The organism is Rothia sp. HMSC065C03, assembly GCF_001837295.1.
In the GTDB taxonomy this organism is placed as follows: domain Bacteria; phylum Actinomycetota; class Actinomycetes; order Actinomycetales; family Micrococcaceae; genus Rothia.
In genome coordinates this window covers 57,672-115,335 of sequence record NZ_KV832005.1, presented here as the reverse complement: position 1 = coordinate 115,335, position 57,664 = coordinate 57,672, and the positions used below count along the sequence as shown (strand labels likewise).

The 57,664-nt window shown below is 60.9% G+C and carries 46 protein-coding genes, 2 tRNA genes and 1 riboswitch (1 of these 49 running past the window's edge); of the genes, 39 read left to right on the top strand and 9 right to left on the bottom strand.

The window, feature by feature from the left end; translation table 11 throughout:
• Positions 1-321: 321 nt before the first annotated feature.
• From HMPREF2605_RS05100 to HMPREF2605_RS05075, 6 genes are all read right to left on the bottom strand, one after another.
• A complete protein-coding gene (locus tag HMPREF2605_RS05100; protein WP_070847230.1) occupies positions 322-2,499 on the bottom strand; it encodes a S9 family peptidase in 2,178 nt (725 codons plus the stop codon).
• Between the two features lie 243 nt (positions 2,500-2,742).
• Positions 2,743-3,975 carry a ribosome small subunit-dependent GTPase A gene (gene rsgA / locus HMPREF2605_RS05095; protein ID WP_070847228.1) on the bottom strand — a complete coding sequence of 411 codons (1,233 nt, stop codon included), beginning with the start codon at positions 3,973-3,975 and terminating at the stop codon, positions 2,743-2,745.
• Positions 3,976-4,083: 108 nt separating this feature from the next.
• Complete coding sequence (locus HMPREF2605_RS05090; RefSeq protein WP_070847225.1) at positions 4,084-4,914, bottom strand: ABC transporter; 831 nt, start codon at positions 4,912-4,914, stop codon at positions 4,084-4,086.
• Between the two features lies 1 nt (position 4,915).
• Positions 4,916-5,776 (bottom strand): ABC transporter permease, encoded by an 861-nt coding sequence (locus tag HMPREF2605_RS05085; RefSeq protein ID WP_070847222.1) that lies wholly within the window; start codon positions 5,774-5,776, stop codon positions 4,916-4,918.
• On the bottom strand, positions 5,773-6,759 hold the full coding sequence (locus HMPREF2605_RS05080; protein ID WP_070847220.1) for an ABC transporter ATP-binding protein: 987 nt from the start codon (positions 6,757-6,759) through the stop codon (positions 5,773-5,775). The genes HMPREF2605_RS05085 and HMPREF2605_RS05080 overlap by 4 nt, the downstream gene beginning before the upstream one ends.
• A 400-nt stretch (positions 6,760-7,159) precedes the next feature.
• The gene (locus HMPREF2605_RS05075; protein WP_083313062.1) at positions 7,160-8,368 is read right to left on the bottom strand and encodes an MFS transporter; all 1,209 of its coding nucleotides are present in this window, start codon (positions 8,366-8,368) and stop codon (positions 7,160-7,162) included.
• Between HMPREF2605_RS05075 and HMPREF2605_RS09275 the strand changes: the two genes are divergently transcribed.
• The 4 genes from HMPREF2605_RS09275 (at position 8,345) to HMPREF2605_RS05060 (ending at position 12,835) form a co-directional block, all read left to right on the top strand.
• The gene (locus HMPREF2605_RS09275; RefSeq protein ID WP_314738485.1) at positions 8,345-8,863 is read left to right on the top strand and encodes an ArsR/SmtB family transcription factor; all 519 of its coding nucleotides are present in this window, start codon (positions 8,345-8,347) and stop codon (positions 8,861-8,863) included. The two genes, HMPREF2605_RS05075 and HMPREF2605_RS09275, sit on opposite strands and share 24 nt — an antisense overlap.
• A 154-nt stretch (positions 8,864-9,017) precedes the next feature.
• A riboswitch (SAM riboswitch) is annotated at positions 9,018-9,130 on the top strand.
• 105 nt (positions 9,131-9,235) lie between these two features.
• Entirely contained in the window at positions 9,236-10,582 is a 1,347-nt protein-coding gene (locus HMPREF2605_RS05070; RefSeq protein ID WP_070600720.1) for a bifunctional o-acetylhomoserine/o-acetylserine sulfhydrylase, read from the top strand.
• A 203-nt stretch (positions 10,583-10,785) separates the two neighbouring features.
• Positions 10,786-12,129, top strand: a complete 1,344-nt coding sequence (locus tag HMPREF2605_RS05065; RefSeq protein WP_012903964.1) for a homoserine O-acetyltransferase MetX — start codon at positions 10,786-10,788, stop codon at positions 12,127-12,129.
• Between the two features lie 355 nt (positions 12,130-12,484).
• Entirely contained in the window at positions 12,485-12,835 is a 351-nt protein-coding gene (locus tag HMPREF2605_RS05060; RefSeq protein ID WP_012903963.1) for a MerR family transcriptional regulator, read from the top strand.
• Positions 12,836-12,973: 138 nt separating this feature from the next.
• Here the strand turns inward: HMPREF2605_RS05060 and HMPREF2605_RS05055 are convergent, their stop codons facing one another.
• Positions 12,974-13,789, bottom strand: a complete 816-nt coding sequence (locus tag HMPREF2605_RS05055) for a MerR family transcriptional regulator (protein ID WP_070847218.1) — start codon at positions 13,787-13,789, stop codon at positions 12,974-12,976.
• 94 nt (positions 13,790-13,883) lie between these two features.
• Here HMPREF2605_RS05055 and HMPREF2605_RS05050 point away from each other — a divergent pair, with 94 nt between their 5' ends.
• Complete coding sequence (locus HMPREF2605_RS05050; protein WP_070847215.1) at positions 13,884-14,636, top strand: alpha/beta hydrolase; 753 nt, start codon at positions 13,884-13,886, stop codon at positions 14,634-14,636.
• 401 nt (positions 14,637-15,037) lie between these two features.
• Here HMPREF2605_RS05050 and HMPREF2605_RS05045 read toward each other — a convergent pair whose 3' ends face one another.
• On the bottom strand, positions 15,038-15,253 hold the full coding sequence (locus tag HMPREF2605_RS05045) for an RNA-binding S4 domain-containing protein (RefSeq protein ID WP_005508828.1): 216 nt from the start codon (positions 15,251-15,253) through the stop codon (positions 15,038-15,040).
• A gap of 231 nt (positions 15,254-15,484) precedes the next feature.
• On the opposite strand from HMPREF2605_RS05045, the gene HMPREF2605_RS05040 reads away from it, so the two are divergent.
• The 10 genes from HMPREF2605_RS05040 (at position 15,485) to HMPREF2605_RS04995 (ending at position 28,376) form a co-directional block, all read left to right on the top strand.
• Positions 15,485-16,864: a glycine--tRNA ligase gene (locus tag HMPREF2605_RS05040; RefSeq protein WP_005507052.1), complete on the top strand. Its 1,380-nt coding sequence runs from the start codon at positions 15,485-15,487 to the stop codon at positions 16,862-16,864.
• 128 nt (positions 16,865-16,992) lie between these two features.
• A complete protein-coding gene (locus tag HMPREF2605_RS05035; RefSeq protein WP_070847212.1) occupies positions 16,993-17,970 on the top strand; it encodes a GNAT family N-acetyltransferase in 978 nt (325 codons plus the stop codon).
• Positions 17,971-18,170: 200 nt separating this feature from the next.
• Positions 18,171-19,337 carry a tRNA dihydrouridine synthase DusB gene (gene dusB / locus HMPREF2605_RS05030; protein ID WP_049355088.1) on the top strand — a complete coding sequence of 389 codons (1,167 nt, stop codon included), beginning with the start codon at positions 18,171-18,173 and terminating at the stop codon, positions 19,335-19,337.
• Between the two features lie 136 nt (positions 19,338-19,473).
• Positions 19,474-21,582 (top strand): DNA primase, encoded by a 2,109-nt coding sequence (gene dnaG / locus HMPREF2605_RS05025; protein WP_070847210.1) that lies wholly within the window; start codon positions 19,474-19,476, stop codon positions 21,580-21,582.
• A 227-nt stretch (positions 21,583-21,809) separates the two neighbouring features.
• Positions 21,810-21,882 (top strand) — tRNA-Asn (locus HMPREF2605_RS05020).
• Between the two features lie 439 nt (positions 21,883-22,321).
• Positions 22,322-23,194, top strand: a complete 873-nt coding sequence (locus HMPREF2605_RS05015; protein ID WP_005507056.1) for a phage holin family protein — start codon at positions 22,322-22,324, stop codon at positions 23,192-23,194.
• 311 nt (positions 23,195-23,505) lie between these two features.
• Positions 23,506-24,711: a glycosyltransferase gene (locus HMPREF2605_RS05010; RefSeq protein WP_070847208.1), complete on the top strand. Its 1,206-nt coding sequence runs from the start codon at positions 23,506-23,508 to the stop codon at positions 24,709-24,711.
• Between the two features lie 109 nt (positions 24,712-24,820).
• A tRNA-Ile gene (locus HMPREF2605_RS05005) sits at positions 24,821-24,894 on the top strand.
• A 235-nt stretch (positions 24,895-25,129) separates the two neighbouring features.
• A complete protein-coding gene (locus tag HMPREF2605_RS05000) occupies positions 25,130-26,134 on the top strand; it encodes a hypothetical protein (protein ID WP_070847205.1) in 1,005 nt (334 codons plus the stop codon).
• Positions 26,135-26,144: 10 nt separating this feature from the next.
• On the top strand, positions 26,145-28,376 hold the full coding sequence (locus tag HMPREF2605_RS04995) for a flagellar motor protein (RefSeq protein WP_246828167.1): 2,232 nt from the start codon (positions 26,145-26,147) through the stop codon (positions 28,374-28,376).
• Between the two features lie 126 nt (positions 28,377-28,502).
• On the opposite strand, the gene HMPREF2605_RS04990 is transcribed toward HMPREF2605_RS04995, so the two are convergent.
• A complete protein-coding gene (locus HMPREF2605_RS04990; RefSeq protein ID WP_239664196.1) occupies positions 28,503-29,168 on the bottom strand; it encodes a M23 family metallopeptidase in 666 nt (221 codons plus the stop codon).
• Between the two features lie 448 nt (positions 29,169-29,616).
• Between HMPREF2605_RS04990 and rpsB the strand changes: the two genes are divergently transcribed.
• The 24 genes from rpsB to mtnN all read left to right on the top strand — a co-directional run.
• Complete coding sequence (gene rpsB, locus HMPREF2605_RS04985) at positions 29,617-30,414, top strand: 30S ribosomal protein S2 (protein WP_005507063.1); 798 nt, start codon at positions 29,617-29,619, stop codon at positions 30,412-30,414.
• Positions 30,415-30,567: 153 nt separating this feature from the next.
• Positions 30,568-31,398, top strand: a complete 831-nt coding sequence (gene tsf, locus HMPREF2605_RS04980; RefSeq protein WP_005507065.1) for a translation elongation factor Ts — start codon at positions 30,568-30,570, stop codon at positions 31,396-31,398.
• Positions 31,399-31,593: 195 nt separating this feature from the next.
• Positions 31,594-32,337, top strand: a complete 744-nt coding sequence (gene pyrH, locus HMPREF2605_RS04975) for a UMP kinase (protein ID WP_005507067.1) — start codon at positions 31,594-31,596, stop codon at positions 32,335-32,337.
• 294 nt (positions 32,338-32,631) lie between these two features.
• Positions 32,632-33,189 (top strand): ribosome recycling factor, encoded by a 558-nt coding sequence (frr, locus tag HMPREF2605_RS04970; protein ID WP_005507069.1) that lies wholly within the window; start codon positions 32,632-32,634, stop codon positions 33,187-33,189.
• Between the two features lie 7 nt (positions 33,190-33,196).
• Positions 33,197-34,105, top strand: a complete 909-nt coding sequence (locus HMPREF2605_RS04965; protein ID WP_070847201.1) for a phosphatidate cytidylyltransferase — start codon at positions 33,197-33,199, stop codon at positions 34,103-34,105.
• A 218-nt stretch (positions 34,106-34,323) separates the two neighbouring features.
• Positions 34,324-34,911 carry a cell division protein DivIVA gene (locus tag HMPREF2605_RS04960; RefSeq protein ID WP_070847199.1) on the top strand — a complete coding sequence of 196 codons (588 nt, stop codon included), beginning with the start codon at positions 34,324-34,326 and terminating at the stop codon, positions 34,909-34,911.
• A 120-nt stretch (positions 34,912-35,031) separates the two neighbouring features.
• Positions 35,032-36,357 (top strand): 1-deoxy-D-xylulose-5-phosphate reductoisomerase, encoded by a 1,326-nt coding sequence (gene dxr / locus HMPREF2605_RS04955; RefSeq protein WP_070847198.1) that lies wholly within the window; start codon positions 35,032-35,034, stop codon positions 36,355-36,357.
• Between the two features lie 233 nt (positions 36,358-36,590).
• Positions 36,591-37,445 (top strand): hypothetical protein, encoded by an 855-nt coding sequence (locus HMPREF2605_RS04950; protein WP_049348864.1) that lies wholly within the window; start codon positions 36,591-36,593, stop codon positions 37,443-37,445.
• A gap of 211 nt (positions 37,446-37,656) precedes the next feature.
• Positions 37,657-38,847: an efflux RND transporter periplasmic adaptor subunit gene (locus tag HMPREF2605_RS04945; RefSeq protein WP_049341686.1), complete on the top strand. Its 1,191-nt coding sequence runs from the start codon at positions 37,657-37,659 to the stop codon at positions 38,845-38,847.
• A gap of 9 nt (positions 38,848-38,856) precedes the next feature.
• The gene (locus HMPREF2605_RS04940) at positions 38,857-40,905 is read left to right on the top strand and encodes an ABC transporter ATP-binding protein/permease (protein WP_070847196.1); all 2,049 of its coding nucleotides are present in this window, start codon (positions 38,857-38,859) and stop codon (positions 40,903-40,905) included.
• 254 nt (positions 40,906-41,159) lie between these two features.
• Positions 41,160-42,515, top strand: coding sequence for a M50 family metallopeptidase (locus HMPREF2605_RS04935; protein WP_049328003.1), 1,356 nt, complete (start codon positions 41,160-41,162; stop codon positions 42,513-42,515).
• 139 nt (positions 42,516-42,654) lie between these two features.
• Positions 42,655-43,797, top strand: a complete 1,143-nt coding sequence (gene ispG, locus HMPREF2605_RS04930) for a flavodoxin-dependent (E)-4-hydroxy-3-methylbut-2-enyl-diphosphate synthase (protein WP_044142245.1) — start codon at positions 42,655-42,657, stop codon at positions 43,795-43,797.
• A 191-nt stretch (positions 43,798-43,988) separates the two neighbouring features.
• Positions 43,989-45,182, top strand: a complete 1,194-nt coding sequence (locus HMPREF2605_RS04925) for a GNAT family N-acetyltransferase (RefSeq protein ID WP_246828166.1) — start codon at positions 43,989-43,991, stop codon at positions 45,180-45,182.
• Positions 45,183-45,293: 111 nt separating this feature from the next.
• On the top strand, positions 45,294-47,138 hold the full coding sequence (locus HMPREF2605_RS04920) for a proline--tRNA ligase (protein ID WP_070604795.1): 1,845 nt from the start codon (positions 45,294-45,296) through the stop codon (positions 47,136-47,138).
• Between the two features lie 86 nt (positions 47,139-47,224).
• Complete coding sequence (gene rimP, locus HMPREF2605_RS04915) at positions 47,225-47,896, top strand: ribosome maturation factor RimP (protein ID WP_049356023.1); 672 nt, start codon at positions 47,225-47,227, stop codon at positions 47,894-47,896.
• Positions 47,897-48,005: 109 nt separating this feature from the next.
• A complete protein-coding gene (nusA, locus tag HMPREF2605_RS04910) occupies positions 48,006-49,091 on the top strand; it encodes a transcription termination factor NusA (protein ID WP_070847193.1) in 1,086 nt (361 codons plus the stop codon).
• 253 nt (positions 49,092-49,344) lie between these two features.
• A complete protein-coding gene (locus HMPREF2605_RS04905) occupies positions 49,345-49,686 on the top strand; it encodes a YlxR family protein (protein ID WP_070847191.1) in 342 nt (113 codons plus the stop codon).
• Between the two features lie 219 nt (positions 49,687-49,905).
• Complete coding sequence (gene infB / locus HMPREF2605_RS04900; protein WP_070847189.1) at positions 49,906-52,734, top strand: translation initiation factor IF-2; 2,829 nt, start codon at positions 49,906-49,908, stop codon at positions 52,732-52,734.
• A gap of 172 nt (positions 52,735-52,906) precedes the next feature.
• Positions 52,907-53,347 carry a 30S ribosome-binding factor RbfA gene (gene rbfA / locus HMPREF2605_RS04895; protein ID WP_005507090.1) on the top strand — a complete coding sequence of 147 codons (441 nt, stop codon included), beginning with the start codon at positions 52,907-52,909 and terminating at the stop codon, positions 53,345-53,347.
• A complete protein-coding gene (truB, locus tag HMPREF2605_RS04890) occupies positions 53,348-54,442 on the top strand; it encodes a tRNA pseudouridine(55) synthase TruB (protein ID WP_070847187.1) in 1,095 nt (364 codons plus the stop codon). It abuts the gene before it with no gap.
• Positions 54,443-54,634: 192 nt separating this feature from the next.
• Positions 54,635-55,372 (top strand): DUF4345 domain-containing protein, encoded by a 738-nt coding sequence (locus HMPREF2605_RS04885; RefSeq protein WP_049338490.1) that lies wholly within the window; start codon positions 54,635-54,637, stop codon positions 55,370-55,372.
• A 262-nt stretch (positions 55,373-55,634) separates the two neighbouring features.
• The gene (locus HMPREF2605_RS04880) at positions 55,635-56,651 is read left to right on the top strand and encodes a bifunctional riboflavin kinase/FAD synthetase (RefSeq protein ID WP_049345127.1); all 1,017 of its coding nucleotides are present in this window, start codon (positions 55,635-55,637) and stop codon (positions 56,649-56,651) included.
• Positions 56,652-56,912: 261 nt separating this feature from the next.
• Positions 56,913-57,371, top strand: a complete 459-nt coding sequence (locus tag HMPREF2605_RS04875; protein WP_049341699.1) for an S-ribosylhomocysteine lyase — start codon at positions 56,913-56,915, stop codon at positions 57,369-57,371.
• Positions 57,371-57,664, top strand: the start of a protein-coding gene (mtnN, locus tag HMPREF2605_RS04870; RefSeq protein WP_049341700.1) for a 5'-methylthioadenosine/S-adenosylhomocysteine nucleosidase. It continues 600 nt past the right edge of the window; only the first 294 of its 894 coding nucleotides appear in the window; it begins with the start codon at positions 57,371-57,373; its stop codon lies beyond the right edge, outside the window. The genes HMPREF2605_RS04875 and mtnN overlap by 1 nt, the downstream gene beginning before the upstream one ends.

The following is a 57,664-nucleotide window of genomic DNA, read 5'->3' as shown; positions in this document are numbered from 1 at the left end:
GATGTCACTTTCGGACGATACCGCCTTTCCGCGCTGGGGCACAGTGCGGGTGCGGCCGTGTTTTCCGGATGCGCCCTCAGGGTGTCAGCCCGGGCGCTCTCCGATGCGGAGCGAGGAGGAAGCGGAGCGTCCGGGTGACGGGTGCCCCTGCGTAGGCGCGGAGGAAATATGCGGCGCCCCGCCCCTGCTTAGTGAGGGGAGAAATGAGGACGAACACTGTCCCTCCAGTAACGCAACGTATTTAAACGAAGAACGCTCCGTCCGTATCACTTAGATACAGACGGAGCGTTCTTTTTAACGCGTGGCTTGCTTGGTTATAGCCTACTCAGTAACGCCGAGGTTGCTCATCAGGAACGCGTAATCCCACGCCATCTCGCGCCAACGCGTATACCGGCCCGAACCACCACCGTGACCGCCCGACATATCAATCTTCAGCAGCGGCACCGGCGAGGACGGGTCAATCTGCTCACGCAGCGCCGCAACCCACTTCGCAGGCTCCACGTAGAGCACGCGCGTATCGTGCAGGCTCGTCACCGCAGCAATTGCCGGGTAGCGGACCGGGCGGATGTTCTCGTACGGGGTGTACGACTTCATGTAGGCGTACACTTCCGGGTCCTCAATCGGGTTGCCCCACTCTTCCCACTCCATCGCCGACAGCGGCAGCTCCGGGTCGAGGATGGTGGTCAGCGCATCCACGAACGGTACGGCAGCCAGGCAGGCGGCGTACTTTTCGGGGGCGAGGTTCACGACGGCGCCCATGAGCAGGCCGCCGGCGCTACCGCCGTAGCAGCCGATACGCGCCTCATCAGCCCACGGCTTAGCCGCAATGTAGCTGGTGACGTCCACGAAGTCGGTGAAGGTGTTCTTCTTCGCGAGCTTCTTGCCGTTCTGGTACCAGGAGCGGCCCATCTCGCCGCCGCCGCGAATATGCGCGATGACGTAGATGACGCCGCGGTCCAGGATCGACAGCATCGGGATGGAGAACATCGGATCCATGGACGACTCGTACGAGCCGTAACCGTACTGGATGACCGGGTGCGGCTTGCTCATGTCCAGGTCGGCGCGGTGAATCACCGAAATCGGGATGAGCGTGCCGTCCGCCGCCGGTGCCCAGTCGCGGTAGGCGCGGTAGTCCTCGCGGTTGTAGCCGCCCAGCACGGGGGTTTCACGGCGCAGCAGCAGGGTCTGCGACATGGGGAAGTAGTCGTAGACGCGGCGCGGCGTCAGGTACGAGGTGTAGGCGATACGCAGCACGGGGGAGTAGTTCTCCGCACGCAGCACGGAGGCGGTGTACAGTTCCTCGTCGAAGCCGGCAGGTTCCATGAAGGTCACACCGGCGGGGCGGCGGCGGCGCCACTGGATGGGCAGCTGCTCACGCGGTGCGAGGAAGATGCGGGTGGTGGTGTCCGCGCGGGCGGTGACGACCAGGTGCGTTGCGGTGAAGGTGAAGCCCTCCAAGCGCACGTGTTCGCTGTGGCGGATGACCGGCACCCAACGCTGCGCGTACTCTTCGAGGCTTTCACCTTCGCGCGGCATGTCTGCGAGGACCAGCTCGGAGTTCAACGCATTGTAGTCGTGCTGAATCAGCAGGTGCTGCTCGCCGGCAATGTTGAGCGGCTCAGCGTAGTATTCGATGCCCGCGCTCTTGGGGATGAGCAGGGTCGGCTCGCCCTTGGGTTCGCGGGTGGGGATGAGACGCACCTCCGTGTACTCGGAGTTGGAGCTGGTAATGACCACGGAGGAACGGTCGGAGCTCATGGCGGCGCCGAGCCACATGGTGTTGTCCGGTTCCTCGTAAATCAGGTGGTCTTCGGTGCCCTGTCCGACGTCGTGCACGTAGACACGCCAGGGGCGCCACGACTCGTCGGGCACGAGGTAGATGAGCTGTTCGGCGTGGTTGATGAAGAAGGATCCCGCCGCAATGTTGGGGATGGTGTCTTCGAGGAAGGCGCCGGTTTCCATGTTGAGGAAGCGCTGCTCGTAGCGTTCGTCGCCCTTCTCATCCACGGAGATGCTCAGCAGCTTGCCGTTACGTGCAGGCTGGAAGCTGCCGAGGGAGAAGAACTCCATGTCCTTGGCGTATTCGTTGCAGTCGAGGATGACGACTTCACCCTCGAGTACTTCGCCGGGGGTGACGGTCGGCGGGGTGTAGCGCACCACCTCGTCGCCTTCGTGCAGGGCGGGGTAGCGGTAGAAGACGGGGTACTGGCCGCCGGGCACCATGCGGCTGTAGTACCACCAGTCACCGATACGGTTCGGGACGGTCAGATCTGACAGCAGGGTGCGGTCCTTGATTTCGTTGAAGATGGATTCGCGGAGGGGCTGCTGGTCTGTGGTGACAGCTTCGGTGTATTCGGCTTCTGCCTTGAGGTAGTTGAGGACCTCTTCGCTTTCCTTGTCGCGGAGCCATTCGTAGTGGTCGATGAAGACGTCGCCGTGGTGTTCGCGGCGGTGCTCAACCTTCTTCGGTACGGGCGGGGTGAGGTTCTGTTCAGCCATGCTGCCACCTCTTTCAATGAGTTATGGGTTTGTGAATGGTGTGTGCCGTCTGCGCCCGCGTTCCTGCGCCGCCCGGTGGCGGTGAGGGTGTGCGGGGGAGTGGGGGCACGCCTAGTTCTAGTGTATCGAAGAGTGAGGCAGGCTACTATATTGCTGTCTGTGCGAGATTGCCCGGCTCAGCTTGTGGAAGCCTCGCCGGAGTCTTCTGCACTGGAGCCTCGCCGGGACATGTGCGTTCGGCGGCTAGTTGGCGCGCCCCTTAATGGACATGAGGGTGCGGCGACCCGCCTTATTCGCCTTCGTGAAGGCGCGGTTACTCTGCCGGTATTCGCGCTCCTGAGACCGCAGGCGCAGGCGCGCGGATTCTACCATCATCCTGCGGTAGCGTTCGAAGCGCTCGGGGTCGAGGGCACCGTCAGCGAGCGCCTGCTGCACCGCGCATCCGGGTTCGGAGCCGTGGGAGCAGTCGCTGTACCGGCAGGCGGCGGCGTAGCTGGAGACGTCGTCGAAGGTTTCGTCAATGGCAGCGCTATCGCTCGTGGCGGCGAGGGCTCGCACGCCCGGGGTGTCAATCAGCACTGTGCCAGCTGAGGATTCTGTGCCGGAGCCTTCTGCGCCGGATTCTCCAGCACCGAAGTATCCAGCACCGGGCAGAACAATCATTTGGCGGCTGGTGGTGGTGTGGCGCCCCTTGCCGTCAGTGCCGCGAACCGCGGAGGTTGCTTGCACCCGGTTTTCTGAGCTGGCCTCGCGGGGGTCGGCTCCGGGGTTGAGCAGGGCGTTGACCAGGGTTGATTTACCAGCACCGCTACGGCCCAGGAACGCGGCGGTGCGTCCGGCGACGAGCTCCGCCACTGGAGCGGGGTCGTAGCCGTTGTCCGTGCAGACGGCGAGCACCGCATCCACGCCGCCCGCGAGGGATTCCTCGTAGCCGGCGAGCTGTTCGGCCGTCACCAGGTCACCCTTGGTGAGAATCAGCGCGACCTGCACCCCGGAAGCGTGCGCCAGGGCGGTGTAGCGTTCAATGCGCCCGATGGACGGCTCGGGGAAGCACGGCTCAACGATGCAGAGCATATCCACGTTGGCGGCGACGGGCTGATCCGCGGATTCTCGGGTGGCGCTGGGGCGGGTGAGGTAGCTTCGCCGGGGCAGAATCGCGAGGGGCTTATGCTCTGCGGGCTGGGTTTCACCGCCGGTTCCGGGGATGGGCTGGGCGAGCACCCAGTCGCCCACGACGGGGTATTCCTCTTCGCCGTAGTCGTTCTCGACCGGACGCAGGGGAGCGGAGAGCTTCACGAGCTCGCCCCGCTCGCAGGTCAGCAGCTCGCAGCGGGTGCGGTGCACGGCGCTGACGCGGGCGAGGGTGAAATCATCAAGGGTGCCGTCGAGGGTGAACGCGGCGCGAATTGCTGAACCCTGCCAGGAGGGGTCGAAGCCGAGGGCCTCTAAGGTGTATGAAGCGGGAGTAACGGTCACAGGAATAGTCTTTCGTGGTTTCGGCGCCCGGTTGGTTGTCATGCCTGGATAGCGCGCCGGGGGAGAGGGCGTTTAAAAGGTTCGTTCTTTTTATCTCGGGTACGCGCCTTATAGCAGCGAGGCGCGGGCGCCGGCACGGATGCGGCGGGCGGCGAGGAACGTAAGCCCCAACCCCACTGCGGCGTAGAGCACCGCCAGCGCCGCGTCCGTCGCCAGGAGCGCGAAAAGCTCCGGCGCGGTGCCGTTCGCGATACCGCTAGAGGTATCTAAAGCCTGCACCAGCCGGGACCCGGGAACCCAGGAACATACCCAGGCAAGCCACGCCGGATAGGTACTCACCGGCACAATCACGCCCGCGCTGACCGGCAGAACAATAGATAGAACATTCGAGCCCGTGTACGGATCCGACAGGTACAGGCCCAAGCCGGCAGCAAAAATACCCAGGCAGACCCCGCCTAGAATCGCAACCGGCATCAGCGCAATGGCTCCAATCAGAAGCCCCGAAGCCGCCCCGGTAGAGGGCGCCGTGAGGGAGAGTAACCACACGATGCCCACATTGCTCAGACCCGTCACGGAAGCCAGCAACGCGGGTACCGCCGCCGCACCGAGCCAGTAGCCAGCATCCACCGGGCGAGCCGTACACACGTACTCGAAGACACCAATCCACCGGTCTGTGGCAACGCGTGCAACAATACCGGCTGCCACCGAACTGAGGGTCGCAATCAGCGCGGTCGCGCAGCCGATGCGTACCGTATCATTCGCGGCGAGGTCGGCGCCCAAAAGCACCGTGAAAAGCACGTTGAGGCCCGGCACGAGCACCAGGGTAGTGATGGCCGTTCCGAGGGTTGCGAAGGTAATAGAAGATGACCAGCCAATAGAGGCGGTAGACAGCGCCCGACGCACCACGCCGGGCAGAGAATCAGTAGAGAGAATACGCACGCTACATCGCCCCCAGAGTGCCGCGACGATGGGCGGAGGCGAGAGCCTTCCGAGCAAAGAGGAAGGCGCACAACGCCCAGATGAAGCTCACGACCAGGGTCTGAATTACGGGCAAGAGTGCATCCGCCGGGGTAGTGATGGCGGTACGCCCAAGTAGGAGGTGAACCGGCGCCTGCAGGGGAATGAGCACGCCCGCGGCATCCAGCCAGGCGGGCGCTTCAACGGTCGTGAAGAGAACCCCGGAAAGAATAAAAACCGGTACGAGCAGAAGCTCCTCGTAGGCGATAGCGTTCGGTGTGGCCACGAAGAACACCGCAATCATGAACGTGACCGACAGGCAGGCAAGCCATAGCAGGGGAACGCCCAGAACGTAGCGCGGCCAGAGGGCAGAAAAGTCCGTGACCTGCGGGTTGAGGGTCGCCAGGGCCCACGTCAACCACGCCAGCGGTAGGGCTGCCAGACCCACAATGGAGGCACTCGAAACGATAGCCGCCAGCACCCGCAGCGGAGAAATCGACCCCGAACACAGGTACACGAGGGTCCCGCGGAAGCGCTCAAAATTAATGATGCCTGCCGATACGATGCAGACCGACCACATGCCCACAATGCCCGCGCGGGTCCACGCCAGGGTCGGGTCGACAGTCTGCCCCGCGGAGCTCTGCGCCGCCGCGTGCACGGCGAGCGCCTGAATAATAACCGATCCGAGTACCGTACTGATGAGTAGCTGGATGAAGTAGGGGACCGTCAGGAACTGCCGCAGACTAAAGCCCATGAGCCGCAGCTGACGGGCGCACTCCTGCCACAGGTTGTACCCTCGGCGCTGTTGCCGGGACTCTACCGGACGCCGTGTCTGAGCGTTCATCGTTTGAGCCCCTCCGCCATCGCCAGGTATGCCTCTTCCAGGGTTGCCGGGCGAGTGTACGGCTCGGTCCGTACCCCAATGCGTGAGGCGGTGAGCCCCTCCGCCAGGATGTGGTGCGCCTCGCCCGCCTCGAACGTGGCGCGCTCGCCGTGCCAGTAGAGGGTCAGCTCCCAACCGGAACCGCGCGGGGCAAACAGCACCGCCGCCTTATTGCCGAGGAAGCCGCGTAGTGTATCAATGCCCTCGGTAGCAGTGGGGTCCACCTGAACCACGGTCGTGGCGGCAATACCTGCGTGCGCGGCAACGTCCTCGAGGGTGCCGCTCACCGCAACGGAACCGGCGCCCAAAACGGTGATGGTGTGCGCCAGATCCTCAATTTCGCCGAGGAGGTGGCTCGTCAGCAGAATGGCGGTACCTTCATCCGCCAGAGACCGGATGAGGGTACGCACGGTCAGGGCGATATCGGGGTCGAGCCCGTTGGTTGGCTCATCCAGCAGGAGCAGGGCGGGGGAGCCGAGCAGGGCGCGGGCAATATGCAGGCGCTGCTTCATGCCGCGGGAGAACTCTTGGACGGGCCGCGTGGCGGCGTCGGTGAGCTCTACACGGGCTAGGGCATGCTCCACCTCGTGTCGTCGAGCCCGCCCGGAAACCCCCGCAATATCGGCGAAGAACAGCAGGTTATCGCGGGCACTGGCGCGTGGGTAGAAGCCGTTCTCCCCGCCCAACGCGAGACCCACGTGACGGCGCGCCCGCTGCGGGTGAGCGATAGCATCAACGCCGTTCACGGTGAGGCTACCGCCGGTGGGAGTGAGCAGGGTCGAGCACATCTGCACGGTCGTCGTTTTGCCCGCACCGTTGGGGCCGAGAAGGGCATGAATTTCACCGGAGCTGACGCGAAGCGACACCCGGTCGACGGCGGTAAAGGCACGTTCGCCTGTGCCAAAGACGCGGCGAAGCCGTGCCGCGTCAAGAATTGTAGACATCGTGATAAAACCTTGCGGTGCTTAGTCACCCGAAGCCGCTTGAGCATGGTGTTCGCAGGCCTGCAATACGTGGGACGGGTGAGATGAATAGTCGTGAGAGAGGCACTACGTAGTGCCCGAATAATCCCAAGTCACCGACTGCAGGTGCGGAAGGTATAACAACGAAACCCTCAGAACTTTGGTATCCCAAGCGCACACTATGCGCTCCTGAAATGTATCGAACCAAAGCAGGGTTGTTTCTGAAATTTTTTAGAGCCCACCATCTGGGCGGGCATTCCGCGAGCCGGTGCGACTTTAGCGGGAGGTCATACCTCATCACTCCTAGATTCAAGGTTTCCATCAGTGTAGCACGGCTCACGGAATGCTGTGATTAAATTTTTTTTGATTTTATTCGAAGAAGTTAAAACGATCCCCCGTTATTCGATCGGAATGCCCCACCAAGTGCATAGACACCAAGAGAAATTGCGACTGCACATGCACTCATGACGGCTATACCGCTATACCCCGGAAACTGCGTAAGTAATGTACCGCCAACGGCACCGCTGATAGTTGTTCCAGCGTACATTGCCGTGTTTGAGAGGGATGATACAGTACCGCGAGCTATAGCGGTATGGCTTTGTAGCTCTCCCATGAGGACGGGGAGCATAATTCCTCCGAGAAAAAGTGCAAGAGTAAAAATACCTAAAGCAGTCCAGAAATTAGCTGTCAATGACGCCGAGAGATACACAATACTGAGTGCCATAAGTCCCATGAGCATAGTCTTCTGCGTACCTATATGTGCGACGAATCGTGACCCTGTGAGGGAGCCTAGAGCGTTGCCACATCCGATTACAAGCATGGCGAAACCGATGGTTGTCTGCGATGCCCCAAAGTCTCGCGCGAACCATGAACCTATGAAAGATAGAGATGCGAATACTCCTGTCTGGAAAATCAGGTACGCCAGGAGGGATAGCAAAAGTGAAGGGGCTTTTAAAACGTGCAGGTAGGGAGTCAGAAAATTTCCATCTTGCGCTGCAGACACAGGGGGAATGCTGGGAAAACGTGAATAGAGTATACCCAAGAGAAGAAGAGACGCTGCGGCGATTGCAAAAAATGGTATCTGCCATCCATAAGTGGAGAGGAAAGAACCTACAGGAATACCGGCGATTTGGGCTATGGCAAGTCCAGCCGTTGCATATCCCATAGTTTTAATAATGGCTTGTTTCGGCACTGTCATGGGGATAGATGCCCAAATCTGCGGTGAGATCAGAGAAGCGAACACTCCCGCAAGAAACCGGGCGGTAAAAAGAGACCAAAACCCCCATGCTAAACCGCATAAGCCCGTAAAAAGCGTAAAGCCGATGGACCCGGTAAGAATAATGCGCCTGCGATCAACGCGGTCTGACAGCGGGCCTGCAATGAGTGCGAAAATTGCATACCCTAAAGCGTATGCAGAGACGAACCACCCTGATTGTTCTGTGCTGGTGTTGAACTCCTTGCTGAGTAGCGGAAGCAGAGGGGCAGTGAGAAAAGTATCTGTGCCGATGACAAAGAGAGTGCTGAATGATACAAGCCGCATGGTTGCCTCAGAATTTTGAGGTAGCTGATGAGATGTATTGTGAGAACTCATTGTGCATCCTTTCATGTTATTTCTATGTTCGTCGAAATTAGAATAAATCTATATTATGCTAGAGGGCAAGCCCAAGATGTAATATTCTGTCACAGAGTCATGAAGGCTCAATACGTTATGCGAAAAACCCGGAAAGGCGTGGTTATGGGTAAGGAACGGCTGTATCACCCCACCTCTGATGACGTGACGTTGGATCGTGTCCTTGGCGCATTGTCAGACCCCATTCGACGAGATGTTCTCGCCCGTATCGCAGACCACGGGCCACAGTTCTGCGGTGATTTTGACTATGGAATCGCCAAATCTACGATGTCTTATCATTTCAAAGTGCTCCGAGAATCAGGGCTCATGCACACCGAAGTGCTGGGAACGCACCGTAAAATTACACGCCGAGACAGCGTGATTGAGAATCTTTTCCCCGGTCTTTTAGACTCTGTTGGACTACCACCGGGTCAAGGCCAATGGGGTGAATCTGCTGCGGATACTACAGGTGCCTGACTCGGCTAATCGGGTTGAGAGTATGCGAACCCCTAAAATGAGGTCAGAGCAAAGGCAATTCATAAAACGTCATCTTTGCAATGAAGCGTCTTAAAGTGTCGCGCACTCCTAAAACCCTTGACCCCGCGCAACCGATTATGACACCCTAATGACAGGTCAAGAGCGCCAGCGACAAGCCCCAGCTAGCTGGCCGGCAACCCTCCTCCGCGGTGGGGTGCCCTGGGTGAAGACCAGGCGGCACGCAAAAGCGTGACGCAAGCGCGGGACCGATGTGACCGAATCCGGTACATCAATCGTGACAGGATTATTCGACGACGATTCCTGTACCGCTCGGCATGCGGCCCCCTAACTATCCCCTTAGGAGAGCCAAGCATGAGCAACAACACTACCGTCCCGACTCCCGCCAACCCCGCCGGTTGGAAGTTCGAAACCCGCCAGATTCACGCAGGTCAGGCGCCGGATGCCGCAACGGGAGCTCGGGCACTACCCATCTACCAGACCACCTCTTATGTCTTTGACAGCGCCGAGCAGGCAGCGAACCGTTTCGCTCTCGCCGAGCTGGGACCCATTTACACCCGCATGAACAACCCCACCCAGGAAGTAATCGAAAACCGCATCGCTTCCCTGGAAGGCGGCGTTGGCGCGCTACTGCTGGCATCCGGTCAGGCAGCTATCACCTACGCAATCCTGAACATTGCCGGCGCAGGCGACCATGTGGTTGCATCGCCCTCCATATACGGCGGCACCTACAACCTGCTCAAGTACACCCTCGCCGACCTCGGCATCGAAACCACCTTCGTTGAGAACCCGGACGACCTGGACGCATGGCGCGCCGCGGTTCGTCCCAACACCAAGCTGTTCTACGGAGAATCCGTGCCTAACCCCCGCAACGACGTGCTCGACATCGAGCCCATCGCCAAGATTGCGCACGAAAACGGCGTGCCCCTGATCCTGGACAACACCGTACCCACCCCCTACCTGCTGCGCCCCATCGAGCACGGCGCGGACGTGGTGGTTCACTCCGCAACCAAGTACCTGGGTGGCCACGGAACCTCCATCGGCGGCGTGATTGTTGACTCCGGTAACTTCGACTACGGTGCAGACCCCGAGAAGTTCCCCAAGTTCAACCAGCCCGCCCCCGGCTACCACGGCCTTGTCTACGCACGCGACCTGGGCAAGGACTCCGCATTCGGTGCGAACCTCTCCTACATCCTGAAGGCGCGCGTCTCCCTGCTACGTGACACCGGCGCCGCCATCTCCCCGACCAACGCCTTCAACATCGGCATCGGCCTGGAGACCCTCTCCCTGCGCATCGAACGCCACATTGAGAACGCCACCAAGGTCGCCCACTGGCTCGAAGCAAACCCGCAGGTCGACAAGGTCATCTGGGCTGGCGTGGAATCCTCCCCCTGGTACGAGCGCGCACAGAAGTATCTGCCCAAGGGCCCCGGCGCGGTGCTCGGCTTCACCCTCAAGGACGCAACCCTGGAGCAGACCCGCGACTTCGTAGATGCCCTGAAGCTGCACTCCAACGTGGCGAACATCGGTGACGTGCGCTCGCTCGTAATTCACCCCGCCTCCACCACCCACTCCCAGCTTGCCGCTGAGGAGCTGGAGAAGATCGGCGTGTACCCGAACTTTGTGCGCCTGGCAGTTGGCATTGAGAACATTGATGATATTCTCGCCGACCTGCAGTTGGGCTTCGACACCCTCTCCTAAACGGTGATGCACCCGCAGGTGGACCGGCAAGCTACGGCTTTTCGGTCCACCTGCGGATTCCCCGTTAGGGAGCGTTTCATAAGCGCGCGGCACCGCCGCCTCGCTGCCTCAACCCGCAGACTCAACCGCAGATTCAACCCGCAGACGAGTACCCCGCTCACACCCGGCACCACCTCGCCGGCCAACCCAGTGAAGGGAACCCCATGACCACCCAGAGCACTAGCCAGTCCGGCACCACGCTGTCCAGTTCCAAGCAATCCGGCACTATCAACCAGCCTGTTACCGCGCCCATCCCCGTGGCGGGCACCCAGCGCGAGCACCCCGAAGCGCAAGGCTACCTGCGTCAGCTGAACATCGGCGACTTGGAGCTCGAATCCGGCGTAACCCTGCCGCAGGTCACCATCGGCTACGAAACCTGGGGTACGCTCAATGAGGCTGGCGATAATGCCATCCTGATTTTGCATGCGCTCACTGGCGATACGCATGTCTCCCGCGGCGTCCCCACCCCCGACATGCCCGCCCCGCTGATTCGCGCTATCGAGTCGGACGGCTGGTGGGAAGGCATCGTGGGCCCCGGCTCGGTCGTAGACACCAACCGCTACTTTGTGATTGCCCCCAATATTCTGGGCGGTTGCTACGGCTCCACCGGACCGGCAAGCATTATTCCGGAAGGCTACCCGGGTGCCGGTGAGCACTGGGGTTCCCGCTTCCCGCAGGTAACCATCCGTGATTCTGTGCGTGCTGAGGCGCACCTGGCACGTGCCCTGGGCGTGACCAGCTTCCGCTACGTGATTGGTGGTTCTCTCGGTGGCGCTCGCGCCCTGGAGTGGGCGGCAACCAATCCCGAGCTGGTGCGCGGATGCGCGGTGATTGCCTCCGGTCCTTCGGCTACGGCGGAACAGATTTCGTGGGCACACACCCAGAATATTGCGATTCGTTCGGACGCGAACTTTGCCGGTGGCGACTACTATGACGGTCCCGCGCCGCTGACCGGTCTTGCCCTGGCACGCCGTATTGCGCACACCACCTACCGCAGCCCCGCCGAGCTGGAGCACCGCTTCGGCCGCGAAGAGAACCGTGGCGAAAGCACCGTGGGCGGCTCGCTGGGTGAGCCGCGTGGCCGCTACGCCATCGAAAGCTACCTGGACCACCACGGCGCCAAGCTGGTTGAGCGCTTTGACGCGAATAGCTACCTGGCAGTGAACGAGGCACTGATTTCGCACGATGTGGCGCGTGGCCGCGGCACCCTGGCGCAGGCGCTGGCGCACACCGATTGCGAGTGGACGATTGCGGCGGTGAACACGGATCGCTTGTTCTTCCCGCACGAGTCGCACCGTCTGGCGGAGGCGCTGCCCACCCCGGTCGCCGTGGATATTATCGAGTCGAACCACGGCCATGACGGCTTCCTGATTGAGGCGAAGCAGGTGGAGAAGATTCTGGCGCGCGCCCTGGGTGTTGAAGATGAATCTGCTACCCCGAGCGAGGCGCAGCGTGAGCGTGAGGCGCTGGACTCGATGACTCGTCTGTACGGCGCTGTTACTCGCTAACTCAACCGGCACCCGAAGGCGTTTCACGCATCCTGTTGAATGTTGTTTTATCCAAACAGTGGGTGTGGGATTGTGAGGGAATGACTGGGTATTCTCAACTGTCCTTCCGCCCACCGTGAATTAACCTTCACCCTTAGGGTTATGTAATAGAATGCCGGGCGTTCGTATGATGCGAGTGTCCGGCATTTTTTCTATCTTTTTGAAGTGTGTTGTGCCAAGTCAGGGAATATTTTCCGGTTTTTCTGGCACTTTTTGAAAGCTCCGCGAGATACCGCGGAAGCAGCCTCCTGTTGCACTGGAAGGTAAGGGTTCTCAGTTTGCTTTAGACCCGCTCTAACCCCATAGCATTAACGCTGTGGTAAGTATTCAAGAGGTAGCGGAGCAGTTGGGGGTGAGCACCCACGCCCTGCGCTATTACGAAAAAGAGGGGCTCATTGCGGTGCCCCGTGATGCTCACGGAACCCGTATTTTTGATGAGGAGTCTATCTCCGCAGCACGGTTTATTGCTACCTGCCGTCAGGCCGGCATGAGTCTTGCCGACATTCGTACAATCTTGGACAATCCGGATGATCATGCACTCTCCGTTGATGTGATGGAGCGAGCCCGCCGAAAGATTGAAAACGAGATTGCGGGGTTGCAGCAGAACCTTGAGCACCTGGATCGCCGTATTCAGGAGCACCGCAGTCACCTCGATGGCACCCGCTAGATAACCGTCTAATTTTCATGCAGGTATGCACGCCGACGCCCGGTATTCCCGACGTGGGGAATACCGGGCGTATTTTTGTGCTCAGCTTTCACACTCAGCTACTCACCCCTAGTTACTGGGTATTTTCAGCCCAAAGATTTAACCCCAGGTAGCTTCCTCGGGGTTGACACCGTGCGCACGAGCGTTCTCAAAGATGACCTCCCTCAGCCACTCCGCAAGCCCAGGCGCAAGCTTCTCGTAGTGCGCCTTAAAGCGGGCATCCTCAACATAGCCGCGCGCCAGAATCGCGTGCTTGGCGGGGGTGACCTCAAAGAAGAACAGGGAGGCGCGGTGCCGCTCGGCGAGCGCGTTTGCCTCCTCGCTGCCCGGCTGCACGCCGCGGTTGAACGCCTCGACGAGGGCGTGTTCTACTTCCTCAACCTGCTGTTTGCCGTTCTGCCAGTCGGCACGGTCCATTGACGCAGTACGGCGCTGGTACTCGGCCCAGTCGTCAGTTTTTCCGTAACGGTCCTGCGCCTCCTGTTGGTGGGTGAGGCTGAATCCCTCGCCCATAATTTCTGCTTTCTCAGCAGCGCTGAGCTGCTCATTCTTAGGTGCCATAGCGTCCTCCAAAAGATGTTCGATGGTTTCAAGCATGCGCCCGTACGCGACGATTTTGCGTTGAAGCATATCCCGCTGAGCGAGTAGATGCTCGGTGCTGTTCGCTTCGTCCTGCAGTATTTTGTGAATGGCATCAAGGCTCATGCCGGTGGCGCGGTATCCCATGATGACGGTGATTCGTTCAAGATCTGTATCTGTGTAGTATCGGTACCCGTTGAACTCATCGTGTGCCGGGTTGAGTAGGCCTCGTTGCTCCCAGTGGTGAAGTGTGCGCACTGTTAGCCCGTGTAGTGATGCCGCTTCTCCTACGGTGTATTCGTGTTGCCCGTCAGGCGGTGTTCTGTTCGCGTCCATGGTTTCACTCTAAAACCTCACGTTAGGTGAGGGTCAAGCTAGCGGCGGAACCTGCGGTGCAGGGTTGCGGGGGAGTCCTCGCTAAGATGGGTTCATGAGCGAAAACAAATACGTCGTCGAATACACCCGCCCCGAGAACGAACGTGTAGGCACCCACCTGGTGCTCATGCTGCACGGCTACGGCTCCCAGGAGCACGACCTGCTGTCCCTGGCGGCGCACCTTCCGCAGGAGGGTTTCACCTACGCCTCCATGCGTGCACCGCAGCCGGTTGGCACTCAGTTCTCCGCGGACTCGACCGGCGCCTACATTGCCGCAGACGCTATCGGCTACCAGTGGTACCCGCTGAACCAGCGGCTCGAATCTGACCAGCGCGCCATTGAGCAGGCGAGCGACTACGTGCTGGAGTGGGCGCGCGCGAACCGTGAACCGTACGCTTCGGTGACCTTGCTGGGCTTCTCGCAGGGTATGGGCATTGCAACTTCGATGGTGCGTCATGCTCCCGGCGAGTTCGCCGCTGTGGTGGGTCTGTCCGGCTACGCCGTGGACTCGGATTCGCCGTACTTCAAGGATGAGGAGCTGAAGAAGACCGAACTGCCGGTGTTCTTCGGCCGCGACCAGGAAGACCCCGTCATCCCGCAGGAGATGGTGAACTACACCTACGACTGGATCCGCAAGTACACCGACGGCATTAAGGTGCTGTACGCCGGTATCGGCCATGGCGTTGGCCCCATGGAGATTCGCCATGTGGGCGAGTTCCTGGAGGTGAAGGTGCAGGGTAAGGAGCCGCGTATTCGTGCGCAGAAGGTTGCGGAGGCGACCGGCACCGCGGAAGGCTCTGACGCCTAAAACGACATATGGAAAGCCCCCGGGTCTGATGACTCGGGGGCTTTGCTGTAGTTCTGCTTCCGCGTGGGATGCACGGTTCCGCTTGGAAAGGCGGTTATCGTCCTCGTTCCTACAGGGAACCCGCCCTCGCTTCGCTTCGGGCACCCTGATGTCACTTTCGGACGATACCGCCTTTCCTCGCTGGGGTACTGTGCGGGTGCGGCCGCGTTTTCCGGATGCGCCCTCAGGGTGTCAGCCCGGACGCTCTCCGTAGCGAAGCGAGGAGGGGCGGAGCGTCCGGGTGACGGGTGCCCCTGCGTAGGCGCGGAGGAAATATGCGGCGCCCCGCCCCTGCTTGGTGAGGGGAGGAACGAGGACGGTCACTGCCCCTCGCCTGTAGCCCTAACCAAGCAGAGAGAGGACTAGTCCTCGTGCGCAACCTTCACGGTCACGCCGTTGAAGGTGACGGTGTCGCCGGGGTGCAGCTGCTTGCCGCGTGCTTCCTCAATGTCGCCGTTGACCTTTACCAGGCCGTGCTGAATGACCTCGCGTGCCTGCGCGCCGTCCTCTACGAGGTTGGCGAGTTTGAGGAACTGGCCGAGGCGGATCATGTCGTCGCGAATAAAAATTTCTTCCATGCTTCCTAGTTTATCCCGCCGGGTACGTCCTGGCTTCCCGAAAAATGGGGCGGTGGTGGGCCTGGTGGGCATACCCAGGGGCGGGTTGGTGATGGTACCCTAGTGTCTTGCATCAAAAAGTGTGCATATTGCGCCGATGAGCGCGAATACGGGCGCCCCGTTCTGGGTTGCGTCCCTTATGAACCCGAACTCACGCACGTCACAGCCGGTGGCGGGGCAGAAGGAGTAACTATGGCTGAAAAGTCCACCCTCGATAACGTTATTGCGCTCGCGAAGCGCCGCGGCTTTGTTTTCCAGGCCGGTGAAATTTACGGCGGTTCCCGCTCCGCATGGGACTACGGTCCGCTCGGTGCAGAGCTGAAGGAAAACATCCGCCAGCAGTGGTGGCAGCGTTTCGTCCGCTCCCGTGCGGACATGGTCGGCCTGGATTCCTCCGTTATTCTGCCTCGTGCGGTGTGGGAGGCGTCCGGTCACGTGGCGACCTTCACCGACCCGCTGGTTGAGTGCCTGTCGTGCCACAAGCGTCTGCGTCAGGATCACCTGCTGGAGAACTTTGAGGCGAAGAAGGGCCGCGCGGCTGAGGGCATGGAAGAGATTGCTTGCCCGAACTGTGGCACTCGTGGTGAGTGGACTGAGCCGCAGAACTTCTCCGGCCTCATGAAGACCTACCTGGGCCCGGTCGACAACGAGGAGGGTCTGCACTTCCTGCGCCCGGAGACCGCTCAGGGTATTTTCGTGAACTTCAACAATGTGGTGACTGCTTCTCGTAAGCGCCCGCCGTTCGGTATTGGCCAGATCGGTAAGTCGTTCCGTAACGAGATCACTCCCGGTAACTTCATTTTCCGTACTCGTGAGTTCGAGCAGATGGAAATCGAGTACTTCGTGCACCCGGATGACGCTGATAAGTACTTCAACGAGTGGGTTGAGGACTGCTGGAACTGGTTCGTTGACCTGGGCATTAACCCGGATAACATGCGCCGCTTCGACGTCCCCAAGGAGGAGCGTGCACACTACTCGGCTGGCACTATTGACGTTGAGTACCGCTTCGGCTTCCAGGGTTCCGAGTGGGGCGAGCTGATGGGCGTTGCGAACCGTACCGACTACGACCTGGGCGTGCACAACGAGCACTCCAACGCGAAGCTTGAGTACTTCGACCAGGCTACCGGCGAGCGTTACGTGCCGTACGTGATTGAGCCGTCCTTCGGTCTGACCCGCTCCATGATGGCGTTCCTTGTTGACGCATACGTTGAGGATGAGGCACCGAACACTAAGGGTGGCGTGGATAAGCGCGTCGTGCTGAAGCTTGACCCGCGTCTGGCACCGGTGAAGGCTGCTGTTCTGCCGCTGTCGAAGAAGGCTGAGCTGTCTGAGCCGGCAACTAAGCTGGCGAATGAGCTGCGTGGCCTGTGGAACGTGGACTACGACGAGGCGGGCGCTATTGGCCGCCGTTACCGCCGCCAGGATGAGATTGGTACCCCGTTCTGCATCACCGTGGACTTTGACACTCTTGAGGACCAGGCTGTGACCATCCGCGAGCGTGACACCATGAACCAGGAGCGTGTGGCTCTGGATCAGGTGAAGTCTTACCTGGCTGCACGCCTGGCAGGCTAAAAATAATTCATAACATGGTCGGCGGGTAGCCTCTTAGAGCGAAAGAGGCTACCCGCCGTCGTGTATTTGGGCTACCCTGGTTAGACTGATTGGCACGTTTGACGCGAGCGAAGGAAAGGTGCACGGATATGGCTGAACGCCTCAGCGAAAAATTTGAGATTCGCCCTTGGCAGGAGGGTGATGACCTTGCCCTGCTTGAGATATGGAACTCTGCCCGCAATGAGGTTGAGGAGCGCCAGCGTGGCCTTTTCGGCCCGGATACGGATGCGCCGTTTAGCCGCACCCTGGTGGTGACTGCTTCGGGTGTGCCGGTGGCTGCGGGTACTGTGGTGGCTTCGATGCTGCATCCGACGCGTCTATGGTCCTACATTGAGGTGGCAGCTGATCACCGCCGTCAGGGTATTGGTACTGCCCTGCTGGATGCGTTGCGTGAGATTGCGGCGGCGCACGGTCAGACCACCGCTTTGCGTGTGAAGCTGTCGCCGTTTAGTGACGGTGAGGAGTTTGCGCAGGCTGCTGGTATGAAGCTGATTCAGCGTTCCCGTATGGTGCGTGTGGAGCCGGGGGCGATTCCTCCGGTGTCGTTGCGTGAGGATGCTGACGGTAACGAGACTCAGGCGATTGAGGATTTGGCGACCGGTTCGGTTGAGCTGACAGCCGCGCTGTGGGATTTCTACCGCCGCGCCCACGAGTGGGATGTTCCTGCTGAGGTGGGTTTGGGCACCGTGAACCGCTACTTCCTCTCGGATGAGGTGCGTGCCTTTGGTGCTGTGGTGCTTCGTGACCATATTCGTGAGGCGGCGGCAGAGGGTAAGAAGGGCCCGATTGTGGCGTTTGCGGTGAGCTACCACCCCTTCGAGACTGACCTGGAGGCGGCGCTGGTGAATGAGAAGACCGCCACGGAGTTGCTACTGGGTTACGACTTCGATAATGAGGGTGCCGTGGAGGCGATTATGCAGGTGCTGTCCCTGCTGAGCGCTAAGTACCCGGTGCTGGTTGAGGTTGACGACGCCATGGAGGCGCTGGTTCAGGTGACTGACGTGCTGTTGCGTGCCGGTACCGCCTCGGTGGAGGGCGACCCGACCTATATTTACGTGACCGAGTAGGTTACTAGGTAGATTCTCGGTACCGAGCCTGCTGGCTGACTCTTGCTGAAGAGGCGGGGGAGTGGAATGCTCCTCCGCCCCTCTCGCGTACCTGCGCCTCCTCACGGTTGCTGAGCCTGCGCCGTGCCACTGCACTGCGCTTCTGTACCCCGTCAGCTGAGTCCGGTTCTCGATTTGCCCCCGTATGCCACAATATAGGGGTGAATTCTGAAGCACCCCGTCTTACCCTTCCGCCCCTGAAACTGGGCAATCTGACCGTTGATACTCCCGTGGTTCTCGCCCCGATGGCTGGCGTGACCAATAAGGCTTTCCGCCGCCTCTGCAGTGAATATGGCGGCGGCCTGTACGTTACCGAAATGGTGACTGCGCGCGCCCTGGTGGAGCGTAAGCCCGAGTCCATGCGCATTATTGAGCATGACCCGGACGAGAAGATCCGATCCATCCAGATTTACGGTGTGGACGCGGTCAACGTCGGTAAGGCTGTGCGCATGGTCGTTGAAGAAGACCGTGCCGACCACATTGACTTGAACTTTGGCTGCCCGGCTCCTAAGGTGACTCGCCGCGGTGGCGGTGCCGCCCTGCCCTGGAAGACTGACCTGTTCACTGCGATTGTGCAGACCGCGGTGAAGGAGGCGTCCCGCAACGATATTCCGCTGACCATTAAGATGCGTAAGGGCATCGACGATGACCACATTACGTTCTTGGAGTCCGCCAAGATTGCTCGTGATGCCGGTGTTGCGGCGATTGCTCTGCACGGTCGTACTGCGGCTCAGCATTATTCGGGTAAGGCTGACTGGGATTCTATTGCGCAGCTGCGTGAGTTGATTCCGGATGTGCCGATCCTGGGTAATGGCGATATTTTCTCCGCCGAGGATGCGGTACGCATGGTTGAGCAGACCGGCGTGGACGGCGTGGTGATTGGTCGCGGCTGCCAGGGTCGCCCGTGGCTGTTTGGCGACCTGCAGAATGCGTTTGAGGGTTCGTCGGAGCGTATCCGCCCGACCCTGACTGAGGTGTCGGACATGATTTACCGCCACGCAGAACTGCTGGTGGAGACTTTCGGCGATGAAACCCGCGGCCTGCGTGAGATTCGTAAGCACGTGGCGTGGTACTTCAAGGGTTACCCGGTTGGCGGTGAGCTGCGCGCGAAGATGGCTCAGGTGCCCGACCTGGCGACGTTCCGTGAGCTGATTGCTCAGCTGGACCACTCGATTGGTTACCCGGGTGCCGCTGTGGAGGGTTCGCGCGGTCGCGCCGGTAGCCCCAAGCAACCGCACCTGCCCGATGGCTGGCTGGATTCGCGCATCCTGGGCGACGCTGAGCGTCTGGGCCTGGCGGAGGCTGAGCTGGATATTTCCGGCGGCTAAACACCTGTACTTGTGTGCCGCGGCGTGCTGTTTGCGCGTCGCGGCGCATCCTTTTGTGAGCCTGTTCGTGCGTTATTTCCCGCTCCTGCAACGCCTGCAGACGCTACCTGTTGACCCTCACCGTAGAATTGAGTTTATGGCTGGATTAATCCGCAAAGAAGACATTGATGAAGTCCGCGCCCGTACCGATATCCGCGAAATCATTGAAGGCTATGTGAGCCTCAAAAGCGCCGGTATAGGCACCTTCAAGGGGCTGTGCCCGTTCCACGACGAGCGCACGCCCTCCTTCAATGTGCGCCCGCAGGTCGGCTCGTACCACTGCTTCGGCTGCGGTGAATCCGGTGATGTGTACTCCTTCGTCATGGCGATGGAACACACCAGCTTCGTTGAGACGGTGGAGCGTCTAGCCGCGCGCATCGGCTACACCCTGCACTATGAGGGCGGTAAGCCCGGCGACCGCTACGAGGCGGGTATGCGCCGCCGCCTGCTCGATGCGCACAAGATTGCCGCCGAGTTCTTCGAACGCAACCTTTACTCGCCGGACGCGCAGGAGGCGCAGCGCTTCCTTGGCGCCCGCGGTTTTGACCCCGCCGCAACCCGCAAGTTCGGTGTCGGCTACGCTCCGCGCGGCTGGGACCACCTGCTCAAGCACCTTCGCTCCCAGGGCTTTACCGATGAGGAGCTGAAGGCGACCGGCATGTTCTCGGAGGGCAACCGCGGCCTGTACGACCGCTTCCGCGGCCGCATCATCTGGCCAATCCGCACCATCGCCGGTGAAACCATCGGTTTCGGTGCCCGCCGTCTCTTTGACGACGATCAGGGCCCCAAATACCTGAACACCCCCGAGACGCAGCTGTACAAGAAATCCCAGGTGCTTTACGGCATTGACCTGGCAAAACGCGATATGACCAAGACTAAGCAGGTCGTCATCGTGGAAGGCTACACGGACGTCATGGCGGCACACCTCGCCGGCATCACCACCGCCGTTGCCACCTGCGGCACCGCGTTCGGTCCCGGCCACATCAAGATGGTGCGCCGCATGATTACCGATGACGGTTCCGGCGGCGAAATCATCTTCACCTTCGACGGTGACGCCGCGGGCCAGAAAGCCGCCATGGCAGCCTTCCAGGAGGACCAGCGCTTCGTCGCGCAGACCTTCGTGGCGGTTGCCGAGAACGGCATGGACCCCTGCGACCTGCGCCTACACAAGGGCGACGCCGCCGTGCGCTCGCTAATCGCTTCGCGCCGCCCGCTCTTCGAGTTTGCGATTGATTCGACCCTCGCCAAGTACGATTTGGCGACCCTTGAAGGCCGCGTGTTGGCGATGCGCGCTATCGCCCCGATTATTGCCGGCATTAAGGACCGCGACCTGCGCCCCGCCTACATGCGTAAGGTGTCCGGTCAGCTCGGGCTGGAGCTCGACGAGATTCAGCGCGCCGTGGCGTACGCGCAGAACCACCCGAAGCTTTCGCGCACCCAGCAGGCGGAGGCTACCGCCGCCGCGCCGCGTTACGAGCGTCTGAACGAGGGGCCGCAGAGCGTGCCGGGCACGCCGGGCTATACGGGTGCGCCGGGTTACGCGGGCGCTCAGGGGACAGTTCATGCTGACGCGCCCTACGACCCCGCCTACGATGCACCGCCACCGGAAGACCACGCCGCACCCAGCGCCTACGCCGGGCAGAACGCTGCCGCGCACCCGCCGAGCAGCATTCAACCCGCCGCACCCCAGCCGGAGGCGACCGCCCCCGCCGTCGAGGAATTCCTCACCCCCGACCCGCGCGACCCGGTTGCCCGCCTCGAAAAGGCGGCGCTCGAGATTGCCCTGCAGCACCCCGAGCTTATCAGCGTGGAACAGTGGCGTAACCTCGCCACCGTGCAGTTCCGCTACCGCACCCACCGCGAGGTGGCCGCCGGCATTATTCACGCGGCAACCGTTATGGCACCTACCCCCGGCATCGAATGGATCAACTGCGTACGCTCCGGCGCTGTAGAGGGCGTACACCCCGCCATCGCGGAGCTCGCCGTCTCACCGCTACCGGTCAGCAGCGCCGAGCGCCTGCCCGGTTTTGTGACTGGTGCGCTCAACGCCCTATTCGAACAGCAAATCGCCCGCCAAAAATCCGACCTGATGATGCGCCTAGAGCAGCTCAGCGCAAACCCCGACGACGAAGAGTTCGAAGCGGTACAGCGTCAGCTCCTCGAACTGGAAATGCGCCGCCGCCAGCTCAGCGCACAGCGCGGCTAAGTACGGTTCTTCCGCTACGCCCCGGCGACCTGCCGAATGTCCTGTGTTCTGCAGGTTGCCGGGGAATACCGCGGGGTAGAAGCCTCTTTCACCACTCAAACCAGCCACACAGCCAACCACACACCCCAAAAGTGATGCACTTCATAGCATTTCAAGTTGCGGAGCCCAAACAGCCCCGGTATAGTTATTACTCGTTGCAAGGGAAACCAGCAACGAAAACAAAATAATCCCCCGTAGCTCAATTGGCAGAGCATTCGACTGTTAATCGAAGGGTTACTGGTTCGAGTCCAGTCGGGGGAGCAAATATAGCAAGAGTCCCGGAACGAAGTTCCGGGGCTCTTGCTATATACGTTCCTCTGGCTCGAACCAGTAACCCCTCGGGCTTGCGCCCTCGGCGAGGCAAAGATACTTCACCCTGTAAAAATGTACCCTGCAAAAATGTGAAGTCTAACGCACAGAGAAGTTCTCTGCCCACACACGCCACACGCCCACTCGGCGCGTAGCGGGGGAGCGGCGCATCGGCATCCTCTTACGCCTACTCCAGAGCAAATCCACAGGCGCAACCAAACCCAGAAAGCTACGCCTGCAGCTCAATGTAGCCTCCAGAAAGTCGAAAATACCTGAAGAGATAGCGCAAACCCCCACCCAAACGGTCACGCGGAGGTATCATAAGGGGCTAAACTATAGGAGGTGGAGTGCGAAAAAGAAGCCTCCAAAAACACGTCACGGAGAGGTGGTCATGACCACTACTACTAATCCCAAGGCACCCAAGCGTTTCTTTGCTGGCATCAGCGGGATTAAGTCCGGCGTCGCGAACATCATCGACGCTGGCAAAACCTTCAAGACCCTCGGACCCAGCCAGGTCAAGGACGAAATCCAGATTGCAAAGCACGAGCTGAAGACCAAGGGCATCGCCGTTGGTAAGGGCGCAGCCTTCTTCGGCGTCGCAGCAGTCTTCGGTCTGTTCCTGATTATTGCGCTGGTCGCCGCAGCAATCCTTGGCCTCGGCACCGTCATGCCCTACTGGGCATCCGCACTGGTCTTCGCCCTCATCTTCCTCATCGTCCTGGCAATCTGCGCCCTGGTCGGTCTGAAGAAGGTCAAGGCACAGCTGCCGTTCAAGCCCGAATCCGCAATCTTCGGTCTGCTCTTCGACCTCGGCGTACTCAAGGAAGGTACCGCCATGTCCGCTGAGCGCCTGAAGAAGGAACAGGCAGAGCGTGCAGCGCAGAAGGCTAAGGAAGCTGAAGAAGCAGCAGAACGCGCACGTCAGGAAGCTGAAGAGCGCAAGGCACGCGGCGAGGAAGAGCCCAAGCCGCCGACCTTCGAAGAGCTCAAGCAGCGCACCGCAGAACGCCGCCAGCACCTGGCAGCCCTGCGCGACGACCTGCAGTCCTACACCGGCGACGTTCAGAACAACACCCAGCAGGCTCTGGACGCTCTCAAGGCAGTGCCCTCCGAAGTTGCCGCAGGTGCAGCAGCTACCGGCCGCGGCCTGGCAGAGAACGTGCGCAAGCCCGAGGTTCTGCAGGCACGCTGGAAGTCCTTCGCAGCACTGGGCGCATCCATTGCAACCGTCCTGCACTTCCTGAACCGCCTGGTACGCCGCTAAACACTGTTCGCCGCTAAAACCGATACAGGTTTAACGCCAAGCGTCCAAACGCCCCGATACTCGTATCGGGGCGTTTGTGCGTCTACAGGCAGGCTGCTGGCTTCTGTTTCAACGGGAGGTTTAGAGGTAACTCCCAGCCAAAGCCGCCCGCCATAAGTCGGAGAAGGACGCAGCTCACAGGTAGAATAGACAAGTGCTGTACGTACTGGATCCACCCGGTGCACGCGGCAGACAGAGGTAGAAGCGGCGCGCCGTCGCACCCGAAACCCCCAAAGTCACCGACACACTACACCCCGATGAGGAGCCCCGTCATGGAACAGGCAAAGACGATTCTGATTGGCGCAGAAACCTACCCGCCGGACATCAACGGTGCAGCACAATTCGGTCACCGCCTCGCCACCTCCATGCTCAAGCGAGGCCACTCCGTGCATGTGGTCGCCGCCAGCCCCATCCCCGGCCCCAGCTACCGCACCGAAGTAGAGGGCGGCATCGTGGAGCACCGCCTGCGCTCGCACCTGCCCCCGACCCACGAGACGAACCGCATCTGCATCCCCTGGGAGATCTGGTCCGAGGTCGGCACAATCCTTGACGAGGTCCGCCCGGACGTGGTGCACGTGCAGTGCCACTACATTATTGGTCGTGCGCTGATTTTCCAGGCGAAGCACCGCGGTATCCGCGTCATTGCGACTAACCACTTCATGCCCGCGAACCTGGATCCGTTCCTGCCGTTCCCCTCTCCCGTGAAGCGCGTGATTGAGAAGGTGACCTGGAAGGATATGCGTTTCTGCTTCTCCAAGACCGCGGTCGTTACCACCCCCACCCAGATTGGTGCGGATGCGATGCGTGACCTGGGTCATTTTGACCGCCCGGTTATGCCGGTTTCTAACGGTATTGAGATTAGCGACTACGAGCTGGCTGAGGGCGCCGACGCCGGCAAGGTGCCTGGCGAGCTGCGTATCGCCTTCGTGGGTCGCCTTGCCGAAGAGAAGAACGTGGACGTTCTCATTGAGGCGCTCTCCCTGCTGCCGGATACCCTCGAGCACGTGGTGCTTGACATTGCCGGCGGCGGTGAGCTGCGTGAGGCACTCGAGCAGAAGGCACACGATTGCGGTGTGGCTGATCGCGTGATTTTCCGCGGCTTCGTTCCGGATGAGCATCTGCCCGAGGTGTACCAGATGGCTGACGTATTCTGCCAGCCCGGTACCGCCGAGCTGCAGTCTCTCGTCTCTCTGGAGGCGATGAGCGCCTCCACCCCCGTGGTGCTCGCGAACGCGCTGGCTCTGCCGCACCTGGTTGAGGACGGTGTGAACGGCTACCTCTTCGAGCCCAATAACGCACAGGATTTGGCGAAGAAGCTGGAGGCTGTGCTCTCCCTGCCCGCCGCCGAGCGTGAGCAGATGGGTCGCGAGTCCCGCCGCATCGTGGGCTTCCACAGCGCTGAGAACACCTGGCGTACCTTCGAGGAACTGTACGTGAGCGACGCTCCGTACCAGCGTTACCTGGATTCGCGCCGATAAGCTTCTTTAGGTGCTGAGTAGTTGATTGAGCGTTTTTCGTTCTCAGTCGCTGTTCAGGTACTCTAGAGGATGGTGCTGGCGCCCATTGCGCGCCGTCACTGCACCGGATGGGGAGTTAGCTCAGCCGGTTAGAGCAGGGGACTCATAATCCCTTGGTCGCGGGTTCGAGCCCCGCACTCCCTACGGCCCCGCCCGTCGACTTCACCCACTTGTCGGCGGGCGGGGCTTTTTCGCGCCCTATTTTCGTGCATGGAATGCATCAACGGTGATGAAAATGGGTAAATGACGAACGAAGACGCATCATAGTTCTCGATAGGGTAGGGTTGAAGGGTCTTGTCACGAAAGGCAGGGCGATGCTGCCGGTAGGTGCCGATTCTGCTGGCGGTGTTGCTTCCACACACCATACGAGAGGATCTCAATGTCGGAGAACACTCCCAACAACCCGTCGCAGGGTGTAGCCGGAGGCTACGGCTACGACGCCGGCGCACACCCCGCGCAGGACGCTTCGCTTCCGGGCCAGGCTGCTCAGCCGAGCCAGCCCGTGCAGTCGAGCCAGCCCGTGCAGTCGAGCCAGCCGGGTAATGCTGCTCAGCCTGCCGCACCGGTAGCACCTCAGCAGCCCGTTCAGCCTGAGCCCGTTCAGTCGCAGCAGGCGCCCCAGCCCGGTACTGCTCAGCCCGGTGCTGCTCAGCCGGGTCAGCCCGGCCAGGCAACCTATGCGCCGAGCGCACCGCATCCGGCGGTGAAGGCACTGGGTGCTACCTGGAACGCGTTCTTGGACGTTTTCTCCAGCAACCCGGCGACCGCGCACGCTCGCATCTCTTCCGCAGGTGCGTGGGGTTGGATTGTTCCCACGACTCTGCAGGCGCTAGTGGGCGCGTTCTTCTTCAGCCAGCTGGTAATTCTGGCGGCGGTTGTCATGATGTCCATGTTGGGCTACATGTTTGGTGGCCGAAGTGGTGCCGCCTACGGTGGTGCCTACGCCGCACAGGCTGTGCCGACCGGACGCATGATTCTGGCGTACGTGCTGATGGCTCTCGCCATCTTCGGCGTGCAGGTTCTGCGCGGTGTGCAGCTGCAGCTGACCGCGCGCATTGGCAAGGCGCCGGCGTCCTTCACCGCGAGTATGCACGCTGTGTCGGTGTCTTCTCTGGTGCTGATTCCTTCGTTCCTGCTGCTGAACCTGCTCGTGTTCTTCTTGCGCCTCACCCGTAGCGGTGACGGCGCGTTCTTCCTGACCATGCTCATGGTTCTGGTGCTTGCTTTTGCGGTGTTCTCGGGTGAGGCTCTGACCTACCTGGGCCTGAACCGTCTGGGCCGCTTCGCGAAGTCCCCGATTATCATGCACGCGGCGCTGAGCACCGCATGGGTTCTGGCATCCATGGTTGTTTACTACGTGGCTATTCGCCTGATGGGAGCCTAGAATGCACGCGATGACTCATACCCCGGCTGCACCGGCTCGTCAGCGCTGGATGTTCCTGGCGGTTCTGCTGACCATTGCAGCGCTGATTCTGAGTGCCTGCAGCGCGAAGATTGAGACCCAGCTGGGTCTTGAGAGCGCCGAGAAGGGTACTCGTACGATTCTGGTTTCCTTCAACATGAAGGATAACCAGGACAAGGTTAAGGGCGGCACCCAGGCGCTGGATGCGTCCGTTCGTAAGCACCTGCCCGAGGGCATGGAGTACGAAGGTATTCAGTCTGAGGGCGAGAAGGCTCGTGCGACCTTCAAGGTCTCCTTCTCCTCCGTGGACGAATACCACTCCAAGGTGACCTCTCTGCTGAAGGCTTCGGGCTCCGACATCAAGCCGCAGATTAGCATCATCAACTCTGACCAGGGCCTGGTGCAGGGTATCCAGGTGAAGGAAAACTTCAGCTCTGGCGACCTGCTGGGCTGGCTTCCGGAAGCGCTGGTCGTGGATGGTGTGGTGTCTGCTTCTAATAAGAACAGCGTCCTCAGCAGCAGCGATGAAACCACTGTGAAGTTTGGCGAGAAGGAAGTGAAGAACTCCGGTGGTTCTAAGATTTCTGCGAAGGATGTTCAGGACCGCGGTTTCCGTAACGTCATTCTTGACGTGAAGGAGAAGGACGGCGGTTACTCCGTGATGGTTTCCTTCGTCGCGAAGGAAATCATGAACACCGAGACCGCCTCGGCGGTCGACGCCTACCTGAACCAGGTCAAGCCTGAGGGCTCCGAGCTGAAGAAGGGTCTGGAGTCCTCGCAGGCGAAGGCATACGCTCCTTCCGCATCGACCGCCAGCGCGAAGGAAGAAGTGGGTCGTACCCTGACCTTTAGCGCTTCTTCGATTGAAGATTTGAGCAACGGCCTCAAGAAGCTGTTTGGTGCAGGTAGTACCGATCTCTCCGCCAGCCGTGAGGTAGTGGCGAAGGATAATAACTTCACCGTTCAGAAGAAGATTTCGGGTCTGCTGGACTGCGCGCTACTGTGCTCCCCGAGCGGTGATGGCCTGACTCTGACCATCATGGACACCAACGATAAGTCCTACATGGTGGACCCCGAGGGTCGCGCTAGTTCCTCCCGTTCTGGCGGTAGCAGTACTCTCATTGCGGTTGACCGTGTTTCTTCACGTCAGATTGAGATGAAGAGCATGAAGGTGGCTACCTCCCTGGGCCTGGATGGTTCCATGGAAGCTCGTTTCCTCTACGCATTCCCGACCGCGGATGTTGCGGGTGCTGAGCAGAAGCTCAAGGACGTTTTCGCAGGCGGCGGTAATGACGAGACCGAGGTTCGTCAGGACGGCGACGCCACCATCGTGAGCGTGAAGGTTCGCGGTAAGGACCAGAACGAGTTCAACCAGCGCCTGAACGAATACCTGCCCGATTCGAAGGTGACCGTTACCCGCCCCGGTGGCTACCACCCCTTCGGCTCCGACTACATTGTGACCCCTGAGATTAAGCTCTCTTCGAAGCTGGGTAACTACTACGCGGCTCCCTTCGAGTTCACCTTCAAGGCTCCGACCTTCTCCTCGCTGGAGCAGCAGAAGGTAGATGCCGCGAACAGCATCGCGAAGAGCTCTCAGCACGTGCAGCTGAGCGTGAACGGTGGTGAGCTGAGCGTCAAGACCGACCGCGGTGTCAGCACCACCTCCGGTCTGACTGTTCCGGTGTCAGGTCTGAGCATGACTGATGTAATCGTGGATGCGGTTATTGTGGGTCTGCTGCTGCTCATCCTGATTCTGCTGTTCCTGTTCCGCAAGAAGATTGCGGCGGCTCGTGCAAAGGGCCGTGAGCGTCGTGCCGCTTCGGCTGCTGCACTGGGTGCTGCGGCTGGTGTTGCGACCGGTTACGGCGCAACCCAGGCGGACGCGCAGGGCGGCTACCCGGCACAGAACTACGGTGCGCAGAACGGATACCCGGCACAGGGCGGCTATGCTGCTCAGCCCGGCTACCCGGCTCAGAACACCGCCTACGCTGCGGGTGACGATTCGCCGACTCAGGTATTCACCCCGCAGCACGGCCTGAACTACGGTGAGAATGAACCGACCAAGGCAATGCCTGCGTACGATGCGCAGGCCGCGCAGACCGCACAGCCTGCACAGCCGGTTCAGCCTACTCAGCCCGGTCAGCAGGTTCAGCCCGGTCAGACTGCTCAGCAGCCTGTACAGCCGAACCAATTCGGTGCTGATGACGGTGACGTCCTCCAGTAAGTAGCTGCCTCTAGCACCTACGCTAGTGAGCACAACCTAGACTGGCTCCTGTGGCCCGTTGCCTCCTTTTGGGGAGGTGACGGGCCACAGCCGTACCCAATGACTGCCAGCGCGAGTACTCGCCACCTAATATCCACCCGGCACGGGTAGCAGAATGCTTGGTTCCTTCGAGCCCAGCAGGCTCATGGGGTTGATGTACTCGGCTTCCTTGCCGCTGCCGTCCCCGCGGGCGCCTCCCTGGCGTACGCCCCAGTACAGGCACGGAGTGGAGCACCGCCGGTAGGGGCGCTCGCTGTTGCCGCCTGCCGTGACTGCGACGGTGCCGATGACCTCACCGGCTGCAACGGTGGTGCCGGCCGGGAGTGCCTCGTCCATGGGTTCGAAGGTGCTGCGCCGCCCATCCGGATGCGCAATGACCAGCACTTTGCGGTTGACGACCGTGCCGCTGAACACCACTTTGCCGGGTGCCGGTGCGTAGACGCGCCGGTCGTGTTCGGGCACGGCGAGGTCTACGCCGCGATGCCCGGCACTCCAGCGTTGGGCGGGCTTCTCAAAGGGATGGATTACCCGCGGTCTGGAGGTGGCGGTGGGGGAGCGGTAGCGTAGCCGGCTCACGGCGAGCTCAACGGTAGTGGGAGCCTCCGCACTGTCGGGAACATGCGCACTTGAGGCGGCACCGTCTGCAAAACCAGCCCCGCCCGTCAAGCCATCTCCACCCGCGCACACGAGCGCACCCAGCAGGCAGCACGCCACCAGCACCGCGTGCCGCAACGCGGACTCTAAACTTTTCATGTTCTTCTTCATCTTCTGAGCACATCACGAATCGCCCCGCCCCGCAGGGCCTCGCGAAAAATTGTGGATAACTCCGCCCTTTGCGCCTTAAAATCCGTTATCCACAGTGCCCCCGCACACACCCGAACCGCCCGCGCAGGTTTTAACCCCGATCCGGCGGATTAATCGCGGAATATACGGTACAATGTCGTATTGCAGTGTGCCTGCGCGGGTATTCTCCCTCTTCGAGGGGGTTCCGCACAGTATCACTGACGACGCGCGGCGTGAGCGGCATCCTCACACGGGGAGCCGATAAGGGACCTTCGGTCCACCCACACGGGGTGGTTAGGGCCTGAGCTGAACGGGCAACCGTGAACGCTAACCGCCGCCAGGAAAAACTGATAACTACTATGCGCGCGTTGGGCTAGCCCGAATGGGAGGTCCGCGCGGCACCACAAAAGGAGACGACATGCCCGTCGTAACTATGCGTGAAATGCTGGACTCCGGCGTTCACTTCGGTCACCAGACCCGCCGTTGGAACCCCAAGATGAAGCGTTTCATCCTGACCGAGCGCAACGGCATCTACATCATCGACCTGCAGCAGTCCCTCGCCTTCATCGACAAGGCATACGAGGCTGTTAAGTCGACCGTCGCACACGGTGGCAACATCCTGTTCGTGGGTACCAAGAAGCAGGCTCAGGAAGTTATCGCTGAGCAGGCAACCCGCGTGAACATGCCCTACGTGAACCACCGCTGGCTCGGTGGTATGCTGACCAACTTCAGCACCATCTCCAAGAGCATCGAGCGCATGAAGGAACTCGAGCAGATTGACTTCGACGATGTAGCAGGTTCTCGCTACACCAAGAAGGAACTGCTCCTCATGCGTCGCGAGTTCGAGAAGCTCGAGAAGACCCTCGGCGGTATCCGCAACCTGTCCAAGGTTCCCTCCCTCCTGTGGGTTGTTGACACCAAGAAGGAGCACCTGGCAGTTAACGAGGCTCAGAAGCTGGGCATCCCCGTTGTTGCTATCCTCGACACCAACTGCGACCCCGACGAGGTTGCTTTCCCGATCCCCGGTAACGACGACGCTATCCGCTCCGTCAACCTGCTCACCCGCGTGATTGCTGACGCAGTGGCAGCCGGCCTGATCGAGCGCAACGCTAAGAAGAACGGCAAGGCTGAAGCAGCTGAGGAGCCCATGGCAGCTTGGGAGCGCGAGCTCCTGGAGCAGCACGAGGCTGCAAAGGCTGAAGAGGCAGCTAAGTAAGCTTTCTTAGCCCACTAAGCTTTATGCTTTGTGGCCCCCGCCTGTGGGGACCACGTTCGGACGGCGCCCGCCCTGACCTGGGCGCGGCGCCGTCCGCCATTTGTACCACCGGGATGTCATCCCGATTTATTACAGCAACACAAGGAGTTCACAATGGCGAACTACACCGCAGCAGACATCAAGGCACTGCGCGAGAAGACCGGCGCAGGTATGCTCGACGTCAAGAAGGCTCTGGACGAGGCTAACGGCGACCAGCAGAAGGCTGCCGAGATCATCCGCGTTAAGGGTCTGAAGGGCATCACCAAGCGCGAGGGCCGCGCAACCGCTGAGGGCCTGGTAGCTGCACGCGTTGAGAACGGCGTTGGCTACATGATCGAGGTCAACTCTGAGACCGACTTCGTGGCAAAGTCCGACCCCTTCATCGCTTTCGGCCAGAACGTGCTCGAGGCTGCTATTGCTGCTGACGCTTCCACCCTGGAAGAGCTGCAGGCTGCATCCTACGAGGGCAAGACCGTTGAGGAGCTGACCACCGACGCTGGTGCACTGCTCGGCGAGAAGATCGTTGTCCGCCGCGTTGCACGCGTTGAGGGCGAGAACGTTGCAGTTTACCTGCACAAGACCTCCAAGGACCTGCCCGCACAGGTTGGCGTTCTGCTGGCTGTCTCCGGTGAGAACACCGACGAGATCGCACACGACGTTGCAGTGCACATTGCTGCAATGAGCCCCAAGTACCTGGATTCCGAGTCCATCCCCGCAGACCAGATCGAGACCGAGAAGCGCGTTGCTCGCGAGACCGCAATCGCTGAGGGCAAGCCCGAGAAGATTCTGGACAAGATCGTTGAGGGTCGCCTGAAGGGCTTCTTCAAGGAGAACACCCTGCTGGATCAGGACTTCGCAAAGGACTCCAAGAAGTCTGTTGCACAGGTTCTGTCCGAGGCTGGCGCAACCGCAACCGCATTCGCACGTTTCCGCGTGGGTGCATAAGGACTCGCTGCAGTTCTACCCTCCCGTATTACGGGTTCCCGGTAAGGGAAATCGTATGAGGTTGGGATTATAGACTGAAGCCGGGTAGTCACCAGTGGTGGCTACCCGGCTTTGCTGTATCCTTGATAAGGACTAGGCGGCAGGAGCCCGCCCAAATCACCCATAACAATCCCTAGGTAAGCCACTGGAGGAACCATGACTGAAGCGAATCCCCGCCCGATGCACCGTGACGAGACCGGCCGCCGCCGCGTTTTGCTCAAGCTTTCCGGTGAGGTTTTTGGTGGCGGTGAAGTTGGTATTTCGACCGAGGTCGTGCGCAGCATCGCTAAGCAGATCGCCGCAACTGTTGGCGAGGTTGAGACCTCCATCGTGATTGGTGGCGGCAACTTCTTCCGTGGTGCTGAGCTTTCTCAGGCGGGTATGGACCGCTCCCGTGCAGATTACATGGGTATGCTCGGCACCGTGATGAACTCCCTGGCTCTGCAGGACTTCCTGGAGCAGGAGGGTATTGACACCCGCGTTCAGTCCGCTATCACCATGCCGCAGGTTGCTGAGACTTACATTCCTCGCCGCGCGATCCGCCACATGCAGAAGGATCGCGTCGTGATCTTCGGTGCTGGTGCGGGTCTGCCCTACTTCTCCACCGACACTGTGGCTGCGCAGCGTGCTCTGGAAATCCACGCGGATGAGGTTCTGGTCGCTAAGAACGGCGTGGACGGCATCTACACTGCTGACCCGAACAAGGACCCCAACGCTGAGCGCCTGTACAACCTCACCTACGATGAGGCTATGCAGCGCAACATCCGCGTGCTGGATCAGACCGCGTTCTCCCTGTGCCGCGACAACAACGTGACCATGCGCGTGTTCGGTATGCAGGGCGAGGGCAACGTGACCCGCGCAATCCTGGGCGAGAAGATGGGTACCCTCGTTACTCGCTAAAACCTAAATTTTAGGTTGGGGCATGCCTGATGCCCCCTCTGATTGTGACCGTGCTCGATAGCGCGGACTTATTCTGGACGGTACCGCGCGGGTAAGCGCTAAAACTCGCTTATGCCCGCCGGTACCGTCTAGACTTATATCAAATACGACGTTCTGCCTCTTTCCCGCCGACTTCGCGTTATTCCTAAGGTTTTTGCCTCGGATGCGCCGTGGATCGGTGGGGAATCATGAGGGCTGAGCGTGCGCCCACCGACAATTCTGATACCCCAGAATTCCGACAAAGGAGATCCTTTCGTGATCGAAGAAATCCTTGCCGAAGCCGGCGAGAAGATGGAAAAGACCATCGAAGCAACCAAGACTGAGTTCGCTAAGGTCCGCACCGGTCGTGTGAACCCCGCAATCTTCAGCGGCCTGACCGCAGAGTACTACGGTGCACCGACCCCGCTGCAGCAGCTGGTGTCCTTCAACGTTGAGGACGCACGTACCGTCAAGATTGTTCCCTTCGACGTGACCGCACTGGCAGCTATCGAGAAGGCTCTGCGCGACTCCGACCTGGGTGTTAACCCCAGCAACGACGGTGCAGCTATCCGCGTGGTCATGCCCGAAATGACCGCTGAGCGCCGTAAGGAATACACCAAGCTCGTCAACCACAAGGCTGAAGAGTCCCGTGTCTCCATCCGTAACGTCCGCCGCCACGCTAAGACCGCTATCGACAAGCTGGTCAAGGATAGCGAAATCGGTGAGGACGAAGGCGCACGCGCCGAGAAGGAACTGGACGCACTGACCAAGAAGCACATCGACCAGGTCGACGCACTGTACAAGCACAAGGAAGCTGAACTGCTCGAGGTCTAAACCCCAAATGAGTGCACGCAAAGAAGCGAAAGAAGAGAGAGGCGCGCCGCCGGCTCCACAGTCGAGCCCGCAGGCGGCGGTAACCCCCGTGAAGTCGCGTAGCGCCAAAGCAGGCCGTAACCTGCCCGCCGCCATTGGCGTGGGTGTTGGTTTCGGTGTGCTGTTGGTGCTTGGCCTAATCTACCAGCCGATTTTTGTGGCGGTTGCAGCTGCTGCGGCTGGCCTGGGCGCCTGGGAGATTGGGCACGTGCTCAACACCCGCCGCGGCTACGGCATCCCGGAATACCTGCTGGGTGGCCTGTCTGGCGCGATTGTGGCGGTGTCTTACCTGTTCGGTTTTACCGGTCTGGGCATCGCCCTGGCGGTGAGCCTGCTGGTGCTGCTGCTCTCTTCTGCTCTCGTGCGTGCGGACCGTCAGGTCTCACTGGGTAAGTCTTTGAGCGGCAGCGCCCTCGCCCTGCTGTGGGTGCCGCTGATGCTGGGTATTGCCATGGTCTACTTCCAGACGGACCACGGCGAGCGCGGCGTCCTCATGATTCTGCTGATGGCCATCTGCAATGACACGTTCGGCTTTATTGCCGGCGTGAATTGGGGTAAGCACCCGATGGCGCCGAAGATCTCCCCGAAGAAGAGCTGGGAGGGCCTGGCTGGTTCCTTCGTCGGCTCGGCGGTGGTTGGTGCTATCGCCTTGGCGGTCATGGGTTCGCCCTGGTATTGGGCTATTCCGCTGGCTGCGGTCATGGTAGTCGCTTCGACTGCCGGTGACCTGGTGGAGTCCGTGTTCAAGCGCCGTATGGGTGTGAAGGACATGTCGAATATCCTGCCCGGTCACGGCGGCATGATGGATCGCCTGGACTCGATTCTTTTCGCTGCGGCGGCTGGTTGCCTGATTTTCCGGTTTATTATGCCGCTCTAAAGCTTCAAGCTTTTATCGCTCGGAGGCGGGGCGTTTCTTCCCACAGGTGGGGGAGGGGCGCCCCGCCTTTGCTGTATCCGGCTTTGCTGTACCCGCTGAATAGGGGGCGCAGAAGTCAGGAAAGCAAGGGACTATATCTAAGACACCGCCCGCCAACCTTGCGTCAGGTAGCCTGCGCATTGGTATTCTTAAAGTTCAATCGTCGAGAGGAGCCCACTTTGGCAAGTACCACCCGCGGAGGCGGATTTGCCCGTGCCGGAGAAACCGAACCCGGCTACAAGCGTAGTGAAGTAGACCGCCTGTTCACCCGCCTCGCCGAGGACTACGAGAAGCTTAGCGGAGCCTCCGAACTGCCCGAAGACCTCTACACCTCCCGACGAATCCGCCAGGTCGTCTTCCGTGAAGAACCCGGCGGCTACCAGCTGGACGTGGTCGACCGCGCCCTCGAAAAGATTGAGGAACGCTTCGCCAAGCTCGAACGTAGCCGCTACATTGAGGCGTACGGCCTGGACAACTGGGAACGCTCCCTCGTGGAGACCGGCGAGTTGCTCGCAGGCCGCCTGGAACGCCCCGCCGGTGAGCGTTTCCGCCGCCCCAGCAAGCGCCGCCACATGGGCTACTTCGTCGGCGATGTGGACGCCATCTGCGACCGCGTGTACGCCCAGCTCAACAGCGAAGAGCCGCTGGACCCCTCCGTGGTGCGCCACGCAAAGTTCCGCCCCGCCTCGGGCACCGTCAGCTACGAGGAATCGCAGGTGGATGCTTTCCTGGACCGCTGCATTGAGCTTCTGCAGGATTTGCTCTAAAACGTATGCGTTGAATCCCCCGCCCCGTACGACAGGGTGGGGGATTCTTCTATGCTGAGGACAACCCTAAACGCAGGCGTATGCCTGAACGTACCCGCGAGCTCATGAGACACTAGAACCATGAAGTTTGGATCCTCAGCACGCGTCGGCGGCAGCCGCGACCGCCTCACCGACGCCCTCACAGAACTCACCCGCGCACCGCAGCGCGTCACTCTCCTCGGCTCGACCGGCTCCATCGGCACCCAAGCCATGGAGGTCATCGACCACCTCGCCGCGCTCAAGGGCACCAGCGCCTCCGCCGCCGACGCACCGCTGAAGGTCGTCGCCCTCTCCGCAGGCTCCCGATCCCTCGAACTGCTCGCACGCCAGGCAGTGCACGTGCGCGCCGAACTGGTCGCCACCAGCGGCACCGCAGAAGACGCACAGCGCCTCCGCGAACTCATCGAAGCGGCAGCCTCCGAAGCAGGAGCCACCGGCTACACCCCGCAGATCGCCCACGGCGCCGAAGCCTCCGTACAGGCGGCAGCGCACCCGGCAGACACCGTCCTGAACGGCATCACCGGCTCCATCGGCCTGGAACCGACCCTCACCGCCCTCAACAGCGGCTACCGCGTGGCACTCGCCAACAAGGAATCCCTCATCGCAGGCGGCCCGCTCGTACGCGCCGCCGTGGACGCATCGCCCCTGGACACCCCCATGGTGCCCGTCGACTCGGAGCACTCCGCCCTTGCGCAGGCGCTCGCCTCCGGAACCGACGCTGAAATTGACCGCCTCATCCTCACCGCATCGGGCGGCCCGTTCCGCGGCTACAAGCGCGAACAGCTGCACGACGTGACCCCCGCGCAGGCGCTCGCACACCCCACCTGGGACATGGGCCTGGTTGTCACCACCAACTCGGCCACCATGGTTAACAAGGCACTCGAAGTGCTCGAGGCGCACCACTTGTTCGGCGTGGACCTGGACCGTATTGACGTGGCGGTTCATCCGCAGTCCGTCGTGCACTCTATGGTGCAGTTCGTGGACGGCTCCACCATCGCGCAGGCGTCGCCGCCGAGCATGGTTCTGCCCATCGCACTGGGTCTGACTTGGCCGCACCGCATCCCCGGCGCGGTACCCGCGTGCGACTGGTCGAAGGCGGCATCCTGGACTTTTGAGCCGCTGGACGAGGAAGCATTCCCCGCCGTGCGCATGATTAAGGACGCCGGCAAGGTCGGCGGCACCCACCCGGCAGTGTTCAACGCCGCCAATGAGGAAGCCGTGGCGGCATTCCACGCGGGCGCGATTCGCTTTACCGACATTGTCGATTCGGTGGCGCGCGTGCTGGAGGAGCACACCGGCAGCGCCGAGGCGGTCTCTGACGCTGATTTGACGCTGGAGGCTGTGTTGAACGCGGAGCGTTGGGCTCGCGTTCGTGCGAATGAGCTGCTGGGTATGTCCGGACGCTAGTCGCTTCTGAGGGGCGGTGTTCGTCCTCGTTCCTACAGGGGCACCCGCCCTCGCTTCGCTTCGGGCACCCTGATGTCACTACGGACGACACCGCCCCTCCGCGCCCCCTTGCCTCCCCCCCCCCGGCGCATAGTAGGCTAGTGTTCAAAATATGTTCTCTCTAGGGCAAACAACAAAGACCCCTCGAACGAGTGAACAAAGATGCAGCATATATTTCACGAGGAAGTGCCCCTATGCGTCGACCGAACACCCTACGAACCCTCGCCGGGGCTATACTCCCGCTGACCCTGTTGCTTAGCTCCTGCGCATCCGGGCAGCCCAGTGCCGACTCCTCGGCGTCCGCTAACGCTGAGAAGGCGTATAGCGCCTCCAAGAGCCCCGATAGTCAAGCTATCGAAAAAGTGGAGAACCTCGCCTCACTTTCTGACAACGTTGTTCGTGCCTACCAGCGTTCCCTGAGCCAGTGCATGGCTGAACGAGGATTCCCGAACTACAAGGTTCCTGCAGGAGAAACTGAAATCCCGCTGCTACAGACCGCTGGTTTCGAACCTCTCACCGTCGCGGATGCCCGCGCTCGCGGATACAAAGAGCGCTGGTCTTTGGTAACTGCTGAGCTGGAAGAGCAGAGCCGCACTATGAGCGACGCTGAAATGCAGGCTCTTAACGGTACTGAAGGAAAGGGCGGTTGCCAGCAAGAAGCCACCCGCGTAGTCTTCGGTTCAGAAGAATCCCGTGCGATCATAAAAAAGGTCAACGTCACTGCGGTTCACTACCTTAACAACGACGCAATCTTCAAAGATCTTGGGCCTGCCACCGAGAAGTGGGCACAGTGCATGAAGGAACGCTTCGGAGGCGACTACACGTCTCCGGATATGGCTCGTGAACAGTACCGCCAGAACAACCAAGACACCCACGAACTGGCGATCAACGATGCGACCTGCCGCGAAGCAACCGGGCTAGATGCAGAACAGCGAAAGATGGCTATCGCTTACCTGAGTTCCTTCCTCGAAAAGGAGCAGGGCCTCATCGAGCAGGTGACCACGATCAAGAAAACTGCTGAAGAAAACGCCCGAAAGATTCTGAGCTAATCCTCCGGACTAATCAGACCGGGCTATCCAGACCGGACTAACCAGAACAGGCGTACAGAGTAGCTGCAACGGCTATACCTCGTCACAGCGTATTGTGCCCGGCACGTATCCCCGTGCCGGGCACAAACTAACCCCACACGGCATCGCCGCCCCTAAGCCCAAACGGCACAGACAATAGCGTTCCCGTACGCGCACCCAAAGAAGGGACACCATGAGCGCCACCCCCACCCGCCAGAAGAAAACCCTCTGGCTCTACGGCATTATCGCCCTGCTTCTCATCATCACCGTGGGTACGCTCATCAGCGCCCAAAACATCAAAACCACCGCCCAGAAAGACGCAGAAGCGGCACCCCCGGACCCCTCCACCATCACCGCCACGGTCACCCGCGAAAAACTACGCACCACCGTGCCCCTGACCTGCACCGCGAACTACGCCACCTCAACCCCGCTACGCTACAGCGGCGAAGGACAGTACACCGCAATCACCATCAAACACGGTGACACCGTCGGCAACGGAACCCTCATCGCAGAAGTCAACGGTGAACCTCTCATCACCCTCACCGGCGGCTTCGCGCTCTACCGCGATCTCAAACTCGATGATAGCGGCCCCGACGCCGCACTCCTCAACGAGGCACTGACCGCCATGGGACGTCAGGGCCCGCAGCCCGCGCGCATTACCGAAGACACCTACGAGGCTCTCAACAACCTCCTCGACAGCCTCGGCTACGCGCACGTCAAGACTGACCAGCCCATTCCCGCCCGCTACTTCCTCATCATCAACCGTGCCGGACTCGTCACCGGCAACCCCCGCGCAACCGGCGCTATCGCGGACGGTCCCGTAGCCACCATCGCAGAAGGTAACAAGACTCTCAGCTGCACCGGAACCACCGGCAGGCTCACCCCCGAAGCTCGTAGCGGTCAGAAGGTAACCGTGCCCTCCCTCGGCGATACTGAGTACGTCGCAACCCTCGGCTACAAGAACACTTCTGAAGCTGCTGGCGCCGCAGGCAACAGCCAGGCCGGTCGCCAGGCTAATGGTGCAGAAGGCGCAGCTGGCTCCAACCTCAACGGCGTAGCCGGTGCGGCAGGAGGCACCGAAGGCGAACGCATCCTCACCCTCGACGTAGGGGATAAGGCGGACAGCCTCCGAGGTTCCGTCAACGCGGAACTCACCCTCGAAGAAACCCCCGAAACGCACCTGGTTGTGCCCTCATCGGCGCTCTACACCCGTGACGGACAGACCCGAGTCATCGTGCTCGGCCCCGAAAGCTCCAACGGATCGAAGGCCCGCGAAGAACGCGAGGTAACCGTTACCGTCATCAGCAACGCCAATGGCAAGAACGCCGTCACCGGTGACCTGCACGAAGGCGACAGCGTCAAAATCATGCGCGAGAAAAAGTAGGGAGTAGCCATGACTGACTCCCGCGCTGCTCACGCGCACCCACCAGCCTATAGCGTCGATATTCAGGGAGTGTCCCAGCACTTTATGCAGGGTGACACTCGAATTGACGTGCTCAAAAATATTGACCTGAAAGTCCGCTACGGAGAAGTCGTCGCAATCCTGGGACCGTCCGGCAGCGGCAAATCAACCCTGCTGAACATCCTCGGTCTGCTCAGCACGCCCGCCTCCGGCAGCTACCTGCTGGACGGTACAGACACCGCAACCTTCAACGCGGCACAGCGAGCTGAAGCGCGCCTGGACAGCATCGGTTTCGTCTTCCAGGCGTTCCACCTCATCGAGCATAAGAACGTGTACCGCAACGTTGAGCTACCGCTCATCTACCGTGGTGTCCCCAAGGCAGAACGAGCGCAACGGGTTGCGGATACTCTCGCCCTGCTGGGGCTGAGCCACCGAACGGATGCACCCATCACCACTCTCTCAGGCGGTGAAAAGCAGCGTGTGGCTATTGCTCGTGCGCTCATTGGGGAACCGGCGTTGCTGCTCTGTGATGAGCCGACCGGCTCGCTGGATGAAGAGCTCACCCGTGAAGTGATTGACCTGCTCCGCGAATGTACGGGCGATCAGCAAAGCACGATTGTGATTACCCACGACCCGCTCGTGGCGGAGCACTGCGACCGGGTGCTGCGCATGCACGAGGGGCAGCTCATCGAGCAGAAAGCGCCGCAGCAGGAAGAAACGACCGCTCGTGAGCTTCTGAACCAGCCTAGCTTTACTGAGGAACAAGCATCTAAGCCGCAGGGGAGCGGGCGTGCACCCTGGGCGCTCGCCTCCCTCAAAGAAGCGTGGGACGCTACCGTTCACCGGGTGAGGCGCAATATCTTCACCATGCTTGGTGTGGTTCTGGGTATCGCTTCGCTTGTGCTGACCGTTGGTCTGACCGCCACCATTTCTGGGCAGCTGGCGGACAGCTTCGACATTTTTAGAGCTAAGCACCTGACGATAAGCTCGACCCGAACCGAATCCATGAGCCGGGCTGAACTATTGAGCCTGGCGGCAAGTGAGAACTACCGGCGTGTTAGCCAGCTGAACGGAGTGACCGGTACCGCGCTGGTGGATCAGCTGTATGAATCCGCAGATATTCAGCGCGGCCCAGACAACTTCGGTGAGCGCGGCGCGAACGTGACGGCTGCTGTCCTTGCGGCAACCCCCAGCATCTTTAGCGTGCAGGGTCATGAACTGGTGTGGGGTCGCACCTTCGATGAGGGGCACGTGGAGCGTAACGATAAGGTCGTGGTGCTCAGCGAAAGCGTGATGCGCCAGCTTGCGCTGCCCTATAGCCCCGGAGTTACGGTCTATATTCACGATGAGCCGTACACCGTCATCGGTGTGGTGCGGGAGAATCCCTCGCTGACTCTGTCGTACGGTTCGGTCTACCTGCCTCTGGGCGCGAAGCCTGGTGCCGATGTTGAAGAAGCGCAGCCCGCTGCCGGTGGCGGTGCCGCTGCGGCGCAGACCGGTAAGCGTTCCACTCAGATTGTGGTGAGTACTGTTGCCGGTGCCGCAAACCAGATTGCGGAGGAAGCACCGTACGCGCTCTCGCCGGAACGTCCCGCCCTGTATAGCGTGAGTGTTCCGCCGGAGCCGAAGACCCTTCGTGAGGCTGTCGACCAGCAGCAACGCACCATGCTTCTAGCCATGAGCGTTATTACCCTCGTAATTGGTGCGATGGGCATTATGAATACGTTCTTGGTTGCGGTGATGGAGCGTCGCCGTGAGGTTGGTTTGCGTCTGGCTATTGGTATGCGCCCTTCGGGTATTCTGTTGCAGTTCTCGGCGGAGGCGCTGCTGACCGGCATCCTGGGCGCTGTGGCTGGTATTGTGCTGGCGGTTAACGGCATCTCGATTGTGTCTTTGATGAACCGTTGGACGCCGATTATTAGTGCCGACACTATTCTGCTGGGCCTGGGCGCTGGTGCGCTGGTTGGTGTGTTGGCTGGTCTGTACCCGGCGGCGAAGGCTTCGCGTATTGATCCGGCTCAGACCCTGGCGGCCGGATAGTCTCGTTGAGTAGGTGCTGAGGGGCGGTGTCGTCCGTAGTGACATCAGGGTGCCCGAAGCGAAGCGAGGGCGGGTGCCCCTGTAGGAACGAGGACGAACACCGTCCCTCCACATGCCCGCACCTCACCGGAGGAAGGGTATAGCGTACCCACCCACACCGTCCTGCATAGTCACATGAGGCGGGGGAGGGCGCCTTCACAGGCTAAGCGAGTATCCTAGAAGCTTCGTATCCCCGAACCGAAACGAGAAAAAGCGTGGAAATCCTGCTGTACGCTGTGGGCATTATCCTCATGGCAATCGCTATTGCCGTCTCGATTGCCCTGCACGAGGTGGGGCATCTGGTGCCCGCGAAGCTGTTCAATGTGCGCGTTCCGCAGTACATGATTGGCTTCGGTAAGACCGTGTTCTCTTTCCGCCGCGGCGAGACCGAGTACGGTTTCAAGGCGATCCCGTTGGGCGGTTACATTTCGATGATTGGCATGTACCCGCCGAGCCCTGCTGAGGTGAAGGAACACCATGAGGAGGGCCATTCGGGCAGTACCAGCCCGTTTGCGTCCTTGGCTGAGGAGGCTCGTGCGGCGGATGCTGAGCGCCTGAAGCCCGGTGATGAGGACCGCCTGTTCTATAAGTTGCCGGTGCTCAAGCGCATGGTGATTATGCTGGGTGGCCCGACCATGAACCTGCTGATTGGTGTGGTGTGTACTGCTGTGCTGATTTGTGGTTTTGGTACGGCGCAGGTGACGAATAAGGTGTCGGCGGTGTCTGAGTGCGTGCCGAGCGTGAATGTTACTCATGATTCGATTAGCTATGGCGAGTGTACGGATAAGTCCACTCCGTCGCCTGCGAAGGCTGCTGGTGTGCAGGTGGGTGACCGTGTGGTTGCTGTGAATGGTGCGTCGACGGGTTCGTGGGAGGCTGTGTCTTCGGCGATTCGTGCGGCGGGTTCTCATCCGAGCACTTTGACGGTGGAGCGTAATGGTCAGCGTCTGGATTTGTCGGTGACTCCGGTTGAGATGATCCGCCCGGTTTCTGATGGTAAGGGCCAGTATGCGCGTGCCGCTGATGGCTCGATTGCGACGACTCGCGGCGGTTTTGTGGGTGTTTCCCCGTCGAGTGAGTTGGTGCCCGGTTCTATTACTGAGGTGCCTGCGATGGTGGGCGATACGCTTTCTCGTGTGGGTTCTTCGATGCTTTCGCTGCCGCAGCGTGTGTGGGAGCTGACGGTGACCCTGGTGACCGGTGGTGAGCGTAGTGTTGAGTCGCCGGTGTCTGTGGTGGGTGTGAGCCGTATTGCCGGTGAGGTGACGGCTACTGATCGTATTGATGTGAAGGCGAAGGCTGCGATGTTGGTCTCGCTGGTGGCGAATATGAATTTGATGCTTTTTGCGTTTAACCTGATTCCGCTTCTGCCTCTGGATGGTGGCCACGTGTTGGGTGCGCTCTGGGAGGGTGTGCGTCGTTTCTTTGCGCGTTTGACTGGGCGTAAGGATCCGGGTCCGTTTGATCCGGTGAAGTTGTTGCCGTTGACGTATGTGGTGGCGGGCGCGTTTATTGTGATGTCTGTCATTCTGATTGTGGCGGATATTGTTAAGCCCATCACCCTGTTTTAGTGTGTTGTTGCACGCGGTAAGGGTACCCGTATTAGTGCTTTCTTTCGCGTCAGTGGCACAATAAAAAGTTGAACGAAGGATGCGTCGTACGTCCTTCATAACCCATGTATGGAGGAAAACCTTGTCGGTCAGCCTTGGTATGCCGAAGCCCGCTCCCGCGGTTCTGTCCCCGCGTCGTAAGACTCGCCAGTTTAAGGTGGGTTCTGTCGGTGTTGGTTCTGAATCTCCGATTTCGGTGCAGTCGATGACGACCACTAAGACCCACGACATTGGCGCGACTCTGCAGCAGATTGCTGAGTTGACCGCTGCCGGTTGCGATATTGTGCGTGTGGCGTGCCCGACTGATAAGGATGCGGAGGCTCTGCCCATTATTGCGAAGCAGTCCCGTATTCCGGTGATTGCTGATATTCACTTCCAGCCGAAGTACGTGTATGCGGCTATTCAGGCTGGTTGCGGTGCTGTGCGTGTGAACCCGGGTAATATCCGTAAGTTCGATGACCAGGTGAAGGAAATCGCTCAGATGGCTTCGGACCACGGCGTTTCTCTGCGCATTGGTGTGAATGCTGGTTCGCTGGATAAGCGTCTGTTGGAGAAGTACGGTAAGGCTACTCCGGAGGCTCTGGTTGAGTCTGCTGTGTGGGAGGCGTCGCTCTTTGAGGAGCACGGTTTCCGTGATTTCAAGATTTCTGTGAAGCATAATGACCCTGTGGTGATGGTGGAGGCGTACCGTCAGCTGGCTGAGCGCGGTGACTGGCCCCTGCACCTGGGTGTGACTGAGGCTGGTCCGGCGTTCCAGGGCACTATTAAGAGCTCGGTGGCGTTCGGTACTCTGCTGTCTCAGGGTATTGGCGATACTATTCGCGTGTCGCTGTCTGCTCCTCCGGTTGAGGAGGTGAAGGTGGGCACCAAGATCCTGGAGTCGCTGAACCTTCGCCCCCGTAAGCTGGATATTGTTTCTTGCCCGTCGTGTGGTCGTGCGCAGGTGAACGTGTGGGAGCTTGCTGAGAACGTGACTAAGGGCCTGGAGCACATGAAGGTTCCGCTGCGTGTTGCCGTGATGGGTTGCGTGGTGAACGGTCCGGGTGAGGCTCGTGAGGCTGACCTGGGTGTGGCGTCCGGTAACGGTAAGGGCCAGATTTTCGTGAAGGGTGAGGTCATTAAGACCGTGCCTGAGGATCAGATTGTTGAGACTCTGATTGAAGAGGCGACCCGTATTGCTGCTGAGATGGAGGCTTCGGGCGAGTATGTTCCCGAGGGGTCCCCGGCTGTTTCGGTGAGCTAGTTAGCTTTTGTGCGCGGAGGCGCCCTGGTGAGGGCGCCTCCGCGCTTTTCCGGTTATGTCCGGTTATGGTGGTGGCAGGCTTGGTGCTTGCCGCTGCTGGTTGTGGCCGCAGGATCCGGTTGCTTTTTCGGGGTGCGTGTCCCCGTATTTTCACTTATTTTTGTCGCTCTTTCTCTATCACTCAACAGGTCATGTTCACTCTTTTTTCTCGCCGCCGTAAGGCTGATCGTGCCCGGCGTGCTGCTGTTTCGTCGATGGATTCTTCCCCTATGCCTGATCGCGTGAAGGAACACGTTTTTGCTCTGGATGCTCGGTGGTGCGATGAGCTGGAGGAGGTCCTGTTTAGTGACCCGGTCCCGAATCTGTACTCCATTGAGCATTATTTGGCGTGCCCTCTTCCGGTGAGGTCCCCGCGTATTCCGCTGCACTACTATCAGGGTTTTGTGGGCTGTGAGCGCGATGGGCAGTTGTGCTGTGTGCTTTTGTTGGGTTCGAATGTGGTGCCGGTGCGGCTGTGCGGTGCCGCGGTCGAACATGATGTTGCCGAACATGTAGAAACCTCTGATACCCCCGCTCTGGATGCTACGGCGCTTGCGCATCGTGACGCGCTGGCTCAGCTGCTACTGCAGGTGGGTTCTCGTCTGGATTCCATGTTCGGTGAGAGCGCCTTCGTGATGCCCCTGTGGACGCGCATGCAGGAGCTGTGTGAGCAGACTCGCGGCGGTAAGAGCCCGCTACTGCAGATGCTACAGCCGAGCCTGGGTGACGGTTGTGATCACCGTGCGCGGGTTCTGTCGGAGCGCCCCAATCAGCCGCTGCTGTATCTGCCGCCGGAGAAGGACCTCGCCCGCTTCTACGAGGCGGAGCTTCCTGAGCTGCCGGCGCACCTGCCCGCGCTCTTCAAACCTGCCGAAGCCCCCGCCGGTGCTGTCCAATTCAGCGGTGAGGCTGCCGGGTATGCGCGCCTTGCCACCTCCGCGGACCTGGGGGAGCTTCTGCCCGCCGCGGCCGCCATGTTCACCGAGGAGGTCGGCTTCGACCCGATTGCTCGCTACGGTGACGGCTATGCGGCGCGCCTGCGCACGCTCATAGCCGGCCAGCGCAGCGCCATTGTCACCGACGTGAATGGGCGGGTTATCTTCAAGGCGGATGCGGGCATCGTGAACCTGGACGCCGCGCAGGTGCAGGGCGTGTGGCTGCATCCGGACTACCGCGGCTACGGTCTGGCTAAGCCGTTCTTTGCCGCCGCCGCGCAGATTCTGCAGCGCTACTACCCGCATTTGAGCCTGTACGTGAACGACTACAACGCCCGTGCTCTTGCCATGTACCGGGGGACCGGTTGGGAGCAGATTGGGCAGTTCTCGACTATCATTTTCGAGCGCTAAACACGCCGAACCCTAAAACGCTATAAACTTAAAGACGACTGTGCCTATTTACGGCTCACCCGGTGAGCCGCGGGCACCCCACCTAAACCTATCGACCTTTCAAGGAGAATCGTGGTACTTCGCCTTTCCAACCTCTTCGTGCGCACTCTGCGCGAGGACCCCGTAGATGCCGAGGTCGCCAGCCACAAGCTGCTGGTCCGCGCCGGTTACATCCGCCGCGCAGCCCCCGGCGTGTACACCTGGCTGCCTCTGGGCCTGAAGGTACTGCGCAAGGTCGAGAACATCATCCGTGAAGAGATGGACGCTATTGGCGCGCAGGAAGTTCACTTCCCCGCACTGCTGCCCCGCGAGCCCTACGAGGCAACTAACCGCTGGGACGAGTACGGCGATAACCTCTTCCGCCTCAAGGACCGTAAGGGTGCAGACATGCTGCTGGCGCCCACCCACGAGGAAATGTTCACCCTGCTGGTGAAGGACCTGTACTCCTCCTACAAGGACCTGCCGGTCTACCTGTACCAGATTCAGACCAAGTACCGCGATGAGGCGCGCCCCCGCGCGGGTCTGCTGCGCGGCCGCGAGTTCGTCATGAAGGACTCCTACTCCTTCAACATTGACGATGAGGGCCTGAACGAGGCGTACATGGCTCACCGTGCCGCCTACCAGCGCATCTTTGAGCGCCTGGGCCTGGAGATTGTCATTGTGACCGCACAGTCCGGCGCGATGGGTGGCTCCCGCAGTGAAGAGTTCCTGCACCCGACCCCCATCGGTGAGGACACCTTCGTGCGTTCCGCAGGCGGATACGCGGCAAACGTTGAGGCCGTCACCACCGTGGTTCCCGAGGAAATCGAAATCACCGAGGACACCCCGGCGGCACTCGTTGTGGACACCCCCGACTCCGCCACCATTGAGACCCTGGTGGAGCGCATGAACGAACTGCACTCCGAGGTTATCGGCGGCACCCTGGATGCTTCGCAGACCCTCAAGTGCTTCCTGGGCACCGTCATCACCCCCTCCGGCGAGCGTAAGGTCTTCGCCGTGGGCGTTCCCGGCGACCGTGCCGTGGACCTGGGGCGCGTTGAGGTCAACATCGGTGCCCTGCTGGGCATCGGCGGCGAGGTTGAGGTTGAGGCAGCCAGCGAAGAGGACCTGAAGGCATACCCGCAGCTGGTCAAGGGCTACATTGGCCCCGGCCTGAGCCTGGACGCGCCCCTGTTCGGTGCGCACACCGAGGACGAGGATGCGGTAGCTTCCGCAACCGGTATTCCCTTCTTCGTTGACCCCCGCGTGGTGCGCGGTACCCGCTGGGTGACCGGCGCAAACGAAGAGGGCAAGCACGTGGCGAACCTGGTCTTCGGCCGCGACTTCACCGCCGACGGCGTCATTGAGGCGTGCGAGGTGCGTGAAGGCGACCCGGCACCGGACGGCTCCGGTGAGCTGGTGGCAGCCCGCGGTATCGAGATGGGCCACATCTTCGCCCTGGGCCGCAAGTACGCTGAGGCACTGGGTCTGAAGGTTCTGGACCAGAACGGCAAGCTGCAGACCGTGACCATGGGCTCCTACGGCGTGGGCGTGACCCGCGCACTTGCCGCTATCGCCGAGGGCAACCACGACGAGAAGGGCCTGATCTGGCCGCGCAACCTGGCACCGGCAGACGTGCACATCGTCGTTACCGGCAAGGACGCAGCATCCCACGAGTACGCTGAAAAGCTCAGCGCATCTCTGGAATCCGCCGGCCTGCAGGTCATGCTGGACGACCGCCCGAAGACCAGCCCCGGCGTGAAGTTCGGCGACGCCGAGCTGCTGGGCGTGCCCACCATCCTGGTGATTGGTCGCGGCTTCAAGGACGGCGTGCTGGAGCTGAAGGACCGCCGCAGCGGTGAGGCTCGCGAGGTGTCCGTCGAGAACGCGGTGGCTGAGGTCATCGCTGAGGTGCGCGCGCCTAAGGCACGCCACTAGCCCGCTAAGACGTAAAACCGTCGCCACCTGCCCCGCCTCCCCGGAGGTGGGGCAGGGTAGCGGCGGAAGAATGAAAGAAGAGAACTATGGCATATAAGCCGAAGCGTTCTGGCTCTAAGAAGAGCGCCCCGAATGCGCGCGCTCGCCGTGCCGCATCCCGCGTGGCGAATGGTGTGAACGCTCCCCGCACTCGCGCTGATAGCGAGCCCGTGGTGGAGGCACCGGTGCGCGTGGGTACCCGCGCGATCCGTGAGGAAGAGGTTGCCGAGGCGATTGCCCCGGTTATCTCCGAGTTCTCGCTGGTGCTGGAGGGCCTGAAGATTTCGGGCCCGGCGGCGAACCGTACCGTGAAGATTACGGTGGACTACACCGCTGAGCGTACCGATTCGCTGTCGCTGGATTCCCTCGCGGAGATTTCCGGTGCGATTTCGAGCGCCCTGGACCGTGCGGATGAAAACGACGAGTTCTTCCCCTACGAGCTGGAGGTGTCCTCGCCTGGTGCTACCCGCGCCCTGACTGAGCGCCGCCACTGGGAGCGTGCCCGTACCCGCCTGATTGCGGTCACCGCACCCGACGGCACCGAGTACCTGGCGCGTCTGCACGAGGTGCAGGATGAGGGTCCGGTGCTGGCTCGTAAGAAGAACACGAAGAAGGGCCAGAAGGAGTCGTACCACGAGCCGAGCTTGCTTCCGTGGGAAAATATTGCTTCTGCTCACGTCGAGATTGACTTCAATTCGCCCGCTGAGCCGGTAGAATAGAGTTATTAAAGCTTCAGGCACGGGGTGTTCCGTGTCAGGTATATACCGTTCGGGAGCCGGGGCGCATTGAGCGTCCCGGCGCCGTGCTAACTGGGAAAGGCTGAAAAGCGTGGAGGATATTAAAACTATTGACCTGGGCGCACTGCGCGCATTGGCGAAGCAGCGCTCTCTCGTCATGGAGGAGCTCTTCACCCTGGTTGAGAACGCCCTGCTGCTCGCGTACATGAAGCAGCCCGGCGCCATTAAGGGTTCTCGTGCCGTCATCGACCACACCACCGGCGAGTTCGTCATTCTGGCTCCTGAGCTTGATGAGGACAACCAGAAGATTGACGAGTTCGACGATACCCCGAACAACTTTGGCCGTATCGCTGCCGCAACCGTCCGTCAGGTGCTTTCGCAGCGTCTGCGTGACGCTGAGGACGCATCCGTTCTGGGTGAGTTCAAGGACCGTGAGGGCACCCTGGTGTCCGGCGTGATTCAGCAGGGCAACAACCCGCGTATGGTTCAGGTTGACCTGGGCACCGTTGAAGCTGTTCTGCCCAGCAACGAGCAGGTTCCGGGCGAGAAGTACCCGCACGGTACCCGCCTGCGCGCCTACCTGGTTGAGGCTCGCCGCGGCCCGAAGGGTCCCTCGATTGTGGTTTCTCGTTCGCACCCGAACCTGGTTCTGCGCCTGTTCGAGCACGAGGTTCCCGAAATCTCTGAGGGCCTGGTTTCCATTAACTCCATCGCACGTGAAGCTGGCCACCGCTCCAAGATTGCTGTGTCCGCGAAGAACCCGACCATTAACGCTAAGGGTGCGTGCATCGGCGATATGGGTGCCCGCGTGCGTGCGGTTGCTGCCGAGCTGAACGACGAGAAGATTGACATTGTCGACTACTCGACCGATCCGGCAACCTTCATCGCTGCGGCGCTGTCCCCGGCGAAGGTCACCGAGGTCATTATCGCGAACCCGCGTGAGTACTCCGCTCGTGCCGTGGTTCCGGATGACCAGCTGTCCCTGGCTATCGGCCGTGAGGGTCAGAATGCACGTCTGGCAGCGAAGCTGACCGGCTGGCGTATCGATATTCTCTCCGAGTCCAAGTACGCTCAGGTTCGTGCCGAGGAAGAGGTTGCAGCTCGCGTGGCTCGTAGCCTGGCTGAAGAAGCTGCAGTTGAAGAGGCAGCAGAAGAGTCCGCACAGAACGCTGAATAAGCATTAGCCCCGGTGAGGGGCGTATCCCGCGGCGTATCCGTTTGATGCAGGCGCAAGATATCGGGCAGGTACGTGCCCGGTGTTCTTGCGCCTGCGTCACAGTTTTGCCCATGATTCTTAAAAACGGGATACACTATTAAGATGTGCCGGTGTGTAACCGGGCGCTTTAACGCGCCCTCGCACACACCGGATAGAGCATCACGAATGTACTGCGAACGCGGTTCTGCACACACGCTAGAGAGGGGAGAGGACCATGAGCAATCACGACCTCACCGCAACCTCCGAAGCAATTGAAGGACCGGTCCGCACCTGCATCGGATGCCGTGCCCGCGATGAACAGCGCAACCTGCTGCGCATCGCCCGCACACCCGTCACGTCTGCTACCGAGCAGGCGGACACCCCGCCCTATCAGCCCGATACGGCGGGAACTATGCCCGGACGAGGCGCTTGGATCCATCCGAGCGAAAAGTGCGTAGCCGCTCTGCAGAAAAAGAACGGTCTGGCGCGCGCCTTCAAAAAAGCGGTCCCTGCAGCCCAGCTGCAGGCGTGCTGCGAGCAGATTCGAGCCGTGATTGCGGACTCGACCCCCTCGTAGACGCTTTTCGGGTATATGCCCTCTGTAAGTCAACGAGTTTGACGACTTCTTATCTGAAAGCGAGTCAGAAAACTGATGGATATCTAATGAGTGCCGCGAAATGAGTACCCTTTCGTGCTCACCCACCGGCAATTTCACGAATTGGCGCGCCTTCGGGCGTGCACCCCGTAAACATTAGTGTCCGCACCATTCCCGGTGCGGACCGGGAATGGAGAAAATTTGGCTCAGCCTCGAGTACACGAGTTTGCTAAAGAAGTAGGCGTACCTTCCAAGGAAGTTATCGCCAAGCTCAAGGATATGGGCGAGTTCGTTAAGAGCTCCTCTTCCACCCTGAACCCCATGGTTCTGAAGAAGCTGCGCGCGGAATTCCCCGCCGCAGCCGTTAAGCCTGCCGCAAAGGCAGGTCCCGCAGAGTCGGCCGCTAAGCCGGCTCCCAAGCCCGCAGCGGCAAAGCCTGCCGCTAAGCCGGCACCCAAGCCCGCAGCGGCTAAGCCTGCCGCTAAGCCGGCACCCAAGCCCGCAGCTGAGAGCGCAGCTCCCAAGCCTGCAGCAGCTAAGCCCGCCGCAAAGCCGGCAGCAGCACCCAAGCCCGGCGGCCCCCGCCCGGGTAACAACCCCTTCGCATCCCAGCAGGGCATGGCACGCCCCGAGGCAGCACCGAAGCCGGCAGCACCCAAGCCTGCCGCTCCGAAGCCCGGCCCCAAGCCCGGTCCTCGCCCCGGTAACAACCCCTTCGCATCCCAGCAGGGTATGAAGCGTGGCGGCGGCGACTCCCAGCGTTCCGGCGGTCCCCGTCCGGCACGTAACGGTCGTCCCGGTGGCAACGGTGGCGCACGTCCCGGTGGTAACGGTGGTCCTCGCCCCGCGGGTGGCGCACGTCCCGGTGGTAACGGCGGTCCTCGCCCGGCAGGTGGCGCACGTCCCGGTGCACCCCGTCCGGCTGGCGGCGGCGGCGCACGCCCGAACCCCTCGATGATGCCCAAGGTTTCCAACGTTGGTGGCGGCGCGTCCGGTTCCAACAACGGTGGCGGTAACGGCGGCGGCGCACGTCGCGGCGGCGGTTCCGGCGGCTTCAACCGCGGTCCGGGTCGTCCCGGCCCCGGCGGTCGCGGTAATGCACAGGGTGCATTCGGTCGCGGCGGCTCCAAGCGTAAGGGCCGCAAGTCCAAGGCAGCTCGCCGCCATGAGCAGGAGCAGCTGAACGCACCGGCACCCGGTGGCGTGGTTGTTCCTCGCGGCGACGGCTCGACCGAGATTCGTCTGCGCCGCGGCGCGTCCATCATGGACTTCGCTGAGAAGATTGGTGCAAACCCGGCATCGCTGATTACGGTTCTCTTCCACCTGGGTGAGATGGCTACCCAGACTCAGTCCCTGGACGAGGAGACCTTCGAGCTGCTGGGTGCCGAACTGGGTTACGTCATCAAGATCGTTTCCCCGGAGGATGAGGAGCGCGAGCTGCTCGAATCCTTCGACATCAACCTCGAAGCCGAAGCAGAAGCTGAGGGCGAGGACGTCCTGGAGGTTCGTCCCCCGGTTGTTACCGTCATGGGTCACGTTGACCACGGTAAGACCCGCCTGCTGGACGCTATCCGTAACACCAACGTCATTGAGGGTGAGGCCGGCGGCATTACCCAGCACATTGGTGCATACCAGGTCCACACCACCGTTGAGGGTGAAGACCGCGCGATTACCTTCATCGATACCCCCGGTCACGAGGCGTTCACCGCTATGCGTGCCCGTGGTGCGAAGGTCACCGACGTGGCAATCCTCGTGGTCGCAGCTGATGACGGCGTTATGCCCCAGACCGTTGAGGCACTGAACCACGCACAGGCAGCTAACGTGCCGATCGTGGTTGCTGTGAACAAGATCGATAAGGAAGGCGCGTCCCCGGAGAAGATCCGTGGCCAGCTCACCGAGTACGGTCTGATCCCCGAAGAGTACGGTGGCGACACCATGTTCGTGGACGTCTCCGCTCGCAACGGCACCAACATCGACGAGCTGCTTGAGGCTGTCACCCTGACCGCTGACGTGCTCGAACTGACCGCTAACCCGAACAAGGAAGCACGCGGCGTTGCTATTGAAGCAAACCTGGACAAGGGCCGCGGTGCGGTTTCCACCGTCCTGGTTCAGTCCGGTACCCTGCACGTCGGTGACGCTATCGTTGCCGGTGTTGCTCACGGTCGCGTTCGTGCAATGTTCGATGAGAACGGTCAGGCTGTGAAGGAAGCTGGCCCGTCCCGCCCCGTTCAGGTGCTGGGTCTGTCCACCGTTCCTCGTGCAGGCGACACCTTCCTCTCCACCGAGGAAGAGCGCACCGCTCGTCAGATCGCTGAGAAGCGTGAGGCTGCTGATCGTAACGCTCAGCTGGCTAAGCGTCGTAAGCGCGTGACCCTCGAGTCCTTCGATGCCGCTGTGGCTGAGGGCAAGATGGACACCCTGAACCTGATCATTAAGGGTGACGTCTCCGGTGCTGTGGAAGCACTGGAAGAGTCCCTGATGAAGATCGACGCCGGTGGCGACGAGGTTCAGCTGCGCGTCATCCACCGCGGTGTGGGTGCTATTACCCAGAACGACGTGAACCTGGCTACCGTGGACAACGCGGTCATCATCGGCTTCAACGTCCGCCCGGCAGAGCGCGTTGCAGAACTTGCCGACCGCGAAGGTGTCGAGATGAAGTTCTACTCGGTCATCTACCGTGCGATTGAGGAAATTGAGCAGGCCGTCAAGGGTATGCTCAAGCCCGAGTACGAGGAAGTGGAGCTCGGCTCCGCAGAGATCCGCGAGGTCTTCCGCTCCTCCAAGTGGGGCAACATCGCAGGTTCGATCGTCAAGAACGGCATCATCAAGCGCAACGCCAAGGCACGCCTGGTGCGCGACGGTTCCGTGGTGGCAGACAACCTCACCATCGAGTCGCTGCGCCGTTTCAAGGACGACGCTACCGAGGTTCGCGAAGGTTTCGAGTGTGGTATTGGCCTCGGCTCCTTCAACGACATCAAGGAAGGCGACATTATCGAGACTTGGGAGATGCGCGAAAAGCCGCGTGTCTAAGACTCACACGCTGATGCGCCCGTCACCCGCTAGTGTTCCCGCACCCGCAGGCTTCTAAAACTGGAGCCTGCGGGGCGGACGCTGGCGGGGCGGGCGCTTCCGCATTACCTGGAACGCCTCCGTAACACCCCGAGTGTTCGCGGAAGCACCACGAGATTTCAAGGAGAAACACATGGCTGATGCAGCCCGCGCGGCACGACTTGCCGACCGCATCAAGGTAATTGTGGCGAAGGCGCTGGAGCGTCGTGTTAAGGATCCCCGCCTCGGTTTTGTGACCATTACCGATGCCCGCGTGACCAACGACCTGCAGCACGCAACCCTGTACTACACCGTGTTCGGCTCCGAAGAGGACGCCGCAAACACCAAGAAGGCGCTGGAATCCGCTAAGGGTATTCTGCGCGCCGAGGTGGGTAAGAACATCACTGCCCGCCTGACCCCCACCCTGACTTTCGTCGCTGACGAGGTTCCCGAGAACGCCTTCCACATTGAGGCGCTTCTGCGTGAGACTCGCGAGCGCGACGCCGCCCTGGCTGCTGCAGCTGAGGGTGCCGAGTACGCTGGTGAGGCTGACCCCTACAAGAAGGACGAACCTGCCGAGGGTGAGGACGCCTAAGTGGCGAAGAAGCAACCTCAGGGCCCGTCCGGCCTGATGGTCATTGATAAGCCCGCCGGGATGAGCAGCCACGACGCAGTCTCTCAGATGCGTCGTATTGCTGGCACCCGGCGGGTCGGTCACGCCGGTACGCTGGATCCCGCCGCGACCGGCGTGCTGATTTTGGGCATCAATAAGGCGACGAAGCTGCTGACCTACCTGGTCGGTCAGGATAAAACCTATGACGCGACGATTCGCTTAGGGCTTGAGACGCTGACCGAGGACGCCGAGGGTGAACACACCGCCGCGCATCCTGATGCCGTCGAGGCGCTGACCGGTTTGGACGCTGAGCAGATGCGTGCGCGCATCCTGGAGGCGGTGGCGCAGCTCAGTGGCGATATTCTGCAGGTTCCTTCTGCGGTGTCCGCTATTAAGATCAACGGTGTTCGTTCGTATGCGCGTGTGCGTAGCGGTGAGCAGGTTGAGTTGGCGGCGCGTCCGGTGACGATTAGCGAGTTCACGGTACATTCCATCAACCCTGGTTTTGCCGAGTACGTGATTGAGGACCCCGAGAACGAGGGCGAACACGCGGCAACCTCGGTTCCCGTGATCGACTGCAAGGTGACGGTTTCGTGCTCTTCGGGCACCTATATTCGTGCCCTGGCACGTGATTTGGGCAAGATTCTGGGCACCGGTGGCCACCTGACGGCTCTTCGCCGTACCCGTGTGGGCGCGGTGGTGCTTGAGGATGCCGCCGATTTGGCGCAGTTGAAGCAGCGCCGTGAAGAGTCAGCAAAGCTGGAAGATTTGCCGCTACTTCCCCTGGAGGAGGCGGCACGCCGCATCTTTGGTGCGCGTGAGCTCTCCGCCGCGGAGGCGAGCGATATTTCCTACGGGCGCCGTATTAGCCCCAGCGGTGACGGTTCCGTGGTGAAGCGTTCCGTGCACGCGAGCGCGGATGAGTCCGGCGCGGTGCAGCATGCCAGCGTTGAGGGTATTGTGGCGGGCTTCGCCCCGGACGGTACCCTGGTAGCCCTGTTGGAGAATAAGAAGCAGCGCGGGAAGGTGCTGGCCGCCCCGGTGCTGGTTTTTGAGGCGAATCGTTCCTTCAACTAGGCGTTGAAGGCTTATGATAGGCGAAGAAGGTTCGGTGTTTGCGCCTGCCCAAACCTGGTTTGCCCAAATCTATCTGATTCAGCGCCCTGTTGAAGGTGCCCCCTATTCATTCAATGCGCTAACGTATATACAACCCCTGAACACACATGACTACTCGTGCGGGTGCCGCCCGGCCCTGCTGAAGGAGAGAAGATGAGCGAGAACCAGAGCTCTGCTAAGAAGGCGAGTGAGCCTCGTACCGCGCCGGTACCCCGCGTGGAGTCTGCACAGGCTGAAGCTACCGTAACCGGGGCTGCTACTCAGAGCGGTGCCGCGAAGGCTGCCGGTGCTAAGAACGCTGAGCCTATTTCTGCGGCGAAGGCACCCGAGGGTGTTCGCGTAGCCGCACCGGCGTCCGGCGATAAGGCGTCGCAGAAGGCCGATAAGAAGGCTGAGAAGAAGGCAACCCGCGAGGCGTTTGCCCGCCCCAAGAGCCTTGAGGAGGCGGCTAAGCCTCAGAACCGTGCGGCGTTCCGCGCGGCGGTGGCGCTGTACGGTCTGTTCATGATTGCGTACGGTGTGTGGCAGGTTCTGGGCGGTGTCCGCGTCATTCCGGATGCGCCTCAGGACTTTGCGAACGCCTCGGTGCAGTCGAACTACGTGTTCTTCGCGGCAGCCTATGTGGGTGTGGGCCTGTCCTTCGTGTTCATTGCCCTGAAGTTCAAGTGGGTGAACATGCTCGTGTTCTCCTGCCTGGTGGTTTTTCTGGGCGGCGTGGGTCGTATCCTGTCGTGGGCGTTCTTCGGCACCCCGCACTGGTCGCTGATTGTGCTGATGGTGACTGAGCTTGTGATTCCTCCGTGCCTGCTGGTGTGGTACGGCTGGATTAACAAGTCCAATAAGATTCGCGAGGAGATGCTGAAGGCTTCTCGTAACCAGGCTCGTAAGTAGTCGTAACGCCCGGGAAGGTTCCTGCCGCACGGTGGGGTGCCTGCCCGGGCTTTCTTCTGGGCGGGTGCTGCGCATGGATTTTCCAGGTGCGGAGGCTGCACAGTTGCGTGCCAGATACCCCGCCGCATCCGCAAAGGTAGGGGAGAGAGCACCGCCTGCGAGGGGCACCGTTCCATTCCCTGTTGATTCCCGTTTTGAATTCTGCATCCTGCCGCCTGTGGTCTAGGATGGTTAGGTACATTTATCTTTTTCAGGAGAGCCCGTGACCCTCTACACCGCTTTGAGCGAGGTCCCCGCCGGCTACGGCCCCTCGGTCGTGACCATCGGCAATTTTGACGGCGTGCACCGTGGACATGCCCGCGTGATTTCGCGCGTGGTCTCCCTTGCTGAAGAGCACGGTTTGAGCTCTATCGCGGTCTCTTTTGACCCGCACCCGATGCAGGTGCACCGTCCCGAGGCGGCCCACCACGACATTATGGGTCAGGGCTCGCGCCGCTACTTCATGTGCCTGCTGGGTCTGAACGATTACCTGCTGCTGAACTACAACCTGGAGTTCGCTGCGCAGACCCCCGAAGAGTTCGTGAAGTCCACCTTCGTGGATGCGCTGAACGCGCGTTTCGTGGTCATCGGTGACGACGTGCGCTTTGGTAACAACAACTCCGGCGACCTGAACACCATGCGTGAGCTGGGGGAGAAGTACGGCTTTGAGGTGGTTGTCGTTGAGGATCTGATGGTGGATGAGAACACCCGCTGCTCCTCGACCCGCATCCGCCAGCTGCTGCTGGAGGGCGATATGCCCGCCGCAACCGAGCTGCTGGGTCGCCACCACATGATGGCTGGTGAGGTCGTACACGGTCTGGCGCGCGGCCGCGAGTTGGGCTTCCCGACCGCGAACCTTGAGCTTGAGGCGCGAGGCCTGATTCCCGCCGACGGTGTGTACGCCGGCTGGCTCGTGGACGAATCCGGTAACCGTCACCCCTCCGCTATTTCGGTGGGTACGAACCCGACCTTTGACGGTATTGAGCACCGCCAGGTTGAGGCGCACGTGATTGACCGCCCGGAAGAGCGCGTGGAGGATTTCAACCTGTACGGTCAGCGTGTGCTGATTGAGTTCGTGAAGCGTCTGCGTCCCATGGTGGCGTACACCGGTGTTGAGGCGCTGATTGAGCAGATTAACGATGATGTGGTGCAGACCCGCGAGGTGCTGGCTGAGGACGCGAAGAACTACTGCCCGCCGGAGTGCCCGGTGCAGGCGGAAGTGAAGCATCCCCAGCTCTAACCCCACCACGGGTAACCCAGCCACAGGGCGCCGCAGCCTGCATTTTCTGCGGTGATGACGTGTGATGCCCCGGCGGTAAGATTTTCGGATCTGCCGCCGGGGCTTTTGCGTACCCGACCGGACGGGCAAAAGCGGGCACCTTCTTCGCGCCTGACCGCCTGCGCCTCCGAAGAAACAACCCGCGCCGCACGCCTTGATGTCCTGCGCCTCCCGTGAGGCACCCCTGTTTTAGTCGTCCTCGTTTTAAGAGAAGATAGAGTCATGGAAAAAATGAACGTCGAATCCTTCAACCTCGACCACCGCGCCGTAGCAGCACCCTACGTGCGTATCGCAGACCGCAAGATCCTGCCCGGTGGCGACACCCTCATCAAGTACGATATCCGCTTCACCCAGCCGAACACCGCGCACCTGGAAATGCCGACCGTGCACTCCATCGAGCACCTGAGCGCCGAGCACATGCGCAACCACACCGACCGTCTGATTGACTTCTCCCCGATGGGCTGCCAGACCGGTTTCTACGCGCTGACCCTGGGCCTGGAGCCCGAGGATTTCTTCCCCATCCTGGAAGCAACCCTCAACGATATCCTCAACGCGACCGAGGTTCCGGCAGCGAACGAGGTGCAGTGCGGTTGGGGTGCCAACCACACCCTCGAAGGTGCGCAGGCTGCGGCTCGCGAGTTCCTCGCGGCACGCGATGAGTGGGCTCAGGTGATGGCGTAATGAGCGCACAGATCCCTGATGCTTTCGCATCCGCCTTCAACCCGGTGGACTTTGACCCGAACGCTTTCGACCCGGCTGAGGCATTCAACAGCATGTTTGAGCTGATGGACGGCATGTCCAACGCCATCATCATTCAGGTGGCTATGGATGAGGAGCTCGCACCCTTCCTGAAGGTGACCGAGGAGCTGCAGCCCTCCTTCACCGAGGGTGCGGCGGTATTCCACCCGCGTTACCTGCAGGTGGGCGAGGACCAGGTTCCGCTGCTGCTGGTTCGCTCCAAGATTGGTCTGGTG

Bases quoted from the DNA above. Each gene is read 5' to 3' on its own strand.
- HMPREF2605_RS04965 (WP_070847201.1), top strand. From the start codon at position 33,197: ATGAGTGCACGCAAAGAAGCGAAAGAAGAGAGAGGCGCGCCGCCGGCT.
- HMPREF2605_RS05040 (WP_005507052.1), top strand. From the start codon at position 15,485: ATGGCTGAAAAGTCCACCCTCGATAACGTTATTGCGCTCGCGAAGCGC.
- HMPREF2605_RS04885 (WP_049338490.1), top strand. From the start codon at position 54,635: ATGAGCGAGAACCAGAGCTCTGCTAAGAAGGCGAGTGAGCCTCGTACC.
- HMPREF2605_RS04940 (WP_070847196.1), top strand. From the start codon at position 38,857: ATGACTGACTCCCGCGCTGCTCACGCGCACCCACCAGCCTATAGCGTC.
- rimP (WP_049356023.1), top strand. From the start codon at position 47,225: ATGGCATATAAGCCGAAGCGTTCTGGCTCTAAGAAGAGCGCCCCGAAT.
- HMPREF2605_RS05015 (WP_005507056.1), top strand. From the start codon at position 22,322: ATGACCACTACTACTAATCCCAAGGCACCCAAGCGTTTCTTTGCTGGC.
- HMPREF2605_RS04905 (WP_070847191.1), top strand. From the start codon at position 49,345: ATGAGCAATCACGACCTCACCGCAACCTCCGAAGCAATTGAAGGACCG.
- dxr (WP_070847198.1), top strand. From the start codon at position 35,032: ATGAAGTTTGGATCCTCAGCACGCGTCGGCGGCAGCCGCGACCGCCTC.
- HMPREF2605_RS05055 (WP_070847218.1), bottom strand. From the start codon at position 13,789: ATGGACGCGAACAGAACACCGCCTGACGGGCAACACGAATACACCGTA.
- dnaG (WP_070847210.1), top strand. From the start codon at position 19,474: ATGGCTGGATTAATCCGCAAAGAAGACATTGATGAAGTCCGCGCCCGT.
- HMPREF2605_RS05045 (WP_005508828.1), bottom strand. From the start codon at position 15,253: ATGGAAGAAATTTTTATTCGCGACGACATGATCCGCCTCGGCCAGTTC.
- HMPREF2605_RS09275 (WP_314738485.1), top strand. From the start codon at position 8,345: ATGAGATGTATTGTGAGAACTCATTGTGCATCCTTTCATGTTATTTCT.
- HMPREF2605_RS05035 (WP_070847212.1), top strand. From the start codon at position 16,993: ATGGCTGAACGCCTCAGCGAAAAATTTGAGATTCGCCCTTGGCAGGAG.
- HMPREF2605_RS05050 (WP_070847215.1), top strand. From the start codon at position 13,884: ATGAGCGAAAACAAATACGTCGTCGAATACACCCGCCCCGAGAACGAA.
- HMPREF2605_RS05080 (WP_070847220.1), bottom strand. From the start codon at position 6,759: ATGTCTACAATTCTTGACGCGGCACGGCTTCGCCGCGTCTTTGGCACA.
- HMPREF2605_RS04990 (WP_239664196.1), bottom strand. From the start codon at position 29,168: ATGAAAAGTTTAGAGTCCGCGTTGCGGCACGCGGTGCTGGTGGCGTGC.
- rpsB (WP_005507063.1), top strand. From the start codon at position 29,617: ATGCCCGTCGTAACTATGCGTGAAATGCTGGACTCCGGCGTTCACTTC.
- HMPREF2605_RS05075 (WP_083313062.1), bottom strand. From the start codon at position 8,368: ATGAGTTCTCACAATACATCTCATCAGCTACCTCAAAATTCTGAGGCA.
- HMPREF2605_RS05010 (WP_070847208.1), top strand. From the start codon at position 23,506: ATGGAACAGGCAAAGACGATTCTGATTGGCGCAGAAACCTACCCGCCG.
- HMPREF2605_RS05065 (WP_012903964.1), top strand. From the start codon at position 10,786: ATGACCACCCAGAGCACTAGCCAGTCCGGCACCACGCTGTCCAGTTCC.
- HMPREF2605_RS04875 (WP_049341699.1), top strand. From the start codon at position 56,913: ATGGAAAAAATGAACGTCGAATCCTTCAACCTCGACCACCGCGCCGTA.
- HMPREF2605_RS04950 (WP_049348864.1), top strand. From the start codon at position 36,591: ATGCGTCGACCGAACACCCTACGAACCCTCGCCGGGGCTATACTCCCG.
- pyrH (WP_005507067.1), top strand. From the start codon at position 31,594: ATGACTGAAGCGAATCCCCGCCCGATGCACCGTGACGAGACCGGCCGC.
- HMPREF2605_RS05085 (WP_070847222.1), bottom strand. From the start codon at position 5,776: ATGAACGCTCAGACACGGCGTCCGGTAGAGTCCCGGCAACAGCGCCGA.
- HMPREF2605_RS04995 (WP_246828167.1), top strand. From the start codon at position 26,145: ATGACTCATACCCCGGCTGCACCGGCTCGTCAGCGCTGGATGTTCCTG.
- rbfA (WP_005507090.1), top strand. From the start codon at position 52,907: ATGGCTGATGCAGCCCGCGCGGCACGACTTGCCGACCGCATCAAGGTA.
- HMPREF2605_RS04945 (WP_049341686.1), top strand. From the start codon at position 37,657: ATGAGCGCCACCCCCACCCGCCAGAAGAAAACCCTCTGGCTCTACGGC.
- HMPREF2605_RS05000 (WP_070847205.1), top strand. From the start codon at position 25,130: ATGTCGGAGAACACTCCCAACAACCCGTCGCAGGGTGTAGCCGGAGGC.
- HMPREF2605_RS05100 (WP_070847230.1), bottom strand. From the start codon at position 2,499: ATGGCTGAACAGAACCTCACCCCGCCCGTACCGAAGAAGGTTGAGCAC.
- HMPREF2605_RS05070 (WP_070600720.1), top strand. From the start codon at position 9,236: ATGAGCAACAACACTACCGTCCCGACTCCCGCCAACCCCGCCGGTTGG.
- ispG (WP_044142245.1), top strand. From the start codon at position 42,655: ATGCCGAAGCCCGCTCCCGCGGTTCTGTCCCCGCGTCGTAAGACTCGC.
- tsf (WP_005507065.1), top strand. From the start codon at position 30,568: ATGGCGAACTACACCGCAGCAGACATCAAGGCACTGCGCGAGAAGACC.
- HMPREF2605_RS04925 (WP_246828166.1), top strand. From the start codon at position 43,989: ATGTTCACTCTTTTTTCTCGCCGCCGTAAGGCTGATCGTGCCCGGCGT.